We start from the raw sequence: 48,003 nt of genomic DNA, 5'->3' as shown, positions 1-48,003 counted from the left end.
TCCTCCCCCCGCCGCTGATGGATTCCGGCGAGGTGAGGCGGGTGGATCAGATGTCCCAGATCAGGTTGATCGCAAAGTTGCGACCGGGCTGGGTCAGGCGGTCGAGGTTGGCCGGGCCGGTTACGCCAGCTTCGCCGACGCTGTCGTAACTGCGCACGTCATCCCAGTTCCAGTACTTCTTGTCGGTGAGGTTGTAGAGGCCACCGTTGATGGTCACGTCGTTGGTGACCTTGTAGTAGGCGGTCAGGTCGAGGATGCCGAAGCCCGGGGTCTTGAACGGGCCGTCGGTGCTGCCGTCGGGAGCGTGGAAGGTGGTGCTGTCGACGCGGTTCTGTTTCTTCACCAGGGTCCAGCTCAGCAGGCCGCCGTAGTTGTCCTGGTCGTAGCCCAGGCCAAACACGCCCTTGAGCGGGTTGACGCTGTTCAATGGTTCGCCATTGTCGTCGTTGCGACCGTGGGCGTAGGCAATCGAACCCTGGGTGTACAGACCCTTCGGCGCGCCGAACGCATCCAGGTTCAGGCGGCCCTTGGCTTCCACGCCCTTGATGGTGGCGCGCTTGATATTGACGGCCTGGAACTGCTCCACGGTGCCGCCGACCACGGCGTTGTCTTCGTCGATAAAGTCGCGGTACTTGTTGTAGTACACCGCGATGTCGAAGGAGCCTTCGTCAAACTTGCCGCGTATCCCGGTCTCGATGCCTTTGCTGGTTTCCGGCTTGAGGTCGGGGTTGGGTTCGACGGTGTAGCCAATGTTGAGGTTTTCGAAGCGGCCATACAGGGCCTTCGCCGAGGGAGTGCGGAAGCCTTCGGCGTATTGGCCGAACCAGGTGTAGTTATCGGTCAGGGCGTAGGTCAGGCCGAACTTTGGCGTGACGCGGTGCCAGGTTTTGTCCTTGCCATCGACGGCATATTCGCCGGTCGGGTTGACGGTGTTGAGGAACTCCTGGGTCAGCTTGGGCTTGAGCCGGGTGTAGTCATACCGCACGGCGGGCAGGAAGGTCCATTTATCCCAGCTGATCTGGTCCTGGGCAAACAAGGAGTAAGTGTTGATGGTCGGGTCGGGGAAGTCGCTGGCCTTCTTCACGCTGTCGCTTGCTTGCGGGCTGGGCGCGCCGATGGCGGTGCAGCCGCCACCAATGGCCAGGCACGAGGCGGAGCCTTCGCGCGAGCCGGTGACTTTCTGCTGCTTGAGGGTGGTGCCGTAGGTCACCTGGTGGTCGGTTTCGCCGACGCTGAACGCCTTGTCCAGTTGAGCGTCGAAGACCCACTGTTTTTCTTCGTAAAGGGTGTCGCGGGTACGCAGTACGCGGCGACCAGCCTGGTAGATCTCGGCGGTGGTCTGGTCGGTCTTGGCGATCTGGTAGTTGAGGCTGGTCTTGATGCGATCAGCGATCGGCGACTCCAGGGCAAAAGTGTTTTCCAGGCCGAAGCGCTCGCGGGTGATGGTGTCGTTGCCCGAGCGGGCACGGTAGAGGTTCATGCCTCGACCGCCGATGAACGGGCCGCCTACGGCATTCTTCAGGTTGACGTCGCGGTCATCCTTGAACTTCTCGTAGGTCAGGCCCAGGCGGTTTTCATCACCATAGTTCCAGCCCAGCTTGGCCAGCACGTTGGTGGTGCGCGCGTCTTCCGGGTTGGCGCCGGTGCGGGCCAGGCCGGTGGCGTTGTTGCCGTCGTAGGATTCGGTTTCATGACCATTGCGCTGGCTCAGGTGCAGCAAGCCATCGAAGTCCTGTACCCGCCCTGCGAAGGTGCCGGAGGTCAGCCAGCTCTCGTCGGCGGAGCTGTAGCCGGTCTTCAGGCGGGCGCCGACGTCCTTGCCGGGCTTGATGATGTCGTCCGGATCGAGGGTGAAATAGCTTACCGCGCCGCCGATGGCGTTGCTGCCGTACAGGGCCGAGGCCGGGCCGCGCAGGATCTCCACGCGCTTGACGATTTCCGGGTCTACGTAGTTGCGACGGGTCTTGGCGTAGGGGCCGTTGAAGAAGTTGTTGGGCACTTCGACGCCGTCCACCTGGGTGAGGATGCGGTCGCCGTCGATACCACGGATGTTATAGCCCGCGTTGCCTGAGCGGGTGCCGGCGCCGCCGACGGAGACACCGGGCTCGTAGCGCACCAGTTCGCGGATGTTGTTGGTGTTCTGGCGGTCCAGTTCCTCGCGGTCGTGCACGCTGACGGTGCTGGGTACGCTGTTCACATCCTGTTCGTTACGGGTGGCGCTGATGGTCACCTGTTGCAGGGCGAGGGCGCCGCCCGCGGCGCGTTTCTCCAGCACGATGTTGTTATTACCCAGTTTGCGGTAGCTCAGGTTGGTCCCCACCAACAACCGCTCCAGGGCTTTTTCCGGCGACAGCGGGCCGCGCACACCAGGGGACGACACTCCCTGGCCCAGCTCTGCCGGCAGGCCGACTTGCCAGCCGGTCACCGCGGTAAAGGCGTTGAGCGCCGACACCAGCGGTTGCTGCTCGATGCTGAAGTTGTAATTACCGTGGCTGCGAGGGGCGGGTTCGGCGGCGGTGGCGCTCATGACGGGCGCGCCAGCCAGCAGGATCGCAGCGGTCAGCAAAGACAAAACGGGCGAAGAACACCGGCGGTTGAAACGAGAGGACATCGAGAGCGCTCCGGGATACGAATCTTATAGTTGCGAACTGAACCAAATAGGAATCAGTTGCATTGGCTATAACGAGACGTATCGCCGGTTAACATCGAGTAAAAATAATTCTCATTTAGTTCAGAATCACCAGCGCTGGGTATTCCGACAGCTTGGCCGAGGTGATGTGGGCCAGGGAGCGCACCACGTCCAGGGGCTGGTCGAGACGATAGTTGCCGGTGACGGCGACGCTGGCCAGTTGCTCATTGTTGTTGACGATCCAGCCAGGGTAATAGCGGCGCAGTTCAGCCAGGACTTCGCTCAGCGGGCAATTTTCGAACACCAGACGACCCTGCACCCACGCCAGATCCTTGCCGACATCGAGCTTGGCCGGTTGGCCGAAACCCTTGGGGCCGATGCGGATGCTTTGCCCGGCACTCAGGCGTACGCGGGCATCGTCGAAGGTGTTGCTCAGGTCGACATCGCCACGCTGCACCTGTACCTGGGCCTCGCCATCGAGGTAGCGCACGGCGAAGGCGGTGTCGCGCACGCTGGCACGCACGGGGCCTGCGTCGATTTCCAGGGCCAGGCCACGGCTGGGGGCTATGTCGAAGAACGCTTCGCCCTGGTACAGGCGCGCAATGCGCTGGTGGTCGGTGATGCGGCTGGAAAATGCCGAGTTGGTGTTGAGCAGCACCTTGGACCCATCGTCCAGTTGCAGGCGCTGGCGCTCGCCGACCACGGTGAGGTGATCGGCCTGCAAGCGCATCGGCAAGTTGCTGAAGCTGAACAGACCGATCAACAGCACGGCCGCGGTGGCCAAGGGCTTCCAGTGCGGTTTGATCCGGCGCCAGCCGCTTGGCTTGCGTGGCACCGCCAGGGCCACGGCGGCGCTGTGTACCGGTGCACCTGCCCAGGCCGCCTGGGCCTTGCTGAACGCGTGGACATGCGCCGGGTCCGCGGCCAGCCAGGCGTCGAACTCGGCCTGCTGCCCGGGTTGCGGGCACTGCAAGGCGATCAGCCAATCGAGGGCTTGGTCCATGGCCGTGTCTTGCAGCACCTCATGAGCCAACGCATGGGGGCGCAGTTTATTCGGGTCCGTCACGGTGTTCCTCGGGTCTTCGCCACGTTCTATTCATTTTTTCGTACAGCGTGGATCGATAGCTCTGTCGGATGGAGCTTAAGGCTGATCCAGCCGTTCGGCCACACCTACACAGATGGCCATGATCAATTTCAGTTCCTTTTGTACGGTGCTCAAGGACACGTTCAACTGATCGGCAATCTCCTGGTAGCTGCAACCGTGCAGGCGGCTGAGGATGAAAATCCGCTGCTGACGAGCGCTCAACTGGCCGAGGCTGACGCTCAGATGCTCCAGCAGTTGCTCGGCCTGAATGGCTTCTTCAGGCGTGCTGGCAGGGGCGGCGACGCTTTGCAGTACGTCCAGCGGCACGTCTTCCTGCAACGTGCGGGCCTGGATCCGGCGCGAGCGCAGGTGATCCAGCGCCAGGTTGCGCGCGGTCTGGTAAACAAAGGGTTCAAGGTGGTCGATCGGCCGCTCGCTCAGGGCCCGAGTGACGCGCAGGTAGGTTTCCTGCAACAGGTCCTCGGCAGTGCTGTGGTTATTCACCATCCGCTGCAAGGTGCGTAGCAGAATCACCCGTTGGGTGAGAAAGACTTGGTTGAAGCGAGATTGGCTCACAGTGATACCAGACCGATTTGCAGCGAATGATAATGCTTATCATCAACTGAAATGGCAAGTGGCTATTTCCCTGAACCTACTCTGGACAAAATGTAACTGTGGGAGGGGGCTTGCTCCCTCCCACAGGTGGGATTACTCGGCGTTGCACAGCGCCAGGCAGTTATCCAGCATACGGTTGGAGAAGCCCCACTCGTTGTCGTACCAGGCCAGCACCTTGAGCAGCTTGCCGCTGACCTTGGTGTGATTGGCATCGAAGATCGACGACAGCGGGTTATGGTTGAAGTCACTGGAAACCAGCGGCAGGGTGTTGTAACCGAGGATCTTCGAGTGCTGGCTGGCCTGTTTCAGCAGGGCGTTGACTTCATCGGCCGTGGCTTCTTTCTTCAACTGCACAGTCAGGTCCACCAGAGACACGTTGATCACCGGTACCCGCACCGCCATGCCGGTCAGCTTGCCCGCCAGTTCCGGCAGTACCAGGCCAACGGCTTCAGCCGCGCCGGTTTTGCTCGGGATCATGTTCTGGGTAGCCGAGCGCGCGCGGTACGGGTCGGTGTGGTAGACGTCGGTCAGGTTCTGGTCGTTGGTGTAGGCGTGAATGGTGGTCATCAGGCCGCTTTCGATACCCAGTTCACGGTGCAGCACCTGCGCGACCGGCGCCAGGCAGTTGGTGGTGCACGACGCGTTGGAGATGATCTGGTGGGATTGACGCAAAATGTCATGGTTTACGCCATAAACCACAGTGGCATCCGCGCCCTTGGCCGGAGCCGAGATGATCACCTTGCGCGCGCCGGCGGTAATATGGGCGGCAGCCTTGTCACGGTCGGTGAACAGGCCGGTGCATTCGAACACCACGTCGATCTTGTGCGCAGCCCACGGCAGGTCGGCGGGGTTGCGAATGGCACTGACGGCAATCCGGTCACCATTGACGGTCAGGCTTTCCTGATCGTGGGCGACCTCTGCATCGAAAGTGCCGTGTACGGTGTCGTACTTGAGCAGGTGGGCGTTGATCGAACTGTCGCCCAAATCATTGATGGCGACGATCTGCAAATCCTGGCGATAGCCTTGGGTATACAGTGCGCGCAGGACATTACGGCCGATACGGCCAAAACCATTGATTGCGATACGTAGAGTCATTGGAAAAGTGCCTGTCGTCGATTTGTTGTAAGAATTACAAGATTATTCGCATAAAAATAGAAAACAAGCCTTTTTAGTGGCAATATTTTGTTCAATCTACAACGAGTGACCTGAATCAACTGGTCCGATGATCCAAACGACCCCCTGCCATCCCATGAGCTGTGGGCGTTTGATCAGCATAGACACTCAGGTCGCCACATCCGTTAGCCTGGAGTTCTATACATGCATCCCCGCGTTCTTGAGGTCACCGAACGGCTTATCGCCCGCAGCCGCGCCACCCGCGAGGCTTACCTTGCGCTCATCCGCGGCGCAGCCAGCGACGGTCCGATGCGCGGCAAGCTGCAATGCGCCAACTTCGCCCACGGCGTGGCCGGTTGCGGCACCGAAGACAAAAACAGCCTGCGCATGATGAATGCCGCCAACGTGGCAATTGTTTCTTCTTATAACGACATGCTCTCGGCGCATCAGCCCTACGAACATTTCCCTGAACAAATAAAGAAAGCCCTGCGTGAAGTGGGCTCGGTCGGCCAGTTCGCCGGCGGCACCCCCGCCATGTGCGACGGCGTGACCCAGGGCGAGCCGGGCATGGAACTGAGCCTGCTCAGCCGTGAAGTCATCGCCATGTCCACGGCGGTAGCGCTGTCCCACAACATGTTCGACGCCGCGCTGATGCTGGGGATCTGCGACAAGATCGTCCCCGGCCTGATGATGGGCGCGCTGCGCTACGGCCATCTGCCGATGATCTTCGTGCCGGGCGGCCCGATGCCGTCGGGTATCTCCAACAAGCAGAAAGCCGATGTGCGCCAGCGCTACGCCGAAGGCAAGGCCAGCCGCGAAGAGCTGCTGGAATCGGAGATGAAGTCCTACCACAGCCCCGGTACCTGTACCTTCTACGGCACCGCCAACACCAACCAGTTGTTGATGGAAGTGATGGGCCTGCATTTGCCGGGCGCGTCATTCGTCAATCCGTACACGCCGCTGCGTGACGCTTTGACCCGCGAAGCGGCGCACCAGGTCACGCGCTTGACCAAGGCCAATGGCAACTTCACGCCGATCGGCGAGATCGTCGACGAGAAATCCATCGTCAACTCCATCGTTGCGCTAAACGCTACCGGCGGTTCCACCAACCATACGCTGCACATGCCGGCCATTGCCATGTCGGCGGGCATCATCCTGACCTGGCAAGACATGGCCGACCTCTCCGAGGTGGTGCCGACCCTGTCCCACGTGTACCCAAACGGCAAGGCCGACATCAATCACTTCCAGGCGGCGGGTGGCATGTCGTTCCTGATCCGCGAACTGCTCGAAGCCGGCCTGCTCCACGAAGACGTCAACACCGTGGCCGGCAAGGGCTTGAGCCGCTATATCCAGGAGCCGTTCCTGGTGGACGGCGAACTGGTCTGGCGCGATGGCCCGATCGAGAGCCTCGACGAAACCATCCTGCGCCCCGTGGCCCGTGCGTTTTCGCCGGAAGGCGGCTTGCGCGTGATGGAAGGCAACCTTGGCCGTGGCGTGATGAAAGTTTCGGCTGTCGCGCCCGAGCATCAGGTGGTTGAAGCGCCGGCGGTGGTGTTCCAGGACCAGCAAGACCTGGCCGACGCCTTCAAAGCGGGCCAGCTGGAAAAAGACTTCGTTGCGGTGATGCGCTTTCAGGGGCCACGTTCCAACGGTATGCCGGAATTGCACAAGATGACCCCGTTTCTCGGCGTGTTGCAGGACCGTGGTTTCAAAGTGGCGTTGGTAACAGATGGGCGAATGTCCGGCGCCTCGGGTAAGATCCCTGCCGCGATCCACGTCAACCCCGAAGCCCAGAGCGGCGGGCCGCTGGCGCGGGTCCAGGATGGCGATATCATCCGCGTCGATGGCGTCACCGGCACCCTGGAGCTTAAAGTGGACGCCGAAGTATTTGCAGCGCGCACGCCTGCCACGGGCCTGTTGGGCAATAACGTGGGAGCAGGTCGCGAGCTGTTTGCATTCATGCGCTTGGCCGCAAGCTCCGCAGAGCAGGGCGCCAGCGCCTTTACCTCTGCCTTGGAGACGCTTAAGTGAAGCTTGCGCTGGTCGGTGATATCGGGGGTACCAACGCCCGTTTTGCGTTATGGCGAGATCAGGAGCTGCATTCGATCCGCGTGCATGCCACAGCGGATCACCAAAGCCCTGAAGAAGCGATCAAGGTCTATCTCGCAGAGGAAGGCCTGGAAATCGGGGACATCGGTGCGGTGTGCCTGTCGGTGGCCGGGCCGGTGAGTGGCGATGAGTTCAAGTTCACCAACAATCACTGGCGCCTGAGCAAGACGGCGTTTTGCCAAGCCCTGCAAGTGGATGAACTGCTGCTGGTCAATGATTTCTCGGCCATGGCCCTGGGCATGACGCGTCTTAAGCCCGACGAGTTCCGCGTGGTCTGCGAAGGCACGCCGGAGCCGTTGCGCCCAGCGGTGGTGATCGGCCCGGGCACTGGCCTGGGCGTTGGCACCTTGCTGGACCTTGGCGCCGGGCGTTTCGCGGCATTGCCGGGGGAGGGCGGGCACGTCGACCTGCCCCTGAGCAGCCCGCGGGAGACCCAGCTGTGGCAGCATATTTACACGGAGATCGGCCATGTCAGCGCCGAGACCGTATTGAGCGGCGGCGGGTTGCCGCGTCTGTATCGCGCTATTTGTGCGGTGGACGGGCACGAGCCGGTGCTGGATACGCCCGAAGCCATCACCGCAGCGGGCCTGGCCGGTAACGCGGTCGCCATGGAAGTGCTGGACCAGTTCAGCATCTGGCTGGGGCGGGTCGCGGGCAATAACGTCTTGACCACCGGTGGGCGCGGTGGCGTGTACATCGTGGGTGGGGTGATACCCAGGTTTGCCGACTTCTTTATCGCCAGCGGTTTCGCCAAAAGTTTTGCGGATAAAGGCTGCATGAGCGACTACTTCAAAGGTATTCCGGTGTGGTTGGTGACAGCGCCGTATTCGGGGCTGACCGGGGCTGGCGTGGCGCTTGAGCAGGCTTTTGCATAGGCTGTGATGGCCTCTTAGCGAGCAAGCCCGCTTCCACATTTGGCCGCGTTCCAACTCTGGAATGCAGGCAAATGTGGGAGGGGGCTTGCCCCTGATGAGGCCCTACAGAACACCCCATAACAACAAGGAGGCCCCCGTGAGCGTAATCAGTAAATCCATTCTCCTCGTCGACGACGATCAGGAGATCCGCGAATTGCTGCAAACCTACCTCAGTCGCGCCGGCTTCCAGGTCCGTGGCGTGGCCGATGGTGCGGGGTTCCGCCAGGCGATGAACGAGGCGCCGTGCGACCTGGTCATCCTCGATGTGATGTTGCCGGATGAAGACGGGTTCAGTCTGTGCCGCTGGATCCGCCAGCACCCGCGCCAGGCGCAGGTACCGATCATCATGCTCACCGCCAGTTCCGACGAAGCCGACCGCGTGATCGGCCTGGAACTGGGCGCTGACGACTATATCGGCAAGCCGTTCAGCCCTCGCGAGTTGCAGGCGCGGATCAAGGCACTGCTGCGCCGTTGCCAATTCGGCCAGGAGCGCAGCACTGGCGGTGATGTGCTGGTCTTCGATGAATGGCGCCTGGACATGATCAGCCACCGCTTGTTTCACGTTGATGGCGAAGAGGTCATCCTTTCCGGCGCTGACTTTGCCTTGCTCAAGTTGTTTCTTGATCACCCGCAACAGATCCTCGACCGCGACACTATCGGCAACGCTACCCGCGGCCGTGACCTGATGCCGCTTGACCGTATCGTCGATATGGCCGTCAGCCGTCTGCGCCAACGCCTGCGCGATACCGAAAAACCCCCGAGGCTGATCCGCACCGTGCGCGGCAGCGGTTATCAACTGGCAGCCAGCGTGGTTGCCGGCAATGCCCACTGAACCTTTGACCGAGCGCCGCCGCCGCTTTCCGGTGCCACGCTCGCTGCTGGGGCGCATGTTGCTGCTGACCTTGCTCGCCGTGCTGTTCGCCCAGGCGCTGTCCAGCGTGATCTGGGTGTCGCAATTGCGCGCCACCCAGCTTGAGGGCCTGGTGACCAGCGCCCGCAGCCTGGCGCACTCGATGACCGCCAGCGTGAGTTATTTCCGTTCGCTGCCGGTGGCCTATCGACCTTTGGTCCTTGATCAGTTGCGCAGCATGGGCGGTACCCGCTTTGTAGTGACCCTCAATGATCGCCCGCTGGATATGGCGATCCTGCCGCAGACGCCACGCAAGCAAGCGGTGCTGGAGGCGGTCGATGAGGTGCTACGCCAAACCCTGGGCGCCGATGTACATATCTCGGTGGAGTTCGTCAGCGCCGAAGACCTGCGCATCTTCAATGCCGGCCTCAAGCTCGACGAACTGCCACGCTCCTGGGCCCATTACGCGTTAACCCTGGAGCCGGTTAACCCACCGGTATTGGTCACCCAGATTCAACTGGCTCCCGGCGAATGGCTGTACATCGCCTCGCTGTTGCCAGAGCCGTACACCAGCCTTGAAGAACAGGGCCTGCCGTCCCAGCAGGTGTGGTTTATCGTGCTGACCAGTGGTTTTTTGCTGCTGTTTATCGGTTTGCTGGTGCATTGGCAAAGCCGGCCGCTCAAGCGCCTGGCGCGGGCGGCGCGGGATATGTCGCTGGGAGCTGATGTAGAACCGGTAGCCGAAGGCGGCGGCAGTGAAGTGGTGGAGGTGGGCCGCGCATTCAACGCAATGCGCGAACGCATCAGCCGTTACCTGACCGAACGCAGCCAGTTGTTCAGCGCAATTTCCCACGACTTGCGCACCCCGATTACCCGCCTGCGGTTGCGTGTGGAATTGCTCGAAGACGAGAACCTGCAAACCAAATTCGGCCGCGACCTGGATGAGCTGGAACTGCTGGTCAAAGGCGCGCTGCAATGCGTGAAAGACACCGACATCCACGAAAACATCCAGCCGGTGGACCTCAATCACGTACTCGAATGCCTGGTGGAGCCGTACCTGGCGCCCAACGGCAATGGGCGGGTAACCCTTGAAGGCGCGGCCCTGGCGGCCTACCCGGGCAAGCCGCTGGCGCTCAAGCGTTGCATCGGTAACCTGATCGACAACGCCTTGAAGTACGGGCAGAACGCGCATCTGCATATCGAGGACGATGGTGTGCAGTTCGTCCTGCATGTGGATGACGAAGGCCCCGGTGTGCCGGAGCAGCGTCTGGAGCAGGTGTTCGAACCGCACTTTCGCCTGGCCGGCCAGCAGCAGGGGTATGGCCTGGGGCTGGGGATCGCGCGCAACATTGCCCATAGCCATGGCGGTGAAGTGAGTTTGCAGAACCTGCGCGAAGGCGGCCTGCGCGTCACCCTGCAACTACCAAGAACCTTGGACTAACAAACACCTGAGCTGGTACATCAGATGCTTTGGCGCAACCGGGCCAGGTCGCGCAGCGGTGGCGCCCCAAACAACCGGCTGTATTCCCGGCTGAATTGCGACGGGCTTTCATACCCCACCCGATACCCCGCGGCCGAGGCTTCCAGCCCTTCGGCAATCATCAAGCGCCGGGCTTCCTGCAAGCGCAGCTGCTTCTGGTACTGCAGCGGGCTCATGGCCGTAATCGCCTTGAAGCGATGGTGCAAGGTCGAGACGCTCAGGTTCACTTCCTTGGCCAGGTCGTCGATGCGCAGCGGTTGTTCGTAGTTGCCGTTCAACCACTTGATCGCCTGGCTGACGCGATGGCTCTGGCTGTTGGCCACGGCAATTTCATACAGGCGATAACCCTGTGGGCCCCGCAGCAAGCGATAGAGAATTTCACGGTTGATCAACGGCGCGAGCATGGCGATGTCTTTGGGCGTGTCCAGCAGGCGGGCCAGGCGCAGCACGGCGTCGAGCAACGGGGTGTCGATGCGGTCCACATACATGCCGCGAGAGGTGGGACGCGACGGCACCCCCATAGGCCCGGCTTCGGCAATCAGCGCGGTGAGCTGGGCCGGATCGATATTGATGCGCACCGACAGGTTGGGGTCTTGCGGGGTGGCATCGATGATTCTACCGGCTACCGGCATGGCGACCGAGAACACCAGATAATTGAGCGGGTCGTAGGCAAAGATTTCGTCGGCCAGGCGCACTTCCTTGCTGCCGCTGGCGAGGATGCACAGCGCAGGTTCCACCAGCACCGGCATGAAATCGCGTGGCGTGTTGTGGCGGTTCAGATACAGCGAGGTGATCGCCGTGCCGTAGGAGCCATCTTCCCAGGTGTGGCGGTGCACGATACTGGCCAGCTCGGCGCGTTGTTTCTCCATCTCGGCATCGACGGGGATGGGCTTTGGTTCGGGCGACGACATGGGGCGTCCTCTACACGCTGCTTTGATGGGCTCAGCTTAGCGGCAGCTTTTCAAAAAGTGTTACGTCGATTCTGCAGGATCCTTGCCTGATCCTGCGATAGGTAGTGAATCAGGCAAGCAGGCCGCCTGTCATCTCCCTGAAACACTGGGCCGGTGCATGGAATAAATCCCGGGGGCCAAACGTCCTCTCTATGTTTCTCGCAGGATTGTGCAATAAGCCTGCAGGAATCGACTAACCGCATCCACAGCTGGGCCGCTATCTTTGATCCTGTGGCAACACACCCTCACCGTGCTTGCCGAGCATCACTTCTCAACGGGAGAGTCGAACATGTCCACCCCCATTCCCGCGAGCCACATGGCCTTTATCCGCGCCCGTAGCGGGTGCAGCACCGAACTCGGTGCACGCTTGAGCAGTTTGATCGAACCGGGCCGCCAAGCCCCAGGTTGCCTGCAATTTTCGTTGCAGCATTCCCAGGTCGATCCTGATATATGGCTGGTATCAGGTTTTTGGAGCAGCGAGGAGGCCATGAGTGCCTACTTCAGCTCACCGACCTTGATGATTTTTACGGAGTTGCTCAACGACATGGTCGTGCGCAGCATGGACTTCCAGACCTTCACCGATGCATCTGCCGTCAACGCCTACGGCGAGTACCTGCAACTGGCCGGTTGAACCGGTTTACAATGGCCGACTTTTCCATTGGCCAGGACCTGCAACATGGCACGTAAACAATTTGCCCACCACGAAGCCGTTTCCGCCTTGGTGCGTGAAGAAGAGGGTGGCTATAGCGCTGCCATCGCCGTCAAGGCACTGGATGGCATGGGCGCCCCCAAGTTCCACAAGATCCTTGACGGGCAGAAGTTCAAGACGGCTTCGGATGCCGATGATGCGGCCACTGTGCAGCTAGAGGACCTGGTCGACGTGGACGCGGAAGGTCAACTGACTTGGGCAACGGCTTCCAACTAACGAACGCTGCCGATCAAATGTGGGAGGGGGCTTGCTCCCGATAGTGGTGTATCAGCCAGCAAATTTTTAGCTGATACATAGCCATCGGGAGCAAGCCCCCTCCCACAATTTGACTGTATGTCAGTCAGGGTTTTGTGGCGCCTGGGCGGTACATCTTGAACAGCGCTTGCGGCCCCAACTGGAAGTAATCCGCCGGGCCGCCGCCGCGCAAAATCGGCTCGGCGGCAGCAGTGTCGTAGATCCCATCCTTTAGCAACCACTTGGCGATGTGCACCGCAACCACTTCGCCCAGTACCAGCCAACTCGGCACCAGCTCCTTGTCGGCGCGTTGCAGTTGGATGATCTGCGTCACTTTGCATTCAAACGACACCGGGCTCTCGCCGACGCGGGGTACAGCGACGACTTTCGAAGCCACCGGCGTCAGGCCGGACAACTCGAATTCATTCACATCCGGTGAGACCGCCGCGCAACTCTGGTTCATCTGCTCGGCCAACGGGCGAGTGGCCAGGTTCCACACAAACTCGCCGGTCTGCTCAATGTTATTCAAGCTGTCTTTGCGCCCCACACTGGAAAACCCAATGATCGGTGGGATGTAGTTGAATGCATTGAAGAAGCTGTAAGGCGCCAGGTTCAGGCGGCCTTCGCTGTCGTGCGAGGAGATCCAGCCAATCGGGCGTGGGCCGACGATGGCATTGAACGGGTCATGGGGCAGGCCGTGGCCGTTGGCGGGTTCGTAGAAGTGGATATCGTCGGACATGACCTGTTCTGCTCTCGATTCTGGGGCCCACATCATATCCAATGTGGGAGGGGGGTTGTCCCCTCCCACATTTTTTAGTCCGTGGTAATCCGCGAGTGCTTGCGGGTGTCTTTCATGGTCACGTAGACCATCAGCGACACTGCGATACATGCGGTCACGTACCAGTAGTAGCCAGTTTCCATACCGATGCTCTTGAACCACAGCGCGATGTATTCAGCGGTACCGCCGAAGATCGACACCGTCAGCGCATACGGCAGGCCCACGCCCAGGGCGCGGATTTCGGTGGGGAACAGTTCGGCTTTCACCACGGCGTTGATCGAGGTATAGCCGCTGACGATGATCAGCGCTGCCATGATCAGGAAGAACGCGCCCCACCAGCTCTGGATGGTGTGCAGGGTGGTGAGGATCGGCACGGTGAACAGGGTACCCAGGACACCGAAGGCAATCAGGATCGGGCGACGACCGACTTTATCCGAAAGCCCGCCGATGATCGGCTGCAGGCACATGAACAGAAACAGCGTGGCTGCCGAAATGGTGGTGGAGTCGGAGATGCTCATGCCGACCGTGTTCACCAGGTATTTCTGCATATAGGTGGTGTAGGTGTAGAACGCCAGGGTGCCGCCCATGGTCAGGCCGACCACTGTCATCAGTTCCTTGGGGTGGCGCATCAAGGTGCGCATTGCGCTTTCCTTGGCCTTTTCCTTCTTGGTGAACGACTCGGTTTCTTCCATGCCACGACGCAGATAGAGCGCGACCACTGCACACAAGGCGCCGATGGCGAACGGGATACGCCAGCCCCAGGCGTACAACTGTTCGGTAGTCAGCAGTTGTTGCAGCACGATCAGCACCGCCAGCGCGATGAGTTGGCCGGAGATCAGGGTCACGTATTGGAAGCTGGAGTAGAAACCACGACGTTCCTTGGTCGCCATCTCGCTGAGGTAAGTGGCGGAAGTGCCGTATTCGCCACCGACCGACAGGCCCTGCAGCAAACGGGCAAACACCAGCAGGATCGGCGCACCGATACCGATGAGTTCATAGCCAGGGCTCAGGGCAATCAGCAGCGAGCCGAAGCACATCAGGTAGACCGAGGCCATCAGGGCTTTTTTACGCCCGACCTTGTCGGCATACAGGCCCATCAGCCAACCACCGATAGGGCGCATCAGGAAGCCCACGGCGAAGATCGCGGCGGTGTTGAGCAGTTGGGCGGTGGTGTCGCCTTTGGGGAAGAACGTCTTGGCGAAGTACAGCGAGAAGGCGGCGTAGACGTACCAGTCGTACCACTCGACCATGTTGCCGACCGATCCACTGAAGATCGACTTGATGCGGCTGGAAGTGGTGCGTTCTTTTGCCGGCGCAGACGCCGATCCCAGAGGCAGGGAGTTGGAGTTATCCATTGAAGGATCCTTCATCTAGTTGTTTTTATGGAGCGTGCTTGAGCACTGCCTGGCTTGGGCTATAGCAGAAGCTGTGCCAAGTGGATGAAGGCCCGGAATAGAAGGGTTGCGAGGTTTTTTTGAGCGGAAAGTCGCCGATGATTTTTGCGGGATGAGCGGAAATCCGCTTATGGCTGCTGGACCCTTCGCGAGCTACATAAGCAGGATCAGAGGAACATTTCCCGCACCAACCCATGCCGCTGCATCTTTTCATTAAAGGTCCGACGCGGCAGTTGCAGCTCGGCCAGCACCGCTTTGATATCGCCTTTATGCCGGGTCAGCGCGGCTTTCAGGCAATGCGCCTCGAAAGCCTCCTGCTGCGCGGCCAGCGATTGCCCAGGTTCAATACCTTCAGGTTCAGGCTCTCCAAGCCCCAGCACCTGGCGCTCGGCGACGTTGGCCAGTTCACGTACGTTGCCCGGCCAGTCATGGCTGAGCAGGCGACTCAGCTGCGGCCCACTCAATGGCTCAAGATGGCGGCCCAAACGTTCGGCAGCGCTTTGGGCGAAATGCTCATACAACAACGGAATGTCTTCGCGACGCTCGCGCAGGGGCGGCAGGCGCAGTTGTGCGACGTTCAGGCGATAAGCCAGGTCCTCGCGAAAACGCCCGGCGCGTGCTTCTTCGAGCAGGTCCGGCTTGGTAGCGGCGATGATGCGCAGGTCGACATTGATGCTCTGGTTGGAACCCAATCGCTCCAACTTCTGCTCTTGCAACACGCGCAGCAGTTTTACCTGTTGCGCCAGGGGCATGCTTTCAATTTCGTCGAGGAACACGGTGCCGCCATGGGCGTACTCCAGCTTGCCGATACGCTTGCCCTGGGCGCCGGTGAAGGCGCCGCTTTCGTGGCCGAACAGCTCGGCTTCAAATAATTGCTCGGGGATAGCCGCGCAATTGAGCGCCACAAACGGCTTTTTGGCTCGTGGGCCGAAATCATGCAGGCAGCGGGCAACCAGTTCTTTACCGCTGCCGGTCTCGCCACGGATCAACACATTGACCGGCAGTGTCGCCAGGTCCAGCACCTGGCGACGCAGGGTTTGCAGGCCCTTGGACACCCCCAACAGGCTGGATTCCAGTTGTGCACGGTGATCGGCCTGTTGGTGCAGGCGACGGTTTTCCAGGATCAGGCCGCGCTTGTCCAGCGCCCGACGCAGGCTGTTGAGCAGGGCATCCGGGCTGAAGGGTTTTTCCAGGAAGTCGTAGGCGCCGTCGCGCATGGCTTCGACGGCCATCGGCACGTCACCATGGCCGGTGAGCAAAATCACCGGCAAGTCGGCATCGCGCCGCTGTACCTCGGCCAGCAATTCAAGGCCACTGAGCCCGGGCATACGCACATCGCTCAAGATCACCCCGGGGAAGTCCTTCGGCAGGTGCGCCAGGCATTCCTCGGCACGGCTGTACAACTGAACGTCAAACCCCGACAGGCTCAGCCACTGCTCGACGGCCGTACGAATGCTGGCTTCGTCATCCACCACAATCACTGCGTTCAACATAGGTCAGGTGTCTCCAGCGCGACGGGCAGGGTCAGGGTAAAGACTGCGCCGTCGCCAAGATTGCCGGCGATCAGGCGCCCGCCCAATTCATGCACGATAGCGTAGGACACCGCCAGGCCCAAGCCGAGCCCGTCACCCACCGGTTTGGTGGTGAAGAACGGGTCGAATACGTTGTTCAAATGTTCTTCGGCAATCCCGCCACCGCTGTCGCTGACGCTCAACTGCCACAGCTGCTGATCGGCGTGCAGACGGATTTCCAGGCGTTTGTGCGGCTTGTCGGCCATGGCGTCCAGGGCGTTGCGCAGTAGGTTGATCAGCACCTGTTCCAAGCGAATCGCATCGCCGCGTACCCAAGCCGGGCGGGCCAGGTCCAGCACCACGCCGATGGCCTCATCGCGTAGGCGCGCGTCAAGCAGGTGCAGGGACTGGTCGACCACGGTGGCCAGATCCAGGCGTTCGCGCAGGCCGCTGGGGCTTTTGCGTGCGAAGGTCTTGAGGTGGCCGGTCAGCGCGGCCATGCGCGTCAGCATGTCATCCAACGGCGTGAGCGCCTTGTAGGCGTCGTCCACACGGCCATGGTCGAGCAACAGCCGCAGGGTGGCCAGCTGCATGCGTTGTGCGGTCAGCGGTTGATTGATCTCATGGGCAAGGGCGGCGGACATCTGCCCCAGCGCCGCCAGTTTGGCTGATTGAACCAGGCCATCCTGGGCGGTGCGCAGGGCCTGGGTGCGTTCTTCTACCAAGTGTTCGAGTTCTTCGCGGCTGCGTTGGCGAAGGCGAGCCAGGCGCCAGCGTTGACTCAGGAACAGCACAAGAAACACCAGCGCCAGCCAGGACCCGGCGGCGGCGAGGCCGGCATTGCGTTGGTCTTCAAACGGGAACTGCGGTTTGCGCAGCAGGTGCAGGGTCCAGCCTTCGGCTTTCAGTGGCAGGGATTCCCAGATGTAGTTGGCGCTGCCGTCCGGGCCGTTGACGCGCATCAGGTGGCTGTTGTCGTCGAAGCGCTGCAGGGTCTGGGTCTCCAATGGTTGCAGCTGCTTCTTGTCGTATTGGCGAGTGGCCTTGAGTTCCGCCAGGTCACTCTCTGATAGCGGCCGCAGGTTGCGATAACGCCAGCCCGGCTGGTTGGCGATAAACACAATGCCGCGTGCATCGCTGACCAGCAGCAAGTCATTGCCCTGAGCCCATTCGCGTTCCAGTTCGGGAAACTCCAGCTTGACCACCATGGCGCCGAGGAACTGCTCGTGTTCATCGACCACCGCGCTGGACAGGAAATACCCCGGAATGCCGGTCGTCACCCCCACCGCGTAAAAGCGCCCGGTGCCTTGGCTCAAGGTCTGGCTGAAATACGGGCGGAACGCGTAATTGTGGCCGACATAGCTGCTGGGCAAATTCCAGTTGCTGGCGGCTACCGCCAGGCCGGTGCGGTCCATCAGCTCCAGAGTGGAGGACTGGGCGGCGCCGTTGATGCGTTCGAGCTTGCGATTGAGTACATCCTGGGTGGCGCTATCGAGTGGGCCCTTCAGCGCGCTGATCATTTCCGAATCCAGCGCCAGCACGGCGGGGAGGGCGCGGTAGCGTTCGATCAAGGTATGCAGCGAGTTGGCATACAACGCCAGCTGTTGATTGGCTCGAGCGGCTTCATCCACCAGGGCCTGGCGCTCGGCATGGCGGGTGGCCAAGGCGGCGGCCAGCACTGCGCCGGCGATGATCAGCAACGAGTAAAACGTCAGACGCAGAGGGCGAGGGATCACGATCATACGATGATGAGCAGGCACAGTGAGGGGCGAGCACCATAGCATGAGCTGTCTGGATCTTGTGGCGAACGAGCTTGTGTGGGAGCTGGCTTGCCTGCGATGCAGACACCTCGGTGCTTCAGTCACACCGAATTGATGTCATCGCAGGCAAGCCAGCTCCCACATTTGACAGCGTTCGCCATGGCAATCGCTTCAGGTATAAAAAAGGCGACTGGGCCATGGGCCGCAGTCGCCTTTATGCTTGTGGAGAAAGCGCTTACTGCACTTCCACCGCCAGGCTCTCACTGATCTTTTTCTGCCAGATGGCAGGACCGGTGATGTGTACCGATTCGCCGTTGCTATCGACTGCAACGGTGACCGGCATGTCTTTCACGTCGAACTCGTAGATGGCTTCCATGCCCAGCTCGGCGAACGCCACCACGCGGGACTTCTTGATCGCTTGGGCCACCAGGTAGGCGGCGCCGCCCACGGCCATCAGGTACACGGCCTTGTGGTCCTTGATCGCTTCGATAGCGGTAGGGCCGCGCTCGGACTTGCCGATCATGCCCAACAGGCCGGTCTGCTCGAGGATCTGACGGGTGAACTTGTCCATCCGCGTCGCGGTGGTCGGGCCCGCTGGGCCAACCACTTCCTCGCGCACCGGATCAACCGGGCCGACGTAGTAGATAAAGCGGCCCTTGAGGTCCACCGGCAGGGTTTCGCCCTTGTTCAGCATCTCGACCATGCGCTTGTGCGCCGCGTCGCGACCGGTGAGCATCTTGCCGTTGAGCAATACGGTTTCGCCCGGCTTCCAGCTCTGCACTTCTTCCGGGGTCAGGGTATCGAGGTTGACGCGGCGGGCCGATGGGCCGGCTTCCCAGACGATTTCCGGGTAGGCGTCCAGCGATGGCGCTTCCAGCGACGCCGGGCCCGAACCGTCGAGCACGAAGTGCGCGTGACGGGTGGCGGCGCAGTTGGGGATCATGCACACCGGCAGGGACGCGGCGTGAGTCGGGTAGTCCATGATCTTCACGTCGAGCACGGTGGTCAGGCCACCCAGGCCCTGGGCGCCGATGCCCAGTTGGTTGACCTTCTCGAACAGCTCCAGGCGCATCTCTTCGATACGGTTCTGCGGGCCGCGCTTTTTCAGCTCGTGGATGTCGATGGATTCCATCAACACTTCCTTGGCCATTACCGCGGCTTTCTCGGCAGTGCCGCCGATGCCGATGCCGAGCATACCTGGTGGGCACCAGCCGGCACCCATGGTCGGAACGGTCTTGAGCACCCAGTCGACGATCGAGTCGGACGGGTTGAGCATAGCCATTTTCGACTTGTTTTCGGAACCGCCGCCCTTGGCCGCCACGTCCACTTCCACGGTGTTACCCGGGACGATGGAGTAGTGGATCACCGCAGGGGTGTTGTCCTTGGTGTTCTTGCGCGCGCCTGCCGGGTCGGCGAGGATCGAGGCACGCAGAACGTTTTCCGGCAGGTTGTAGGCGCGACGCACGCCTTCGTTGATCATGTCGTCCAGGCCCATGGTGGCGCCGTCCCAGCGCACATCCATGCCTACGCGCACGAACACGGTGACGATACCGGTGTCCTGGCAGATCGGGCGATGGCCGGTGGCACACATGCGCGAGTTGATCAGGATCTGGGCGATGGAGTCACGGGCCGCCGGCGATTCTTCGCGCAGGTAGGCTTCGTGCATGGCCTGGATGAAATCAACGGGGTGGTAGTAGGAAATGAATTGCAGGGCGTCGGCAACGCTCTGAATCAGGTCGTCTTGCTTGATCACGGTCATGAGTCGCGCTCCTCTATAAGGGAACATTCAATAAAGGTGGGTTCAGTGCTGCATCGGTCGGCTGAGCCCACCTTTCCAAGGCACGCCAAAGTGGTGCAGGCGCGACGCTAAAAAGGCGCGGCAGTATAACCCGGCACGGTGGCCGATACACCCGACTATGGTCAAACTGTCGCAGGCATGATTCCCTGTGCGCGCTCCTTATGCTTGAGACCCTGATATGCCTGAACTGTACGTCGGCGAACGCCACTGGCCGGTCACCACCGGCAGCAACCTGCTGGATGCCTTGAATCAGGCAGGTGTGGCCGTGCCCTACAGTTGCCGGGCCGGCAGTTGCCATGCGTGCCTGGTGCGTTGCCAGGGCGAAGTCGACGACCAGCAGCCTGACGCGCTGAGCTCGGCGCAACGCCAGGACGGGTGGCGCCTGGCGTGTCAGTGCCGGATCAGCGCTGATCTGAGGGTCGAGGCGTTTGATCCGTTGCGTGATGGCCTGCCTGCGCGGGTGGAGGGTGCCGATTGGCTGAGTCCGACGGTGCTGCGCCTGCGCCTTCAACCCGAGCGTGGCCTGCGGTACCGCGCCGGGCAGCATCTGGTGTTGTGGGCAGGGCAGGTGGCACGCCCCTATTCCCTGGCGAGCGTGCCCCAGCAGGACCCGTACCTGGAGTTTCATATCGATTGCCGTCAACCCGGGGAATTCAGCGATGCTGCTCGCCACTTCAAGGTCGGTGAGCCGTTACGCTTGGGCGAGTTGCGCGGCGGGGCGTTGCACTACGACCCTGACTGGCAAGCCCGGCCCTTGTGGCTGCTGGCCTCCGGCACTGGGCTGGGTCCGTTGTGGGGTGTGTTGCGCGAAGCGTTGCGCCAGGATCACCAGGGTGCCATCCGTGTCATTCACCTGGCCCATGATGCCCAGGCTCACTACCTGGCCGAACCCCTGGCGGCGCTGGCCGCGCAGCATCAGAACCTTGTGGTGGAGTTATGGACCGCAGATGAGTTGGCCCAGGCATTGGGGCAACTGAGGCTTGCTTCGCGACAAACCTTGGCCTTGGTCTGCGGGCATCCTGCCAGCGTCGAAGCCTTTTCCAAGCGCTTGTTTCTGGCGGGGCTGCCGCGTAATCAACTGTTGGCCGATGTGTTCCTGCCCCGTGGTTGAGTGCTGACTGTCGAGTACAGGCTTTGCGGGTGTACGCGGTTAACTGTGAGAGGGGGCTTGCTCCCGATGAGGCCCGACGGTTCAACACCTCAGCCGGCATTTGAAATGAAAAAACCCCCGCCATTCTCATGGCGGGGCTTTTGTTTTTTCAGCCTGTCACTCAGACCTGTGGGTCGCCCACATGCAGGATCTTCATGCCATTGGTGCCACCGGTGGTGTGGTAGCTGTCGCCCTTGGTCAGGATGACCCAGTCGCCTTTCTCCACGACGCCGCGCTTGACCAATTCGTCGATAGCCTTCTGGCTGACTTCGTTCGGTGCCAGCGATGCCGGGTCGAACGGGATGGTGTATACGCCACGGAACATGGCCGCGCGGGCCTGGGCTTCGCGGTGCGGGGTGAACGCGTAGATTGGCACCGAGGAGCGAATGCGCGACATGATCAACGGCGTGTAGCCACTTTCGGTCAAGGCGATGATCGCTTTAACGCCCGGGAAGTGGTTGGCGGTGTACATGGCTGCCAGGGCGATGCTCTGGTCGCAGCTTTCGAAGACCTTGCCAATGCGGTGGCTGGAGGTCTTGCTGGTCGGGTGCTTTTCGGCGCCGACGCAGATGCGTGCCATGGCCTGGACGGCTTCCAGCGGGTACGGGCCGGCGGCACTTTCAGCCGAGAGCATCACGGCGTCGGTGTAGTCGAGCACGGCGTTGGCCACGTCGGACACTTCGGCGCGGGTCGGCATCGGGTTCTGGATCATCGACTCCATCATCTGGGTCGCGACGATCACCGCCTTGTTGTGGCGGCGTGCGTGCAGGATGATCTTCTTCTGGATACCGATCAGCTCGGCGTCACCGATTTCCACACCCAGGTCGCCACGGGCAACCATCACGGCGTCGGAAGCCTTGATCAGACCGTCGAGGGTTTCGTCGTCGGCCACGGCTTCGGCACGTTCGATCTTCGCTACCAGCCAGGCGGTACCGCCGGCTTCGTCGCGCAGTTTACGGGCGTATTCCATGTCGGCGGCGTCGCGAGGGAAGGACACCGCGAGGTAGTCGACTTCCATTTCGGCGGCGAGCTTGATGTCGGCCTTGTCTTTTTCAGTCAGGGCCGGCGCTGTCAGGCCGCCACCGCGGCGGTTGATGCCTTTATGGTCGGACAGCGGGCCACCGATGATCACGGTGCAGTGCAACTCGGTCGGGGTCGCAGTGTCGACGCGCATGACCACGCGACCGTCGTCCAGCAGCAGTTCGTCACCGACGCCGCAATCCTTGACCAGGTCGGGGTAGTCGATACCGACAACGTCCTGGGTGCCTTCGGTCAGCGGGTGGCTGGTGGAGAAGGTGAACTTGTCACCGATCTTCAGCTCGATCCGCTTGTTGGCGAATTTGGCGATACGGATTTTCGGGCCTTGCAGGTCACCCAGCAATGCGACGAAGCGGCCATGCTTGGCGGCAAGGTCACGCACCAGCTTGGCGCGAGCCTTGTGCTCGTCCGGGGTGCCGTGGGAGAAGTTCAGACGGGCGACGTCCAAACCAGCCAGAATCAGCTGTTCGAGGACTTCCGGCGAGTTGCTGGCCGGGCCAAGGGTGGCGACGATTTTGGTACGACGGACGGACATGCACAGACTCCTGAGTTCAAGCGCTGGGGAAGGCTACTATGCTCTTTCGTTGTAGTCATTGTTCGTTTGCACTACTTATCGACGATTGCCTTTGTTTTTGCTGCAGTTGGATGGGCAAACAGCCTTGAAGATTTTCGCCCGGGGGTCGATACACTGCACAAGACAGGAGAACCCCCATGCGAATTTTGCTTGTTGCTGCCCTGGCCGTCAGTGTTGTCGGCTGTACCCGCTGGTCGATGGACCACCATTTGAACAACGCCTACCGTGCCTATGGGGTGGGCGACTGCGCACGTGTCACCCTGGAGTTGTCCCAGGTCGATCGCGAAAGCCGTACCCGTCGCTATGTGCAACCGGAGGTTTCGATGTTGCGCGGGCAGTGCCTGGAGCGGCAGAAACTGTTTGTCGATGCCGCACAAACCTATCAGTTCATCATCAGCCAATACCCGTCGAGCGAGTATGCCTACCGCGCTCGCGCCCGGCTCGATACCTTGCAGCAGTTGGGGCATTACCAGGGCGGTGGCGTCGCAAAACCACGGCCAGCGTCGTTGTAATGAAATTTGTCATTTCATGGCTGGCCCGTTGCCAGTCTTGGGCTATTCTTTGAAGGTCTGTTTGTATAAGTTTTCATTCGAACGGATGCAAGGCCCGGATTTGGCAGCTGTCTGGTGACGAGCGGTACCTGTTGTCAAACCGGGATCCAGGGAGAGCGAGCGGTTGCTCGCTCCGAATCACTGGCACAGTCAGACTTTTGGCTATTGGATGGCGACTTTCATCATGTTTACTGCGCGACGGATCGAACGGCATCAATTGCCTTACTTTTTGCAGGTGTTCAACCGTATCACCGACAAACCAATCGGTTTTTTGGGCAATGTGTCTGAAAACGGGCTGATGTTGATCAGCCAATTACCCATGATGATCAATGTGGATTTTGAGCTGTGCCTGAAAGTACCAACGGCACAAGGCGAATTTCAGACGATTGATCTCACAGCGACCTGTTTATGGAGTCATGAGGATGTCAATCCTCAGCACTATGACTCCGGGTTCCGGGTGCAGAATGCATCCGAAGAGTACAGGCAATTGATTGATGCCCTGTTGCAGTACTTCAGCTTTGATCCTCAACAGGCCTCCGTCTGAACACAGCAGTTAGAAAACCCCGGCTTTTTTCCATCCCAGGTAGCGCGTCACCAGCGTGGCGCCCATTTCTGAAGGCAACGTGTCCAATACTGAAAGCCCATGAGCGCTCAAGCGATCATGGAGTTGGTTTCGGCTGTTGAGGTAATCGACGGTGCCACTGTAGGCCAGTGCTTCGGGCAATGTTTGCACAGGGGCCTGGCGCAGTTGATCGAGGATTTCCTCTCGCAGGCTGGCCACCAGTACGCGGTGTTGCCTACCGATTCGTTTGACGGCGCTCATCAGCGCTTCATCATCCTCGTCCCGCAGGTTGGTAATGATGATCACCAGTGCCCGGCGTTTTTGGCGTGCCAGCAATTGATGGGCGGCAGCCTCATAGTCGGCGGTGTTTCGGGTGGCCTCCAGATCGTAGACAGCATTGAGCAAAGTGTTCAACTGGCCACTGCCCTTGACCGGCTTCAGGTAGCGCGGTTGGTCGCTGGCAAAGGTGCACAACCCCACGGCGTCGCCCTGTCTCAGGGCGACGTAGCTCAAGAGCAGGCAGGCGTTGAGGGCGTGGTCGAAATGAGATAGCTCGGCATCCTGGCTGCGCATGCGCTGGCCGCAATCGAGCATGAATACGATTTGCTGGTCGCGCTCGTCCTGGTATTCCCGGGCGATCGGTGTGCGTTGACGGGCGGTGGCTTTCCAGTCGATCTGGCGCAGGCTGTCGCCTTCACGAAACTCGCGCAGTTGATGAAACTCCAGGCCTAATCCCCGGCGTTGATGTTGGCGCACGCCCAACTGGCTCAGCCAGTTATCCACACCCAGCAACTGCGCGCCATACAAGCGGGCGAAATCCGGGTAGACCCGGGTGGCGTCGTGGGTTTCGATGCATCGCCGTGCCGACCACAGCCCCAATGGGCTGGGCAGCCAAAGTTCGCAGCGACTGAAACTGAAATGTCCGCGTCGCAAGGGGCGAACGCGATAGCCCAACTCGCCGCGCTCGCCGGGGCGCAATTCAATGGATTGAGGCAGGTTATCCACACTCAGGCCATCGGGCACGTGATCGAATACCTGCACGGTCAGTGGCTGAGGAAAGTCGTGCTCCAGGCTCAGGCGCACTTCTTCCCAGCGCCCCAGCGCCAGGCTGCCGGGCAGTTTCCTGTGGACGCGCACCGTGGGGCGACGGTGCAAGCGTGCGGCATCCAGCAGCGCCAGCAGCAGCAAAGCCAGCAGCAGGCCCCAGGCCACTGAATGCAAGGTTTCAGGTACCTTGAGCTGCAACGCGACGGAAGCGCCCAACAAGGTGTTCAGGCCAAGCAGCACACCCAGCCAGATCAGGAGCAGACGGGTCGGTTTCATGGGCGTGTCATTGCCTTGGCGCCGCTACTTGATCCAGCAACTGCTTGAGCACCTGATCCACCTCCAGGCCGTCGATGTCCAGTTCCGGCGCAATGCGTACCCGATGTCGCAGCACTGCCAGGGCACAGCCCTTGATGTCATCGGGTGTCACGAATTCTGCACCACGCAACAGCGCCCGGGCACGGCCGCCGCGTACCAGGGCGATAGAGGCCCTGGGCCCGGCACCGATGGTCAGTCCTGGCCAACTGCGTGTGGCGCGCGCCAGGCGCACAGCGTAATCGAGCACCTGTTCATCCAGGGGCACATCACTGGCGATCTGCTGCATCAGCACCACATCCTCGGCCTGCAGCACAGTGCGCAACGGCTGCACATCCAGCATGTCTGCCCTGGATGAGCGCGTCACTTCGCGGACCATGTCCAGTTCTTGTTGGGCGTCGGGGTAGTCCATGCGGACCTTGAGCATGAACCGGTCCAACTCGGCCTCGGGCAACGGGTAGGTGCCTTCCTGCTCGATGGGGTTCTGGGTCGCCAGCACCATGAAGGGCTCGCCGATGGGCAATGCCTCGCCCTCAAGGGTGACTTGGCGTTCCTGCATGGCTTCGAGCAACGCTGCCTGGGTCTTGGCCGGGGCGCGATTGATTTCGTCGGCCAGCAACAGGTGGGTAAACAATGGCCCCTTGCGCAGTTTGAACTGTTCGGTCTGCAGGTCGTACACGGCGTGGCCGGTGACATCGCTGGGCATCAGGTCCGGGGTGAACTGGATACGGGCGAAATCACCGCCAAAGCATCGGGACAGGGCACGTACCAGCAAGGTCTTGCCGAGCCCGGGTACGCCTTCGAGCAGTACATGGCCGCCTGCGATCAAGGCGGTGAGCACATCGTCAATCACCTGATCCTGGCCAATCACTGCCTTGCGCAATTCCACACGCAGGGCCTGGGCTTGCTGGCTGGCACGTTGCAGGTTCTCGGCGGTCAGGGCGGTGGCCATTGGAGAGTCGCTCATAAGGCATTCCTGAGGGTTTGCAGGCACGCAACCTGTCGGCTGAAGTCGGCGCTGGAGAGCCGTTTCTGCGTCAGTGGTTCGAGCGCCTGGCTGATGATGTGAGGGGGTTGTCGCGTCAGGTGTTCCAGCACCTGCCACTGCTCTGCTGTATCGAGATGCTCAAAGCCTGGATGGCGTCGCCGGGCGGCGCGCAGGATGTCGTGCTGCAAGGCTTGCAGCAAGGTGCCCTGGCCGCTGCGGCGCAGCAGGAAATCGGCGCTGGCCTTCAAATGTTCCTGGAGCTGCCGACGTGCCTTGGGCGCCGGTGCCTGGATCGGGCCCTGGCGCAAGGCGGCCTGCCATAGCGCCAGGGCAACCAGTGCCGCAAGGGCGACGAGGGCCTGTGGGAAATATCGAATCAACAGGGTAAACAGATCGTCCGTTTCACTGTTGAACAGCAAGGTTACGTCAGTCTCCTGGGTCAGGTACCACAGCAACCAGGCGTTATCGTGTTGGCCGATGCTTGGGGTTTTCCACAGGTCGCTATCGGTAATCACAGTGACGCGGCCGTGCCCCAGGTTGAGTTGCATCAGGTGGCTTGAATGGGCGCTGTTGGCGGAAAACTGCGCCAGGTGTTTGGGGTCGATGAGGTTGAAGTCGGTGTCAAAACTGAAATACGCCGGGGCGGTTTCGTTGTCGACATAAAGCCTGGTCAAGTCTGCCGCAGGCTTTTTACGGGCAGGCGCCGGTTCGTCGAAGGTTTCGCTCAAAGCCTGGTGGATATCAAGGCGATCAAGCAGCAGGTCGCCGCTCTTGCTGGTCTCCTCGTCCCACAATGCCTCGGCGACCAGCAGCAAGTGCCCGCCGGCGTTTGTCCAACCCAGCAGTTGCTCGACCTGGCGCGGGGTCATGTTGCTGCGTTCCCCCAGCAGCAACAGGCTATGACCTTTGGCGGGTAGGTCCGCGAGCCGTTCAAGGCCGTTGGCGCGTTCCACCACCAGGCCTTGCTGGTGCAGGAAATGCTCGGCGGCCAGATAAGGATTGGCGAGTGCATCCGGCGATGGGCCGCGATCCACCACTTCGTCATAGGGGATTGCCTTATGCCAGGCGTACAAGCCACCCATGCCCAGCAGGCACACCAGCAGCAGCGCCACCCACAATAATGGCCGGTTCATTGGCTGGCTCCGTCATTGAACAGAGCGCGCCAATCGCTGCACAGCTTTTGTTGGGTCGAGGAGGGCGGCAGGCGATGACCATAAGCGAGGTTTTGCCAGTGACGCGTCAGTTCGTCACTGAACGCCAGCAACTGCGGTTGTTGCAAGTGTCGAACGCGCTCCAGCACCTGGCCTTCGGTGTCGGCGCTTTTGAGCGGCAGGTCGAATTCATGCAGCAGCCGGCTGAGCAGGCCGCGATACAGCAGGCCAAGGGCTTGCCTTGGCTGAGTGGGCCATAGTTGTTCGGCGGCGCTGGCGATGTCTTGCGGCAATGTATCGAGCCCCAGCTCAAGCCCGAACAACTGAGCGCGGGTAGGTGTGGCGGTTGCAGGGCGGGCGCGCCGGCTGCGGCTGACAAAGGTGCGTAGCCACTCACGGTAACGCCACACCACCAGGGCCAGCCCACCAATCACCAGGCTCCACAATAGTATTTCCAGGGTTTTGGCGAGGGGCTTGAAGGTATCGCTGTTGAGGTTGTCGAGTAAGGCCTGGAGCCAACCGGGTAATTTACCGTCGCCACGGGCTGTGCTTTTAACCGGTGTTTTTTCTTCACCAAACCGATAACGGGTGACGGTTTCCGGATTCTTGAAGGGCGGCTTGTCCAGCAGTGCCTTGATGGACTGACTGGCAGCCTGGGTATTGAGTGGCTTATGGCCCGTTGATTCATCGGCCATGGCGGGTGGGCTGAACGGTATGAGCGTCAGCCCGACGACCAGCAACAACAGCGACGCAGCACTGCTCAGGCGCTGACGCAAACGGCGCAATACCAACTCCAGGTCCCAGGCTTCCAGAGCCGTACGACGATTGAGGTACAGGCTGAAACCACAGGCAACGTAGATGGGTTCCCAGAACACCAGGATCAGCGCGTAAAAGGCATTGCCCAGGTGCTCCAGCCACAGCACGTTCGGGCTGGTTGCCAGTGCCAGGCGTTGCCAGTCCCAATCCATTTCCAGCTGCTGCGGGATGAATAAATAGAACAGCGCCATGGCGCCGAACCACAGGCCGATTTCCAGGTGTACGCCGATAATGGTCAGCCAGCGGGCGGCACCAGCGTTACGTTGCAGCAATATCCCCAGGCGCTGTTGCCGCGCCTGACCCTCGAGGCCTTCAAGTTGACCTACCGGCAACGTAAAGCTGCGGCTCATGCTCAGGCGTCGCCAGGTCAGGCTGGCGAACAGTTGGCCCTTGAGCAGTTGCGGCCACTGGCGAACGGCCTGTTTGAGACGGGGGGGCTCGCCAAACAGGGCTTTGGAAAGAATGTACAGCGGCAAGCGGTCAAAGGCCGGCTTGAGCCACCAGAACAGAAACATGGCCAGCGACGGGTAATTCCACAGCAGCACGGTCAGCGAGATAAACACCGGCAGGCTCACCATTGCCCAACTGCCCATCAGCAGCAAACGATGTTCCCTGGCCATCAGTACGCCCAGGTCCATGGCTTCCCAGGAAGTACGCGGGCGAATCACCACGCTGGCGTCAGTCAGGCGCATGGCGAGTCCGTCCGGCGAAGATCAGATAAACGGCCACCAGCAGCCAGAGCGCGGTGCCTACCAGGTATTTGAGCCAGGGCTCGATGTGGGTGGTGGAGGACCAATAGGCTTCGATGAACGCCGCGATCAGCAGAAACACCATGACGCCGCAGAGTATCCGCACACTTTTGTGGGCTGCCAGGCGCAAGGCCTCGCTACGTGCCAGCCGCCCGGGAGCGATCAGTGACCAACCCAATTGCAAACCCGCGGCACCGGCCAGCGCAATGGCGCTCAATTCGAATGCGCCATGACCGATGACGAATGACCAGAAGGTTTGACCATAGCCAATGTCGGTCAGGTGCCCTGAGACAGCGCCGATGACCAAGCCGTTGAAAATCAGGAAGAACACGCTGCCCAGGCCAAACAACAGGCCGGCGGCAAACGTCTGGAAGGCGATGCCGATGTTGTGCATCACGTAATAGCCAAACATCATCCAGTCCTCGCTGGCTGCACGCTCGGCAGCGCGCCCCAGACGACTGGCGGCGGGGTCGTACATGCCCTGCATCTCGGCCACCTGTTGGGCGCTGACGATGCTGTAGATCAGGTCGGGGAACAGGTAGACCAGCAGTGCAATGCCCACCAGGCTGCCGAAGAACAGCAGACCGGCGATCAGTACGAAGCGCCACTGTTCGCGTACCAGGCATGGGAAATCGGCGAGCAGGAACGCCAGTATCTTGGCCGCCAGTTGGCTGCGATGGCGATACAACTGTTGATGGCCGCGCAGCGCCAGTTGCTGCAGCCGGTCTACCAGGTAGCTGCTGTAGCCACGCTGTTGGGCCAGGGCCAGGTGTTGGCACAGGCGTCGATACTGGTGAGGGAAGTCAGCCACTCCGCCAGCCTTGGCTTTGCCTTGCTCCAACTGCTCAAGTTGCTGCGCGTAGGTTTGCCATTGCTGCTGGTGGCGGCTTTCAAAAAGACTCTGCTTCATGTCGGCCCCAATAAGCCACGGGCCACACCGTTGAGTTGCTCCACGGCGCGTGCCGGAGGCACTTGCAGGGGCGTGGCGAGGATCGCCGCCAGTTCCTGCACGCGTTCGGCAGACAGCTCGGCCTGGCGCTCGGCAAAACCGAGGATGGCCCGCTGTTCGCTCAACTCCAGTGCAAAGGGCAGCCGCAGCGCGGCGGCTTGAGGGATACGCGGGCGCACCAGCGGTAGTTCGCGGTAGACCACCAGTGTGCCGGCGGCCAGATCGCCCAGACGCTTGAAGTGCGGGTGTTGCAGGCAGCTGATCGCACCGAGGAAATAACCAAAAGGCAGCATGTCGACAAAGCGCAGCAGGTTGCGGATCAGCGACGCCGACCAGCCAATCGGGGTGCCGTCATCCTGCACCACCCGCAGGCCCATGACCTGCTTGCCCGGCGAGCAGCCCTGGTTGAGCACTTCAAACAGCACCATGTACCACCAGCTCACCAGGAACAGCAGCAGCGACCCCAGCCCGATGCCAATATTGCCCAGCAGCGCCAGGGGCACCAGCAGGATGCCCATGATGATGCCACGCACACCCAGGTCGAATGCAAAAGCCAATGCCCGGGATGGCAGGCCGGCAGGGCGCAAGGGCAGGTCGATCCCCTCCGGGGTCTCGATTTGGTAATGGGTATCCAAAGGAGCTGGCGGCATTGCGATCCCTGGCAGTGCAAAGTGGTTAGGAGACACGGATGCTAGCAGTGTCGACGCTGGAAGCAACTACTCAAGGTTTTGCTGGATATTTATACAGTAAAGGTATCGCTGGCCCCAGGCACCTTGCAGCGCCTAGACTTTGTCGGTCTTCAGCACAGGAATAGCCCGTGACCTCGATTTTCTGGTACGACTATGAAACCACCGGTATCAACCCGCGCAACGATCGCCCGCTCCAGGTAGCCGGTATTCGCACCGATCTCGAACTCAACGAGGTCGGTGCGCCGATCAATCTTTATTGTCAGCCCGGCGACGATATTCTGCCCCATCCGGCTGCGTGCGCGATCACCGGTATCACGCCAGGCGTCCTGGCACAGAAGGGCCTTGCCGAAGCCGACTTCATGACCCGGGTGCACGCCGAGTTGGCCGCGCCAGGCACCTGCGGCGCCGGTTACAACACGCTGCGGTTTGACGATGAAATGACGCGCTACAGCCTGTACCGCAATTTTTTCGACCCTTACGCGCGCGAGTGGCAGGGCGGTAACAGCCGTTGGGATTTGATCGACGTGATGCGCACTGCCTATGCGCTGCGGCCGGAGGGCATTATCTGGCCTGAGCAGGACGGGCGCGTGACGCTCAAGCTGGAGCGGCTGACCCACGCCAATGGTATCGACCATGGTCAGGCACACGATGCGTTATCTGATGTGCGTGCAACCATCGCCCTGGCGCGATTGGTTCGGCAAAAGCAGCCCAGGCTGTACGAGTGGTTATTTCAACTGCGCAGCAAGCAGCGAGTTATGGATGAGGTGCGGTTGTTGCAACCAATGGTGCATATCTCCGGGCGTTTTTCCGCCGAGCGCCATTACCTGGGCGTGGTCTTGCCCCTGGCCTGGCACCCGCGCAACCGCAATGCGTTGATCGTCTGCGACCTTGGGCTCGACCCACAGGGGTTGCTGGACCTGGATGCACAGACCTTGCGCGAGCGCCTCTATACGCGCCGTGATGAGTTGGCGGACGGTGAACTGCCGGTGCCCCTCAAGTTGTTGCATATCAACCGCTGCCCGGTGGTAGCACCGTTGAAGGTGTTGCGTGCGCAAGACCGCGAGCGTCTGCAACTGGATATGAACACCTATCAGGCGCGGGCGCTGCGGCTAACTGACGCACAGGAAGTTTGGCGCGACAAGTTGGCGGCCATTTACGCCGAGGAAGACTTTGCCTCGAATGCAGACCCGGAGCAGCAGCTCTACGATGGTTTTATTGGCGATCGGGATCGCCGGTTATGTGAACAAGTTCGCATGGCAGAGCCCGCCCAATTAGCACATCAATCGTGGCCGTTCGATGATCATCGTTTGCCGGAATTATTATTTCGCTATCGCGCACGTAACTTCCCTGAAACCTTGAATACAGAGGAACAACAACGCTGGAGACTTTTCTGTCGGCAACGTTTGTCAGATCCGCAGTGGGGAGCACCGAATACCCTGATGGCATTTAAGCAGGCGCGCGAGGAGTTGGCGCTTAGTGCCACCTCATTTCAGTGCCAGGTGCTGGATCAATGGCAGGAGTATGCCGATTCTTTAGCGGCCCGCCTGAGCCTGTAGGCCGGTAATTGCTGAGTATTCAGACAATAAAAAACGCCAGCAAGCTGGCGTTTTTAATGTGTAGCGTATCGGGTGAACGTCCGACCAGGCTTAGCCCAGCAGAGTCGCCCAACCTTCAACTACGTCACCGCCCCACTTGGCTTTCCACTCTTTCAGAGTTTTGTGGTTGCCACCTTTGGTTTCAATCACTTCGCCGTTGTGCGGGTTTTTGTATTGCTTGACTTTGCGAGCACGCTTGGTGCCGGTAGTTTTTACAGCGCCGCGCGGCGCTTTAACTTTCGACTCTGGATCCAGCAGCGCGATGATGTCACGCAGGGATTTGGAGTATTCACCCATCAGGGTGCGCAGTTTGCCTTCGAATTCCAGCTCGGTTTGCAGCTTGTCGTCTTGGGACAGGTTCTTCAAACGGGCTTGCAGCTCTTTGATTGCTTCTTCGGTGGCGCGGTATTCGTTGATCAGGGACATGTGGACTACCTTATGTAGAACGCTGATTGACAGGGTGAGTGGCCTAATAATAGTCAGGCAATTTCACCAAGTAAACATTTAAGAAAATATTTATGTGAAGCAGATTGAATGTTTGTGGCAAAGCGATGCAAAAGTGTTAATTGGCAGCCGTTACGCCGAAAGATAAATACCTTAATTTTTCGCTAACTGTCTGGGCGTGCCGTTGTACGGTCATATAGCGATGGTAAAGCCTTACGCTATTAAGGGCTGTTGCCACCAGGCGGCTGCAGAATAAGGCGCAAGGAATACTGCAGTTTTTCTGCGCAATCGCTAGAATAGCGGCCTTTGCGAAGTTCTGGAGTTTCCCCCTAATGCGCACTTTTCGGCTGGTGATTGCTTGCCCGGACCGGGTTGGCATCGTTGCCAAGGTCAGTAACTTTCTGGCTTCCCACAATGGTTGGATCACCGAGGCGAGCCATCACTCGGACGATCTCAGCGGTTGGTTTTTCATGCGTCACGAAATTCGTGCCGATACGCTACCCTTTGGCCTGGAAGCTTTCCGCGAGGCGTTTGCGCCCATCGCTGAAGAGTTTTCGATGACCTGGCACATCACCGACACGGAACAGAAAAAACGCGTGGTGCTGATGGCCAGCCGCGAATCCCACTGCCTGGCAGATCTACTGCACCGCTGGCACAGCGACGAGCTGGACTGCGAGATCGCCTGCGTGATCTCCAACCATGACGACCTGCGCAGCATGGTCGAGTGGCATGGCATCCCGTATTACCACGTACCGGTCAACCCGCAAGACAAGGAGCCGGCATTCGCCGAGGTGTCGCGCCTGGTCAAGCAGCACGAAGCGGATGTGGTGGTGCTGGCGCGCTATATGCAGATCCTGCCACCTGAACTGTGCCGCGAATACGCCGGCAAGGTGATCAATATCCATCACAGTTTCTTGCCATCGTTTGTTGGGGCCAAGCCGTATCACCAGGCTTCCCTGCGCGGCGTGAAATTGATTGGCGCGACGTGCCACTACGTCACCGAAGAGCTGGACGCCGGCCCGATCATCGAACAGGACGTGGTGCGTGTCAGCCACAGTGACAGCATCGAAGACATGGTGCGGTTTGGCCGGGACGTCGAGAAGATGGTGCTGGCCCGTGGCCTGCGTTACCACCTGGAAGATCGGGTATTGGTACACGGCAACAAGACCGTGGTGTTCTGATCGTTCGGGTTTGGTTGAATAAGCAGGGGCCTGGGAGTAAAACTCCTCAGGCCCTTTTTTATTCCTGCTATCAAGGAGGCCTCTATGACCGATCCACTCGATAAAGCCACCTCCAGGGCGCCCGCTACGGTGGGCGAGGGTTGTCTGAGTCGCTACGACCCGCAGGCGCTGGGCGCCGAGGATGGTACTGAGTTTCCCGATGCGGCCCGTTTGTGGGAACAGCTGCAGGCGCAGGACGAGCCGCCTGTCGATCCTGTAAAAGACGCTTGAACAGCGGTTTGCCGACCATCAGCACAAAGACCGGGGCGCCGGCCAGCAGATAGAAGTAATAGGTGACCGCCCGCCAGATCAGGATTGCCGCTGCCGCAGTGGACTTGCCGACCATGGGGGCCAGTAAGGCCGCTGATGTCAGCTCTGCCGCTCCCGCCCCGCCCGGCAACAGACTGAACTGCCCCGCCGTCAGGGACAGCATCTGGATCAGGAAGCTCAAGGCCCACTGCACATCCCCGCCCAAACCGCGCAGCGCCAGGTACAACACGCTGTAGCGCAACAACCAATGCAGGCTGGTCAGCGCGAACACACCGAGCAACAAGGGCCAGGGTAATTTCAGTGTGGCAGTGAACGCCGCGAGAAAACGCAGCAACCTGCGAGCCCAGCGCCGACGGGTGGGGGCCCTTACCCTAATGGCCTTGAGCATCGCGCCGGCCAGGCGAATCAGACGACGATGAAAACGCACCACCGCCAGGCCACTGATGATCCCGCCGATCATCGATATGACACTGAGCCCCAGCAACCATTCCAGGCGCGGGTTGAGGCTATGGAACAGCGCATACAAAACGATTCCCGCCAAGGCGCACAGAAAAAACAGCAAATCGCTCAACTGGTCCATGGCGAATACCGCGCTCGCACGGGCAGGGCGTATGCCATTGCGCGCCAACAACGCCATCAGGGTCAGCGGTCCGCCGCTGCCGCCGGGCGTGGCGCACATGGCGAACTCGGTCGATATCACTGCCCCCAGGCTTTTGAGCCGTCCCAGTTGGCTGCCTTGCTCGCCCAGCAACAGGCGCAGACGCAGGCTGTTGATCAGCCAGCAGCCGATAATCATGGCAAACATCCCCACTAGTTGGGGCAAGGGAAACTGCCGCAGGCGCGCAACCGTTTCGCCGCCGCCCAGCCATACGGGTATCAACAGTGCGACCAAGAGGGCCAACAGCAGCCAGATCAATCGGCCCATGACTGCGTCTTCAGCCAGGCGGCCTTGGTGTGGGGGCGACGACCCGCGTTGAGCAGGCGTTGCAGGGTTTGCAGCCAGTAACGACGGGAAAACTCGTGGCGCATGTCCACCGGGTGCAATCCCAATCGGATCAGCGGGGCCTCGCGCCAGCGCTGTTCGCGCCGGTCGCTGAGCACTTTGGACAGCCTGCGGCGCCAGGCGCTGCGGGCACTCCAGACCAGACCCGGGGCATCGATAGGGGTGAAGTCAGGCAGGCGATAAAGATGCTGCGGGTCGCTGGTGTAGCAAAGCGGTAACTGGCGCAACGCCTGGCGGGTGCCTTCGCTCATCAACCAGGCCGGGGCGACAAAGCCGTGCAACGGCCAGTCATTGCGCTGGAATATTTCGATGCCGGCAGTAAGACGCCGCAACGCCTCGGCCTCGGACAACTGGTAAAACTCGCCTTCATGGGTGTAGATGCGCCGCATGAACCACTCTTTCGGCGAACGCGGCGCAGGTTGGTCGTCGCAGTGGTAATAGCCGTGCAAGGCGAGTTCGTCGCCCTTGGCGACGCGGCTGTCGAGCAGCTGGCGAAAATCGCGGTGGGCTGCCAGGGCATCATGGTGATGGAAGTCCGGCACCACCAGCCAGGTGATGGGCACGTTGCCCAAGGCATCGACGGCGTCCACAAAGGGCCGGTAGTCGGCCCAGGTGCTCGGTGCCACGTCGTGCAGCACCAGCATCAGCGCAGGTTCAGCCATGGGCGAGCATCGGCTTATGACTGCCCAGCACCGCGTGGTAATGCCCCAGCAGGCTGTCAACCACCGTGTCCCACGCGTAATGCTGCTCGACATGGCGCCGAGCCTGGGCGCCCAAACGCCGGCTGTCGGTGCTGAACAGTTCTCGCACCGAATCGGCCATCGCCTTGGGGTCGTTGGGGGCACACAGCAGGCCACAGCGCTCATCGACAATCTCGGTAAAGGCCCCGGCCGCGACGGCGACGACCGGGATGCCACTGGCCATGGCTTCCAGAATCACCAGACCGAAGGTTTCCTGGTCGCCGCCATGCAACAAGGCGTCGGCGCTGGCCATCAGCCGGGCGACATGGTGAGCGGGGCGGAAACCATCTATCACAGTTACATTGTCCGGCACGCTGGCTGGCATACCGGAGCCCACCAGCAACAAGTGGTAGCCCTCGCCCAGGCGCTTCATGCAGTTGAGCAGTACCGGCAGGTTCTTCTCCTTGGAACCGCGTCCGGCGAAGATCAACAGCCGTGTATCTTGGCCAATTCCCAGTTCGGCACGCAGGCCGGGGTCGCGCGCATCCGGGGTGAAGGTGTGCAGGTCAACCCCCAGAGGTTGGACGAAGACGTTTTTTACCCCGAGTCCACTGAGTTTGTCGGCCATTACCTGGCTGGGGGCGAGCACTCGGTCAAAATTCCCATAGAGTTTGCTGACATAGGCTTCAACGTTGGGAGTAAACCAGGGCCCCATGCGGTTGCTCACCAGCAGCGGCAGGTCGGAGTGGTAGAAGCCGATGACCGGCACATCCAACTGACGCCGGGCATCCAGCGCTGCCCAGGCAGTCAGGTATGGATCGCCGACTTCGATCAGATCGGGCTGTAAATCGTGCAGGACATTTCGCCAGGGCGCCAGGCGAAGGGGGAAGCGGTAACCCTTGCCAAAGGGCAGGGCAGGGGCCGGTACTTTGAAGACCCCGTCCTGTTCGCTCAAGTGCGCGCCGGGGATCAACAGGCTATGGCGAATCCCGGGCTTGAGCGCAAGACGTCGATGCTTGGCATCGAGGTAAGTGCGTACGCCACCGCTTGCCGGGGCGTAGAACATGGTTATGTCAGCGATATGCACGATGAACATCCCTCCGATCCATTGCTCTCCCTAGATGGACCTGAGGTAAGGATAGATGTTCGGTTTAGATTCGCAGGATGAAGGTGGCGGGAGCGGAAAAATGCACTGTGTAGGAGCGAGCTTGCTCGCTCCTACAGGTGGATTAAGGTGGGGGACCTCAGATCCGGAAGCTACCCACCAATTGCTTCAGGCGCGAGGCCTGTTGTTCCAGGTCCGAGCAGGCGCGCAGCGTCGATTGCAGGTTTTCCACCCCTTCCTGATTGAGGGTGTTGATCTCGGTGATGTCCATGTTGATCGACTCCACTACCGAGGTCTGTTCTTCAGTGGCGGTGGCGACCGACTGGTTCATGCCGTCGATCTCGCCAATGCGCTGGGTCACGCTGTTCAAGCGCTCACCGGCCAGGTTGGCGATTTCAACGCTGTCCAGGCTGTGACGCTGGCTTTCACTCATGGTACTGACCGAATCGCGCGCGCCCACTTGTAGCTCCTCGATCATCGTTTGCACCTGTTGCGCCGATTCCTGAGTGCGATGGGCCAGGTTGCGCACTTCATCGGCCACCACCGCAAAGCCACGCCCGGCTTCCCCGGCGCGCGCCGCTTCGATGGCGGCGTTGAGCGCCAGCAGGTTGGTTTGCTGGGAAATGCTGGTGATCACTTCCAGGATCTGGCCGATATTCACTGTTTTGTTGTTAAGTGCTTCGATATTGCTGCTGGAGGCGCTGATCATGCTCGATAACTGCGTCATTGCCTTGATATTGCGCTCAACCACTTGCTGGCCGTCTTCAGCCAAATGCCGGGCGTCGCTGGCCTGATTGGAGGCTTGCGCAGCGTTGCGCGCGATCTCTTGGGCGGCGGCACCCAGTTGGTTGATGGCGGCGGCGACGCTGTTGGTGCGGTTGGCCTGTTCGTCGGAGTTGACCATCGACGAATTGGAGGCGCTGACCACGCGCAGCGCCACTTCATTGACCTGCTCGGTGGCTGACGAGACTTCGCGAATCGAGGTGTGGATGCGCTCCACGAAGCGGTTGAAGGCCGTACCCAGGGTGCCGAACTCATCGTTGTTCTGGATGATCAGGCGCCGGGTCAGGTCGCCCTCGCCGTCGGCGATGTCCTGCATGGCCCGGGTCATCAGGTGCAACGGCTGTAGCAGCACGCGGATCAACATGCCCAGCAAGGCGATGATGATCACCACCGCGATGATCGTGGCGATCACGGCTGATGTGCGGAACTCACTGAGCATGGCGAACGACTTGGCTTTATCCACCGACACACCCAGGTACCAGTTCACCGATGGCAGGCCCTTGATCGGGGTGAAGGTCACGATGTTGGTTTTGCCGTTGGCTTGTACTTCGCTGAAGTCGCTGCTGATCTTCGGCGTGTCCTTTGGATACACGTCAGCCAGGGTCTTCATCACCAGGGTTTTGTCCGGGTGCACCAGCACCTTGCCGTCGGCACTGACCAGGAAGGCATAACCCATGCCGCCGAAATCCAGCGCGCCAATGTTATCCACCAGGGTTTGCAGGCTCAGGTCGCCGCCTACCACACCGATACTTTGGCCGCCCTTGGCGCTGGGGGTGGCCACGGAGATGATCAGTTGCCCGGTGGCCGCGTCTATATAAGGTTCGGTCAGGGTTGAGCCATTGCTGGCCTGGGCGCCCTTGTACCAGGGGCGAACACGCGGGTCGAAGCCGTCGGGCATCTTGGTGTCAGGGCGAATGGTGAAGGTGCCCTGGCTGTCACCCACGTAGGTCGCCATGAACGAAGACGTCAGCGCTTTCTGTTCCAGCAGGCTGGCAACCACGGACGGTTCAGGATTGATGGCAATGTTTTGCGCAGCGTTTTCCACCAGGGCGATACGCCCGGTGAGCCAGGTCTGGATATTGCTGGCGGTAACGTCGCCCATTTCGTGCAGGTAGTTATTGAGGTCGTCACGAATCGCATTGCGCTGCAGGTAGTCGTTGTAAAGGGTAAACAACGCGAAGGCGGCGATGACGATAAGGGAGGCTGCAAGCAGGATCTTGTGGCTGAAGCGCAGATTTTTATTCATGGCTTGTAGGGTCCGCTAAGGTCTTAATATCCGAGGCGCGTCCTATAGGGGAGGCGCAAAATGGCAGCGTTAAAAAAGGTGTGGTATTTCTGGTGATAGCTCCGTTGGTCCATATCGGAATTATCTGACCATTTTTTAGTCTTTGTCGGGCTTACATCCGTCTATATCGACCTCGCGGCACTAAAGATTAACCATAGGTGACGAAATGCCTGACTCCACACAACTGCTTATCGGTGCCGGCCTTGACGGCCAGCCCATCGCCCAGTCCATGCGCCTGGCCAACCGTCACGGGTTGATCGCCGGCGCCACCGGCACCGGCAAGACCGTCACCTTGCAGCGCCTGGCCGAAGCCTTCAGTGATGCGGGCGTGGCGGTGTTCGCCGCTGACATCAAGGGCGACCTCTGTGGCCTGGGCGCCGCCGCCAACCCTCAGGGCAAAGTGGCCGAGCGCATTGCCGGTATGCCGTTCCTGGATTACACGGCCCAGGCGTATCCGGTCACCCTGTGGGATATCCACGGGCAGTCCGGCCATCCGCTGCGCACCACCATCAGCGAAATGGGCCCGTTGTTGCTCGGCAGCTTGTTGGAGCTGACTGACAGCCAGCAATCGGCGCTCTATGCGACCTTCAAGGTGGCCGACCGCGAAGGTCTGTTGCTGCTGGATCTCAAGGATCTCAAGGCACTGCTCAATCACCTGCGCTATCACCCGGAGCTGCTGGGTGACGACGCGGCGTTGATGACCACCGGTTCCAGCCAGGCGCTGTTGCGGCGCCTGGCGGTGCTGGAGCAGCAGGGCGCCGAAGCCTTGTTTGGCGAGCCGGCCCTGCAACTGGAAGATATTCTGCAACCGGCCAGCGATGGCCGCGGGCGCATTCATCTGCTCGATGCCAGCCGGCTGGTGCATGAAGCGCCGAAGGTCTACGCGACCTTCCTGTTGTGGCTGCTGGCAGAGTTGTTCGAGCAATTGCCGGAGCGTGGCGATGCCGACAAACCGCTGCTGGCGCTGTTTTTCGACGAGGCGCATTTGCTGTTCGCGGATACGCCAAAAGCCTTGCAGGAACGTCTGGAGCAAGTCGTACGCTTGATCCGCTCCAAAGGCGTCGGCGTGTACTTTGTCACCCAATCGCCGGGCGACTTGCCGGATACGGTGCTGGCGCAACTGGGTTTGCGCATTCAGCATGGTTTGCGTGCGTTCACCGCCAAAGAGCAGAAATCCCTGCGGGCGGTGGCCGACGGTTTCCGGCCCAACCCGACCTTCGATACCTTGTCGGTGCTCACAGAGTTGGGGACGGGTGAGGCGTTGGTGGGAACCTTGCAGGAAAAGGGCACCCCGGAAGTCGTCCAGCGCGTACTGGTTGCTCCCCCGCAATCGCGGATCGGGCCGCTCAGCGCAGCAGAGCGTGCGGCGTTGGTCGCCAGTTCGCCGCTGTTGGGCCGCTATGACAAGCCGGTTGACCGGGAGTCGGCCTATGAAGTGCTGATGGCTCGCAAGGAACTTGGGCCCACCGAGGAAACCGCACCGACCGCCGAAGAACCGAGCTTTACCGACAAGGCCGGTGCATTCCTGGGGACTACTGCCGGCAAGGCGCTGAAGTCAGCCATGCAGCAGGCGGCCAATCAAATGGGGCGCCAGTTGGTGCGTGGCCTGTTGGGCTCGTTGCTGGGCGGCAGCAAACGCAAGTAGTGTTCAGGCTTTGGGCCGGGCATGGGCGGCCAGCCGTTCCAGGGCTGCGCGCAAGCCTGGGTCGCTGATCCCTTCGGCCGTTGCCTGCAGGGTTTCGGCCGCATTTTCCGACAGGTCCATCGTATGCCCCACTGCGCCTTGCGGCACGGTGGGCGGCTGTACCTTGAACTGAATGCGCGTCAAACCGGCGAACTCGTCAAAGACCATCAACTGGCGCTGCAAGCGTTTTTGCTGATAGCGCAAGCGTGTGGCCCAATGGCCATCAGTGACAATTAATAGCAGATTGCCTTCTCGCCAGGACGCCACATGACAATGCTCACGTGCGGCCGGTTGCAACTGGCTTTCAAGCAGGCGCTGCAAACGGCCCAAGCGTTGCGCATGGCCAAAGATGGCTTTCAACGGCTTGGCTTCGCGAAGCAACACGCCGGGAGCGCGGGCTGTAAGAGGGCGAAATGCCATGTTTAGACACCTTAGGTAACAGAGCGGTTATCTTACCAGAAAGCGCCGGTACGCCCCGCGGCCATGCCTTGGCTGGGCTTTACCCATGAAATCAATAAGTAACTTCTGCGCTCTATGGGTTGAAGTTCGCGCAAAAGCCCTTATTTTAAACAAGCCCTCTCATAGCGCCGCGCCTGCATCGGGAAACAACGTTACTTTCCTCACCCACGATTCCGGGTAGAATGCGCGTTCGCAATGCGGCCGTGAGGGCTGCTCGGGCCACTCACGGTGCGCCCTCCATCCCTATGTGTGGAAGAACCTGCCGATATGTTTGCGCCTTTGTTAAAGAAACTTTTTGGAAGCAAGAATGAGCGCGAAGTCAAACGCATGCTCAAGACGGTGCAGCTGGTCAATGCCTTCGAGGAGCAGATGGTTGCTCTGTCGGACGAGCAATTGCGCGCCAAGACCCAAGAGTTCAAGGCCCGCATAGCCAAAGGTGAAACCCTCGACAAGCTGCTGCCCGAAGCCTTCGCGGTCGCCCGCGAAGCCGGTAAGCGCGTCATGGGCATGCGCCACTTCGACGTCCAGTTGATCGGCGGCATGACCTTGCATGAAGGCATGATTGCCGAAATGCGTACCGGTGAAGGCAAGACCCTGGTGGCAACCCTGGGCGTTTACCTCAACGCACTGTCCGGCAAGGGCGTGCACGTTGTGACGGTGAACGACTACCTGGCCCGCCGGGACGCCAACTGGATGCGCCCGCTGTATGAGTTCCTCGGCCTGACCGTCGGTGTGGTAACGCCGTTCCAGCCGCCGGAAGAGAAGCGTGCCGCGTACGCCTGCGACATCACCTACGGTACCAACAACGAATTCGGTTTCGACTACCTGCGCGACAACATGGCGTTCAGCATGGATGAGAAATTCCAGCGTGAACTCAACTTTGCCGTGATCGACGAAGTCGACTCCATCCTCATCGACGAAGCCCGTACGCCGCTGATCATCTCCGGCCAGGCCGAAGACAGCTCGCGCCTGTACACCGAGATCAACAAGTTGATCCCGCGCCTGGAGCAGCACATCGAGGAAGTCGAAGGCGTGGTGACCAAAGAAGGTCACTTCACCATCGACGAGAAGACCCGCCAGGTCGAGCTCAACGAAGCCGGTCACCAGTTCGTCGAAGAGATGCTGACCCAGATCGGCGAGCTGGCCGAGGGTGAAAGCCTGTACTCCGCGCACAACCTGGGCCTGTTGACCCACGTGTACGCCGGCCTGCGCGCCCACAAGCTGTTCCATCGCAACGTCGAATACATCGTGCAGGACGGCCAGGTCGTGCTGGTTGACGAACACACCGGTCGTACCATGCCCGGTCGCCGTCTGTCCGAAGGCCTGCACCAGGCCATCGAAGCGAAGGAACACCTCAACATCCAGGCCGAAAGCCAGACGTTGGCGTCCACCACCTTCCAGAACTACTTCCGTCTGTACAACAAACTGTCCGGCATGACCGGTACGGCCGACACTGAAGCGTTCGAGTTCCACCAGATCTACAACCTGGCCGTGATGGTCATTCCGCCGAACAAACCGTTGGCGCGTAAAGACTACAACGACCTGGTGTTCCTGACTGCCGAAGAGAAATACGCGGCGATCATCAACGACATCAAGGACGGTATGGCCAAGGGCCGCCCGATCCTGGTGGGTACCGCCACTATCGAAACTTCCGAGCACGTGTCCAACCTGCTTAACAAGGAAGGCATCGAGCACAAGGTACTCAACGCCAAGTTCCACGAAAAGGAAGCCGAGATCATTGCCCAGGCCGGTCGCCCTGGCGCGCTGACCATCGCTACCAACATGGCCGGTCGTGGTACCGACATCCTGTTGGGCGGCAACTGGGAAGTGGAAGTGGCCTCGCTCGACAACCCGACCCCTGAGCAGATCGCCCAGATCAAGGCTGACTGGCAGAAGCGCCACCAGGCCGTGCTGGAATCCGGTGGCTTGCAGGTGATCGCCTCCGAGCGTCACGAATCGCGCCGTATCGACAACCAGCTGCGTGGCCGTGCCGGCCGTCAGGGGGACGCCGGTTCCAGCCGTTTCTACCTGTCGCTGGAAGACAGCCTGATGCGCATCTTCGCCTCTGATCGGGTGAAGAACTTCATGAAGGCCCTGGGCATGCAGTCCGGTGAAGCGATCGAGCACCGCATGGTGACCAACGCCATCGAGAAAGCCCAGCGCAAGGTCGAAGGCCGCAACTTCGACATTCGCAAGCAACTGCTCGAGTTCGATGACGTCAACAACGAACAGCGTAAAGTGATCTATCACATGCGTAACACGTTGCTGGCCGCCGACAATATTGGCGAGACCATCGCTGACTTCCGTCAGGACGTGCTCAACGCTACCGTCAGCGCCCATATCCCGCCACAGTCCCTGCCTGAACAGTGGGATGTTGCCGGCCTGGAAGCCGCGTTGAAGAGCGACTTCGGTGTCGACTTGCCGGTTCAGCAATGGCTGGACGAAGACGACCACCTGTACGAAGAAACCCTGCGCGAAAAACTGATGGCCGAACTGCTGGCCGCGTACAACGAGAAAGAAGAGCAGGCGAGTGCCGAAGCACTGCGCACCTTCGAGAAGCAAATCGTGCTGCGCGTGCTGGACGACCTGTGGAAAGACCACCTGTCGACCATGGACCACCTGCGTCACGGCATCCACCTGCGCGGTTACGCCCAGAAGAACCCGAAGCAGGAGTACAAGCGCGAGTCGTTCACGCTGTTCTCCGAGCTGCTGGATTCGATCAAGCGCGATTCGATTCGCGTGCTGTCCCACGTTCAGGTGCGTCGCGAAGACCCGATCGAGGAAGAGGCACGCCTGCGTCAGGAAGCCGAGGCGCTGGCTGCGCGCATGCAGTTCCAGCATGACGAGGCTCCGGGCCTGGACGCGCCTGAAGCGTTGGGCGAAGAAGTCGACGTGGCCCTGGCTCAAAGCCCGGTTCGCAATGATCAGAAACTGGGCCGCAACGAGCTGTGCTTCTGCGGTTCGGGCAAGAAATACAAACACTGCCACGGCCAGATCGAATAAGATTTTCGCCTGACGCTGCAACACCCCTGCGCCGCGACCGGCACCAGCCGTCGCGGCGTTTTGCCATTAATTCCCACCGTCGATAGCGACGGCACAGACATCATCTATTTCAAGGAGCGCATACATGGCTGTTGGTCTTGGTCCTTTGCCCACATTGCACCCGGTCGCCGGTTTTGAACTCGGTATCGCTTCGGCCGGCATCAAGCGCCCGGGGCGCAAGGATGTGGTAGTGATGCGCTGTGCCGAAGGCTCGACCGTGGCAGGTGTATTCACCCTCAACGCTTTTTGCGCCGCGCCAGTGATCCTGGCCAAGCAACGGGTGGCCGGGTCGATTCGCTACCTGCTGACCAATACCGGTAACGCCAACGCCGGCACCGGCGAGCCTGGCCTGGTGGCGGCTGCGCGCACCTGCGCCAAGCTGGCGCAACTGGCCGGCGTGGACGCCAGCCAAGTGCTGCCGTACTCCACCGGCGTGATCGGTGAGCCGCTGCCAGTGGAAAAAATCGAAGGCGCCCTTCAGGCTGCGCTGGATGACCTGTCTGTGGATAACTGGGCGGCTGCGGCCACCGGCATCATGACCACGGACACCTTGCCAAAAGGCGCGAGCCGCCAGTTCGTGCATGACGGCGTGACCGTCACCGTGACCGGTATCAGCAAGGGCGCAGGCATGATCCGTCCGAACATGGCCACCATGCTCGGTTATATCGCCACCGACGCCAAAGTCTCCCGCGATGTGCTGCAGCGCCTGATGCTCGATGGCGCCAACAAGTCGTTCAACCGCATCACCATCGACGGCGACACTTCCACCAACGACTGCTGCATGCTGATCGCCACTGGCCAGGCCAACTTGCCGGAAATCACGTCCACCGAAGGCCCGCTGTTTGCGGCGTTGAAACAGGCCGTGTTTGAAGTGTGCATGGACGTGGCCCAGGCCATCGTGCGCGACGGCGAGGGCGCGACCAAGTTCGTCACGGTTGAAGTCAATGGCGGCGGCAACCATCAGGAATGCCTGGATGTGGGTTACACCGTGGCTCACTCGCCGCTGATCAAGACCGCACTGTTTGCATCGGACCCTAACTGGGGGCGTATCCTGGCCGCCGTTGGCCGTGCCGGCGTGCCGGACCTGGACGTGAGCAAGATCGACGTGTTCCTGGGCGACGTATGCATCGCCAGCCGCGGTGCCCGTGCCGAAACCTACACCGAAGCCCAGGGCTCGGCGGTGATGCAGCAGGAAGAAATCACCATCCGCATCGAACTGGGCCGCGGCGAGTGCAGCGAAACCATCTGGACTACCGACCTGTCCCACGAATACGTGAAGATCAACGCGGAATACCGTACCTGATACCAAGAGGAAACTGGTGGTGAAACGAGTGCATGTAGCAGCAGCGGTGATCCGCGGTGTCGACGGCAGGATCCTGTTGGCGCGCCGTGCCGATACCCAGCATCAAGGCGGCCTCTGGGAATTTCCCGGCGGCAAGGTGGAGGCCGATGAGTCGGTCGCCACGGCCTTGTCCCGTGAATTGCAGGAAGAGCTGGGCATCCAGGTCACCACGGCGCGGCCGCTGATCAAGGTGCAGCACGACTACCCGGACAAGCAGGTATTGCTGGATGTCTGGGAAGTCTCGGCGTTTACCGGCGAGCCTCATGGGGCCGAAGGGCAGCCGTTGGAATGGGTGTCGCCGCGGGACTTGCTCAACTACGAGTTCCCGGCGGCGAATGCGCCGATTGTTGCTGCTGCGCGCCTGCCGGCCGAGTACCTGATCACCCCCGGTGAGCTGGAAACCCCGATGTTGTTGCGCGGTATCCAGCAGGCCATCGCTGGTGGCATCAAGCTGGTTCAACTGCGTGCGCCCAACGGTTATGACCCCAAATACCGCGATCTGGCGGTGGATGCGGTGGGCCTGTGTGCCGGCAAGGCACAACTGATGCTTAAAGGGCCGTTCGAATGGCTGGGGGATTTCCCTGCCGCCGGCTGGCACATGACCTCGGCGCAACTGCGTAAGTATGCGAGCAAAGGCCGACCGCTGCCGAAGGATCGCTGGTTGGCGGCTTCTTGCCACAACGCCGAAGAGCTGGCACTGGCAGAGATGATGGACGTGGACTTTGTCACGCTGTCGCCGGTACAGCCGACCCAGACGCATCCGGATGCGCAGCCTTTAGGTTGGGAGCAGGCGGCGCAGTTGATCGCCGGGTTCAGTAAGCCGGTGTTTCTGCTGGGCGGGGTTGGGCCTGCGCAGCGGGAGCAGGCCTGGGAAGCCGGGGCGCAAGGCGTGGCTGGGATTCGGGCGTTCTGGCCGCAGGTTTGATGTTGCGCTGACGGGCCCTATCGGGAGCAAGCCCCCTCCCACACTTGAATGTATTCACAATTCAAAATGTGGGAGGGGGCTTGCTCCCGATGAGGTCTTGCCAGTCACCCGATAAATCTCAGTGTGGCTTGGCAGCCGCCTGCCACAACACTTCAGCAACACCTTGGCGCCGGGCAATCACCCTGGCCGCCACAAACAGCAAGTCCGACAACCGATTGATATACGCCAATCCCACGCCTTCCAGCGGCTCCAGCGCATTCAGGTGCTGACACCGCCGCTCCGCACTGCGCGCCAGGCTACGACACACATGGGCTTGGGCGATCAACGCCGAGCCGCCAGGCAGGATGAAGTTCTCCAGCGGCCCAACCTCCTCATTCCAGCGATCAATCGCCGCTTCCAGCCGATCCACTTCCGCCGCATTCAATGCCTTGTACACCGGCATCGCCAGCTCGCCGCCCAGGTCGAAAAGGCGATGTTGGCAAGGTGTGAGCACCTCAATCACATCCATTAGCGCCGGATGCTTGCCGCTTTGCTCTTCAAGGTTGGCCAGCAGCAAGCCCAAGTGGCTGTTCAGCGTATCCACCTCGCCAATCGCCTCCACGCGTGGGTGGTCCTTGGGCACGCGGCGGCCGTCGCCGAGGCCGGTCTCGCCCTTGTCGCCGGTACGGGTGTAGATCTTCGACAGGCGAAAGCCCATGGTCAGTGCTCCAGTTGGGTAAGTTCAGTGGGGGGCAATTGGCTGCCGGCAAGCGGCAGGCGCAAGGTAAAGCACGTGCCCTGGCCCAGGGTGGAATGCACTTCCATCTGGCCCTTGTGGTTGTTGGTAATGATGAAATACGACACCGACAGCCCAAGCCCGGTGCCCTGGCCGATTTCCTTGGTGGTGAAGAACGGCTCGAACGTGCGTTTGCGCACGTTTTCGCTCATGCCGATGCCGTTGTCTTCCACCTGGATTTCTGCCCACGGCGGGTTGAGGCGGGTGCGCAGGATAATGCGCCCCGGTTCGCTGTCGTCTTCACGCAGGTGAATGGCCTGGGCGGCGTTCTTCAGCAAATTGAGCAGCACTTGTTCCAGCTCGTTGGCGGTGCCGGGCACGGGGCCCAGTTGCGGGTCGAACTGGCGGATGATCGCTTGGCCCTTGAAGTCGAAGCCGATGGTGAGGTCGAAATCGTTGCCGGCAATTTCCACGGCCTGGTCGATCAAGGCCGGCAAGTCGCAGGGGGCCATCTGGCGATTACTGCGCCGGCTGAAGCTGAGCATGTGGGTGACGATTTTCGCGGCGCGGGCGCCAGCTTGCTGGATGCCGTCGAGCAACTGCGGGACTTCGCGGCCTTGCAGGTAGCGATTGACCGTGTCCAGTTCAATCCCCACTTGTTCGGCGAGCTCCAGGTTCTTGGGCAGGTCGGGGGACAGGCGGCGGCGAATGTTCTGCACGTTATGCAGGATGGCGCCCAGAGGGTTGTTGATCTCATGGGCCATACCGGCCGCGAGGCCGCCGACCGAGAGCATCTTCTCAGATTGCACCATCATTTCTTCCAGGGACAGGCGCTGGGTGATGTCGTCGATCCGGATCACCACGCCGCGCCCGGCACCGCCCATCAATGGATAGAACGTCAGGGCGTAATGCTTGGGCTCGTCGTCCTTGATCCAGGTGACCCGTTC

At 60.8% G+C, this 48,003-nt stretch carries 40 protein-coding genes (1 of these 40 running past the window's edge); 15 read left to right on the top strand and 25 right to left on the bottom strand.

The window, feature by feature from the left end; genetic code table 11:
* Positions 1–46 precede the first annotated feature (46 nt).
* The 4 genes from E4O97_RS22860 to gap all read right to left on the bottom strand — a co-directional run bounded on the left by E4O97_RS22860 (position 47) and on the right by gap (position 5,423).
* Positions 47–2,611: a TonB-dependent receptor gene (locus E4O97_RS22860; protein ID WP_078822214.1), complete on the bottom strand. Its 2,565-nt coding sequence runs from the start codon at positions 2,609–2,611 to the stop codon at positions 47–49.
* Positions 2,612–2,726: 115 nt separating this feature from the next.
* Complete coding sequence (locus E4O97_RS22855) at positions 2,727–3,695, bottom strand: FecR domain-containing protein (protein ID WP_032879665.1); 969 nt, start codon at positions 3,693–3,695, stop codon at positions 2,727–2,729.
* A gap of 75 nt (positions 3,696–3,770) precedes the next feature.
* Positions 3,771–4,289 carry a sigma-70 family RNA polymerase sigma factor gene (locus E4O97_RS22850; protein ID WP_005791005.1) on the bottom strand — a complete coding sequence of 173 codons (519 nt, stop codon included), beginning with the start codon at positions 4,287–4,289 and terminating at the stop codon, positions 3,771–3,773.
* A 132-nt stretch (positions 4,290–4,421) separates the two neighbouring features.
* On the bottom strand, positions 4,422–5,423 hold the full coding sequence (gap, locus tag E4O97_RS22845) for a type I glyceraldehyde-3-phosphate dehydrogenase (RefSeq protein ID WP_005791003.1): 1,002 nt from the start codon (positions 5,421–5,423) through the stop codon (positions 4,422–4,424).
* A gap of 222 nt (positions 5,424–5,645) precedes the next feature.
* Here gap and edd point away from each other — a divergent pair, with 222 nt between their 5' ends.
* The 4 genes from edd (at position 5,646) to E4O97_RS22825 (ending at position 10,755) form a co-directional block, all read left to right on the top strand.
* Complete coding sequence (gene edd / locus E4O97_RS22840) at positions 5,646–7,472, top strand: phosphogluconate dehydratase (RefSeq protein WP_005791001.1); 1,827 nt, start codon at positions 5,646–5,648, stop codon at positions 7,470–7,472.
* Entirely contained in the window at positions 7,469–8,425 is a 957-nt protein-coding gene (locus E4O97_RS22835) for a glucokinase (RefSeq protein ID WP_248162325.1), read from the top strand. The genes edd and E4O97_RS22835 overlap by 4 nt, the downstream gene beginning before the upstream one ends.
* Positions 8,426–8,561: 136 nt before the next feature.
* Positions 8,562–9,296 (top strand): response regulator transcription factor, encoded by a 735-nt coding sequence (locus tag E4O97_RS22830; protein ID WP_005790997.1) that lies wholly within the window; start codon positions 8,562–8,564, stop codon positions 9,294–9,296.
* On the top strand, positions 9,286–10,755 hold the full coding sequence (locus E4O97_RS22825) for an ATP-binding protein (RefSeq protein WP_032879668.1): 1,470 nt from the start codon (positions 9,286–9,288) through the stop codon (positions 10,753–10,755). The genes E4O97_RS22830 and E4O97_RS22825 overlap by 11 nt, the downstream gene beginning before the upstream one ends.
* 20 nt (positions 10,756–10,775) lie before the next feature.
* Here the strand turns inward: E4O97_RS22825 and E4O97_RS22820 are convergent, their stop codons facing one another.
* Positions 10,776–11,705 (bottom strand): AraC family transcriptional regulator, encoded by a 930-nt coding sequence (locus tag E4O97_RS22820; protein ID WP_032879669.1) that lies wholly within the window; start codon positions 11,703–11,705, stop codon positions 10,776–10,778.
* A gap of 328 nt (positions 11,706–12,033) precedes the next feature.
* Here E4O97_RS22820 and E4O97_RS22815 point away from each other — a divergent pair, with 328 nt between their 5' ends.
* Together E4O97_RS22815 and E4O97_RS22810 are read left to right on the top strand one after the other, a co-directional pair.
* Entirely contained in the window at positions 12,034–12,375 is a 342-nt protein-coding gene (locus E4O97_RS22815) for an antibiotic biosynthesis monooxygenase family protein (protein WP_032879670.1), read from the top strand.
* A gap of 45 nt (positions 12,376–12,420) precedes the next feature.
* Entirely contained in the window at positions 12,421–12,669 is a 249-nt protein-coding gene (locus tag E4O97_RS22810) for a hypothetical protein (protein ID WP_032879671.1), read from the top strand.
* Positions 12,670–12,793: 124 nt separating this feature from the next.
* Here the strand turns inward: E4O97_RS22810 and E4O97_RS22805 are convergent, their stop codons facing one another.
* The 5 genes from E4O97_RS22805 to E4O97_RS22785 all read right to left on the bottom strand — a co-directional run bounded on the left by E4O97_RS22805 (position 12,794) and on the right by E4O97_RS22785 (position 19,889).
* Complete coding sequence (locus E4O97_RS22805; protein ID WP_032879672.1) at positions 12,794–13,426, bottom strand: flavin reductase family protein; 633 nt, start codon at positions 13,424–13,426, stop codon at positions 12,794–12,796.
* Positions 13,427–13,500: 74 nt separating this feature from the next.
* The gene (locus E4O97_RS22800) at positions 13,501–14,820 is read right to left on the bottom strand and encodes an MFS transporter (RefSeq protein ID WP_005790985.1); all 1,320 of its coding nucleotides are present in this window, start codon (positions 14,818–14,820) and stop codon (positions 13,501–13,503) included.
* A gap of 206 nt (positions 14,821–15,026) precedes the next feature.
* Positions 15,027–16,352 (bottom strand): sigma-54 dependent transcriptional regulator, encoded by a 1,326-nt coding sequence (locus E4O97_RS22795; protein WP_032879673.1) that lies wholly within the window; start codon positions 16,350–16,352, stop codon positions 15,027–15,029.
* Positions 16,346–18,112, bottom strand: coding sequence for an ATP-binding protein (locus E4O97_RS22790; RefSeq protein WP_248130768.1), 1,767 nt, complete (start codon positions 18,110–18,112; stop codon positions 16,346–16,348). Before E4O97_RS22790 ends, E4O97_RS22795 begins: the two co-directional genes overlap by 7 nt.
* Positions 18,113–18,365: 253 nt before the next feature.
* Entirely contained in the window at positions 18,366–19,889 is a 1,524-nt protein-coding gene (locus E4O97_RS22785) for a fumarate hydratase (protein WP_032879675.1), read from the bottom strand.
* A gap of 217 nt (positions 19,890–20,106) precedes the next feature.
* Between E4O97_RS22785 and E4O97_RS22780 the strand changes: the two genes are divergently transcribed.
* Positions 20,107–21,039, top strand: a complete 933-nt coding sequence (locus tag E4O97_RS22780) for an iron-sulfur-binding ferredoxin reductase (RefSeq protein WP_248092580.1) — start codon at positions 20,107–20,109, stop codon at positions 21,037–21,039.
* A 160-nt stretch (positions 21,040–21,199) separates the two neighbouring features.
* Here E4O97_RS22780 and pyk read toward each other — a convergent pair whose 3' ends face one another.
* A complete protein-coding gene (gene pyk / locus E4O97_RS22775) occupies positions 21,200–22,651 on the bottom strand; it encodes a pyruvate kinase (protein ID WP_005790976.1) in 1,452 nt (483 codons plus the stop codon).
* A gap of 176 nt (positions 22,652–22,827) precedes the next feature.
* Here pyk and E4O97_RS22770 point away from each other — a divergent pair, with 176 nt between their 5' ends.
* On the top strand, positions 22,828–23,202 hold the full coding sequence (locus E4O97_RS22770) for a hypothetical protein (RefSeq protein ID WP_103734699.1): 375 nt from the start codon (positions 22,828–22,830) through the stop codon (positions 23,200–23,202).
* Positions 23,203–23,425: 223 nt separating this feature from the next.
* Entirely contained in the window at positions 23,426–23,785 is a 360-nt protein-coding gene (locus E4O97_RS22765) for a PilZ domain-containing protein (RefSeq protein WP_032881230.1), read from the top strand.
* Between the two features lie 9 nt (positions 23,786–23,794).
* On the opposite strand, the gene E4O97_RS22760 is transcribed toward E4O97_RS22765, so the two are convergent.
* Genes E4O97_RS22760 through E4O97_RS22735 form a run of 6 tightly spaced genes read right to left on the bottom strand, consistent with a single transcriptional unit; the run spans position 23,795 to position 30,465 of the window.
* Complete coding sequence (locus E4O97_RS22760) at positions 23,795–25,126, bottom strand: DUF58 domain-containing protein (protein ID WP_248162323.1); 1,332 nt, start codon at positions 25,124–25,126, stop codon at positions 23,795–23,797.
* A gap of 7 nt (positions 25,127–25,133) precedes the next feature.
* Positions 25,134–26,129: a MoxR family ATPase gene (locus E4O97_RS22755; RefSeq protein ID WP_078822203.1), complete on the bottom strand. Its 996-nt coding sequence runs from the start codon at positions 26,127–26,129 to the stop codon at positions 25,134–25,136.
* Positions 26,126–27,283, bottom strand: coding sequence for a DUF4350 domain-containing protein (locus tag E4O97_RS22750; RefSeq protein ID WP_248162322.1), 1,158 nt, complete (start codon positions 27,281–27,283; stop codon positions 26,126–26,128). The genes E4O97_RS22755 and E4O97_RS22750 overlap by 4 nt, the downstream gene beginning before the upstream one ends.
* A complete protein-coding gene (locus E4O97_RS22745) occupies positions 27,280–28,809 on the bottom strand; it encodes a DUF4129 domain-containing protein (RefSeq protein ID WP_248162321.1) in 1,530 nt (509 codons plus the stop codon). Before E4O97_RS22745 ends, E4O97_RS22750 begins: the two co-directional genes overlap by 4 nt.
* Positions 28,796–29,776: a stage II sporulation protein M gene (locus E4O97_RS22740; protein ID WP_103734702.1), complete on the bottom strand. Its 981-nt coding sequence runs from the start codon at positions 29,774–29,776 to the stop codon at positions 28,796–28,798. Before E4O97_RS22740 ends, E4O97_RS22745 begins: the two co-directional genes overlap by 14 nt.
* A complete protein-coding gene (locus E4O97_RS22735) occupies positions 29,773–30,465 on the bottom strand; it encodes an RDD family protein (protein ID WP_248162320.1) in 693 nt (230 codons plus the stop codon). Before E4O97_RS22735 ends, E4O97_RS22740 begins: the two co-directional genes overlap by 4 nt.
* 167 nt (positions 30,466–30,632) lie before the next feature.
* Between E4O97_RS22735 and sbcB the strand changes: the two genes are divergently transcribed.
* Positions 30,633–32,060 carry an exodeoxyribonuclease I gene (gene sbcB, locus E4O97_RS22730; RefSeq protein ID WP_032879684.1) on the top strand — a complete coding sequence of 476 codons (1,428 nt, stop codon included), beginning with the start codon at positions 30,633–30,635 and terminating at the stop codon, positions 32,058–32,060.
* A 90-nt stretch (positions 32,061–32,150) separates the two neighbouring features.
* Here sbcB and mvaT read toward each other — a convergent pair whose 3' ends face one another.
* On the bottom strand, positions 32,151–32,525 hold the full coding sequence (gene mvaT, locus E4O97_RS22725) for a histone-like nucleoid-structuring protein MvaT (RefSeq protein WP_005790963.1): 375 nt from the start codon (positions 32,523–32,525) through the stop codon (positions 32,151–32,153).
* Positions 32,526–32,875: 350 nt separating this feature from the next.
* Between mvaT and purU the strand changes: the two genes are divergently transcribed.
* Positions 32,876–33,724, top strand: coding sequence for a formyltetrahydrofolate deformylase (purU, locus tag E4O97_RS22720; protein WP_005790961.1), 849 nt, complete (start codon positions 32,876–32,878; stop codon positions 33,722–33,724).
* Between the two features lie 124 nt (positions 33,725–33,848).
* Here purU and E4O97_RS22715 read toward each other — a convergent pair whose 3' ends face one another.
* The 4 genes from E4O97_RS22715 to E4O97_RS22700 all read right to left on the bottom strand — a co-directional run bounded on the left by E4O97_RS22715 (position 33,849) and on the right by E4O97_RS22700 (position 38,850).
* Entirely contained in the window at positions 33,849–34,958 is a 1,110-nt protein-coding gene (locus E4O97_RS22715) for a lysylphosphatidylglycerol synthase transmembrane domain-containing protein (RefSeq protein ID WP_248130774.1), read from the bottom strand.
* Positions 34,946–35,698 (bottom strand): polysaccharide deacetylase family protein, encoded by a 753-nt coding sequence (locus tag E4O97_RS22710; protein WP_248130776.1) that lies wholly within the window; start codon positions 35,696–35,698, stop codon positions 34,946–34,948. Before E4O97_RS22710 ends, E4O97_RS22715 begins: the two co-directional genes overlap by 13 nt.
* On the bottom strand, positions 35,691–36,812 hold the full coding sequence (locus tag E4O97_RS22705) for a glycosyltransferase family 1 protein (RefSeq protein ID WP_248130778.1): 1,122 nt from the start codon (positions 36,810–36,812) through the stop codon (positions 35,691–35,693). The genes E4O97_RS22710 and E4O97_RS22705 overlap by 8 nt, the downstream gene beginning before the upstream one ends.
* A gap of 148 nt (positions 36,813–36,960) precedes the next feature.
* A complete protein-coding gene (locus E4O97_RS22700) occupies positions 36,961–38,850 on the bottom strand; it encodes a methyl-accepting chemotaxis protein (RefSeq protein ID WP_103734708.1) in 1,890 nt (629 codons plus the stop codon).
* Positions 38,851–39,055: 205 nt separating this feature from the next.
* Here E4O97_RS22700 and E4O97_RS22695 point away from each other — a divergent pair, with 205 nt between their 5' ends.
* A complete protein-coding gene (locus tag E4O97_RS22695; RefSeq protein WP_005790951.1) occupies positions 39,056–40,534 on the top strand; it encodes a helicase HerA-like domain-containing protein in 1,479 nt (492 codons plus the stop codon).
* 3 nt (positions 40,535–40,537) lie between these two features.
* Here E4O97_RS22695 and E4O97_RS22690 read toward each other — a convergent pair whose 3' ends face one another.
* On the bottom strand, positions 40,538–40,993 hold the full coding sequence (locus E4O97_RS22690) for a DciA family protein (RefSeq protein ID WP_005790949.1): 456 nt from the start codon (positions 40,991–40,993) through the stop codon (positions 40,538–40,540).
* Positions 40,994–41,299: 306 nt separating this feature from the next.
* Here E4O97_RS22690 and secA point away from each other — a divergent pair, with 306 nt between their 5' ends.
* The 3 genes from secA (at position 41,300) to E4O97_RS22675 (ending at position 46,341) form a co-directional block, all read left to right on the top strand.
* Entirely contained in the window at positions 41,300–44,035 is a 2,736-nt protein-coding gene (gene secA / locus E4O97_RS22685) for a preprotein translocase subunit SecA (RefSeq protein WP_078822196.1), read from the top strand.
* Positions 44,036–44,159: 124 nt separating this feature from the next.
* A complete protein-coding gene (gene argJ, locus E4O97_RS22680; protein ID WP_248162319.1) occupies positions 44,160–45,377 on the top strand; it encodes a bifunctional glutamate N-acetyltransferase/amino-acid acetyltransferase ArgJ in 1,218 nt (405 codons plus the stop codon).
* A gap of 19 nt (positions 45,378–45,396) precedes the next feature.
* Entirely contained in the window at positions 45,397–46,341 is a 945-nt protein-coding gene (locus E4O97_RS22675; protein ID WP_148852628.1) for a Nudix family hydrolase, read from the top strand.
* A 118-nt stretch (positions 46,342–46,459) separates the two neighbouring features.
* Here the strand turns inward: E4O97_RS22675 and E4O97_RS22670 are convergent, their stop codons facing one another.
* Positions 46,460–47,038: a cob(I)yrinic acid a,c-diamide adenosyltransferase gene (locus E4O97_RS22670; RefSeq protein WP_248162317.1), complete on the bottom strand. Its 579-nt coding sequence runs from the start codon at positions 47,036–47,038 to the stop codon at positions 46,460–46,462.
* 2 nt (positions 47,039–47,040) lie between these two features.
* Positions 47,041–48,003: the 3' portion of an ATP-binding protein gene (locus tag E4O97_RS22665; RefSeq protein WP_216092044.1), read on the bottom strand. Its footprint extends 1,074 nt past the window's final position; the window shows 963 of its 2,037 coding nt (coding positions 1,075–2,037); its start codon lies off the right edge, out of view — the gene reads right to left on this strand; its stop codon occupies positions 47,041–47,043.

Source organism: Pseudomonas sp. W15Feb34, from assembly GCF_023127765.1.
GTDB lineage: Bacteria > Pseudomonadota > Gammaproteobacteria > Pseudomonadales > Pseudomonadaceae > Aquipseudomonas > Aquipseudomonas synxantha_A.
This window is presented reverse-complemented; position numbering and strand designations above follow the sequence as displayed.

What these genes read in the sequence shown, in the direction of transcription:
- secA (WP_078822196.1), top strand. Translation starts at nt 41,300, where the DNA reads ATGTTTGCGCCTTTGTTAAAGAAACTTTTTGGAAGCAAGAATGAGCGC.
- purU (WP_005790961.1), top strand. Translation starts at nt 32,876, where the DNA reads ATGCGCACTTTTCGGCTGGTGATTGCTTGCCCGGACCGGGTTGGCATC.
- E4O97_RS22825 (WP_032879668.1), top strand. Translation starts at nt 9,286, where the DNA reads ATGCCCACTGAACCTTTGACCGAGCGCCGCCGCCGCTTTCCGGTGCCA.
- E4O97_RS22755 (WP_078822203.1), bottom strand. Translation starts at nt 26,129, where the DNA reads ATGAGCGACTCTCCAATGGCCACCGCCCTGACCGCCGAGAACCTGCAA.
- edd (WP_005791001.1), top strand. Translation starts at nt 5,646, where the DNA reads ATGCATCCCCGCGTTCTTGAGGTCACCGAACGGCTTATCGCCCGCAGC.
- E4O97_RS22790 (WP_248130768.1), bottom strand. Translation starts at nt 18,112, where the DNA reads ATGATCGTGATCCCTCGCCCTCTGCGTCTGACGTTTTACTCGTTGCTG.
- E4O97_RS22805 (WP_032879672.1), bottom strand. Translation starts at nt 13,426, where the DNA reads ATGTCCGACGATATCCACTTCTACGAACCCGCCAACGGCCACGGCCTG.
- E4O97_RS22710 (WP_248130776.1), bottom strand. Translation starts at nt 35,698, where the DNA reads ATGGCTGAACCTGCGCTGATGCTGGTGCTGCACGACGTGGCACCGAGC.
- E4O97_RS22670 (WP_248162317.1), bottom strand. Translation starts at nt 47,038, where the DNA reads ATGGGCTTTCGCCTGTCGAAGATCTACACCCGTACCGGCGACAAGGGC.
- E4O97_RS22770 (WP_103734699.1), top strand. Translation starts at nt 22,828, where the DNA reads ATGCGAATTTTGCTTGTTGCTGCCCTGGCCGTCAGTGTTGTCGGCTGT.
- E4O97_RS22810 (WP_032879671.1), top strand. Translation starts at nt 12,421, where the DNA reads ATGGCACGTAAACAATTTGCCCACCACGAAGCCGTTTCCGCCTTGGTG.
- E4O97_RS22690 (WP_005790949.1), bottom strand. Translation starts at nt 40,993, where the DNA reads ATGGCATTTCGCCCTCTTACAGCCCGCGCTCCCGGCGTGTTGCTTCGC.
- gap (WP_005791003.1), bottom strand. Translation starts at nt 5,423, where the DNA reads ATGACTCTACGTATCGCAATCAATGGTTTTGGCCGTATCGGCCGTAAT.
- argJ (WP_248162319.1), top strand. Translation starts at nt 44,160, where the DNA reads ATGGCTGTTGGTCTTGGTCCTTTGCCCACATTGCACCCGGTCGCCGGT.
- E4O97_RS22735 (WP_248162320.1), bottom strand. Translation starts at nt 30,465, where the DNA reads ATGCCGCCAGCTCCTTTGGATACCCATTACCAAATCGAGACCCCGGAG.
- E4O97_RS22760 (WP_248162323.1), bottom strand. Translation starts at nt 25,126, where the DNA reads ATGAAACCGACCCGTCTGCTCCTGATCTGGCTGGGTGTGCTGCTTGGC.
- E4O97_RS22745 (WP_248162321.1), bottom strand. Translation starts at nt 28,809, where the DNA reads ATGCGCCTGACTGACGCCAGCGTGGTGATTCGCCCGCGTACTTCCTGG.
- E4O97_RS22750 (WP_248162322.1), bottom strand. Translation starts at nt 27,283, where the DNA reads ATGAACCGGCCATTATTGTGGGTGGCGCTGCTGCTGGTGTGCCTGCTG.
- E4O97_RS22780 (WP_248092580.1), top strand. Translation starts at nt 20,107, where the DNA reads ATGCCTGAACTGTACGTCGGCGAACGCCACTGGCCGGTCACCACCGGC.
- E4O97_RS22765 (WP_032881230.1), top strand. Translation starts at nt 23,426, where the DNA reads ATGTTTACTGCGCGACGGATCGAACGGCATCAATTGCCTTACTTTTTG.
- E4O97_RS22700 (WP_103734708.1), bottom strand. Translation starts at nt 38,850, where the DNA reads ATGAATAAAAATCTGCGCTTCAGCCACAAGATCCTGCTTGCAGCCTCC.
- mvaT (WP_005790963.1), bottom strand. Translation starts at nt 32,525, where the DNA reads ATGTCCCTGATCAACGAATACCGCGCCACCGAAGAAGCAATCAAAGAG.
- E4O97_RS22715 (WP_248130774.1), bottom strand. Translation starts at nt 34,958, where the DNA reads ATGGGCCGATTGATCTGGCTGCTGTTGGCCCTCTTGGTCGCACTGTTG.
- E4O97_RS22785 (WP_032879675.1), bottom strand. Translation starts at nt 19,889, where the DNA reads ATGACCGTGATCAAGCAAGACGACCTGATTCAGAGCGTTGCCGACGCC.
- pyk (WP_005790976.1), bottom strand. Translation starts at nt 22,651, where the DNA reads ATGTCCGTCCGTCGTACCAAAATCGTCGCCACCCTTGGCCCGGCCAGC.
- E4O97_RS22740 (WP_103734702.1), bottom strand. Translation starts at nt 29,776, where the DNA reads ATGAAGCAGAGTCTTTTTGAAAGCCGCCACCAGCAGCAATGGCAAACC.
- E4O97_RS22800 (WP_005790985.1), bottom strand. Translation starts at nt 14,820, where the DNA reads ATGGATAACTCCAACTCCCTGCCTCTGGGATCGGCGTCTGCGCCGGCA.
- E4O97_RS22860 (WP_078822214.1), bottom strand. Translation starts at nt 2,611, where the DNA reads ATGTCCTCTCGTTTCAACCGCCGGTGTTCTTCGCCCGTTTTGTCTTTG.
- E4O97_RS22695 (WP_005790951.1), top strand. Translation starts at nt 39,056, where the DNA reads ATGCCTGACTCCACACAACTGCTTATCGGTGCCGGCCTTGACGGCCAG.
- E4O97_RS22795 (WP_032879673.1), bottom strand. Translation starts at nt 16,352, where the DNA reads ATGTTGAACGCAGTGATTGTGGTGGATGACGAAGCCAGCATTCGTACG.
- E4O97_RS22820 (WP_032879669.1), bottom strand. Translation starts at nt 11,705, where the DNA reads ATGTCGTCGCCCGAACCAAAGCCCATCCCCGTCGATGCCGAGATGGAG.
- E4O97_RS22815 (WP_032879670.1), top strand. Translation starts at nt 12,034, where the DNA reads ATGTCCACCCCCATTCCCGCGAGCCACATGGCCTTTATCCGCGCCCGT.
- E4O97_RS22705 (WP_248130778.1), bottom strand. Translation starts at nt 36,812, where the DNA reads ATGTTCATCGTGCATATCGCTGACATAACCATGTTCTACGCCCCGGCA.